Source organism: Streptomyces sp. NBC_01460, assembly GCF_036227405.1.
Taxonomy (GTDB): Bacteria; Actinomycetota; Actinomycetes; order Streptomycetales; family Streptomycetaceae; genus Streptomyces.
The window spans coordinates 2,001,593-2,059,029 of sequence record NZ_CP109473.1 but is presented as its reverse complement, the minus strand read 5'-3'; the positions used below and the strand labels follow the sequence as shown (position 1 = coordinate 2,059,029).

The 57,437-nt window shown below is 71.9% G+C and carries 50 protein-coding genes (2 of these 50 running past the window's edge); 33 read left to right on the top strand and 17 right to left on the bottom strand.

Features of this window, described 5'->3' with window-relative positions:
• A protein-coding gene (locus OG488_RS09195; RefSeq protein WP_329227637.1) for an FdhF/YdeP family oxidoreductase crosses the window boundary here: on the bottom strand, nt 1-372 show its 5' end (the start). 1,899 nt of this gene lie to the left of the window's left edge; only the first 372 of its 2,271 coding nucleotides appear in the window; the start codon lies at nt 370-372; its stop codon lies beyond the left edge, outside the window.
• A 253-nt stretch (nt 373-625) separates the two neighbouring features.
• On the opposite strand from OG488_RS09195, the gene polA reads away from it, so the two are divergent.
• Nucleotides 626-3,337, top strand: a complete 2,712-nt coding sequence (gene polA, locus OG488_RS09190; RefSeq protein ID WP_329227635.1) for a DNA polymerase I — start codon at nt 626-628, stop codon at nt 3,335-3,337.
• A gap of 25 nt (nt 3,338-3,362) precedes the next feature.
• Here the strand turns inward: polA and OG488_RS09185 are convergent, their stop codons facing one another.
• Nucleotides 3,363-4,232, bottom strand: a complete 870-nt coding sequence (locus OG488_RS09185) for a DUF4184 family protein (protein WP_329227634.1) — start codon at nt 4,230-4,232, stop codon at nt 3,363-3,365.
• A gap of 186 nt (nt 4,233-4,418) precedes the next feature.
• Here OG488_RS09185 and OG488_RS09180 point away from each other — a divergent pair, with 186 nt between their 5' ends.
• A complete protein-coding gene (locus OG488_RS09180; protein WP_329227633.1) occupies nt 4,419-6,086 on the top strand; it encodes a lytic murein transglycosylase in 1,668 nt (555 codons plus the stop codon).
• A gap of 70 nt (nt 6,087-6,156) precedes the next feature.
• Here OG488_RS09180 and hrpB read toward each other — a convergent pair whose 3' ends face one another.
• Together hrpB and OG488_RS09170 are read right to left on the bottom strand one after the other, a co-directional pair.
• The gene (gene hrpB, locus OG488_RS09175) at nt 6,157-8,661 is read right to left on the bottom strand and encodes an ATP-dependent helicase HrpB (protein ID WP_329227631.1); all 2,505 of its coding nucleotides are present in this window, start codon (nt 8,659-8,661) and stop codon (nt 6,157-6,159) included.
• 25 nt (nt 8,662-8,686) lie between these two features.
• Nucleotides 8,687-9,511: a class I SAM-dependent methyltransferase gene (locus OG488_RS09170; RefSeq protein ID WP_329227629.1), complete on the bottom strand. Its 825-nt coding sequence runs from the start codon at nt 9,509-9,511 to the stop codon at nt 8,687-8,689.
• 397 nt (nt 9,512-9,908) lie between these two features.
• Between OG488_RS09170 and rpsA the strand changes: the two genes are divergently transcribed.
• A complete protein-coding gene (gene rpsA, locus OG488_RS09165; protein WP_277334515.1) occupies nt 9,909-11,423 on the top strand; it encodes a 30S ribosomal protein S1 in 1,515 nt (504 codons plus the stop codon).
• Between the two features lie 125 nt (nt 11,424-11,548).
• On the opposite strand, the gene OG488_RS09160 is transcribed toward rpsA, so the two are convergent.
• Nucleotides 11,549-12,511 carry a right-handed parallel beta-helix repeat-containing protein gene (locus OG488_RS09160; protein ID WP_329227627.1) on the bottom strand — a complete coding sequence of 321 codons (963 nt, stop codon included), beginning with the start codon at nt 12,509-12,511 and terminating at the stop codon, nt 11,549-11,551.
• 353 nt (nt 12,512-12,864) lie between these two features.
• Here OG488_RS09160 and OG488_RS09155 point away from each other — a divergent pair, with 353 nt between their 5' ends.
• The 4 genes from OG488_RS09155 (at nt 12,865) to OG488_RS09140 (ending at nt 16,496) form a co-directional block, all read left to right on the top strand.
• Entirely contained in the window at nt 12,865-14,388 is a 1,524-nt protein-coding gene (locus OG488_RS09155; protein WP_329238531.1) for a flavin monoamine oxidase family protein, read from the top strand.
• 82 nt (nt 14,389-14,470) lie between these two features.
• Nucleotides 14,471-15,409 (top strand): PAC2 family protein, encoded by a 939-nt coding sequence (locus OG488_RS09150; protein ID WP_329227625.1) that lies wholly within the window; start codon nt 14,471-14,473, stop codon nt 15,407-15,409.
• 43 nt (nt 15,410-15,452) lie between these two features.
• On the top strand, nt 15,453-16,055 hold the full coding sequence (coaE, locus tag OG488_RS09145; protein WP_329227623.1) for a dephospho-CoA kinase: 603 nt from the start codon (nt 15,453-15,455) through the stop codon (nt 16,053-16,055).
• A 72-nt stretch (nt 16,056-16,127) separates the two neighbouring features.
• Complete coding sequence (locus tag OG488_RS09140) at nt 16,128-16,496, top strand: tetratricopeptide repeat protein (RefSeq protein WP_145802325.1); 369 nt, start codon at nt 16,128-16,130, stop codon at nt 16,494-16,496.
• A gap of 24 nt (nt 16,497-16,520) precedes the next feature.
• On the opposite strand, the gene OG488_RS09135 is transcribed toward OG488_RS09140, so the two are convergent.
• Nucleotides 16,521-16,799 carry a DUF6343 family protein gene (locus OG488_RS09135; protein ID WP_329227620.1) on the bottom strand — a complete coding sequence of 93 codons (279 nt, stop codon included), beginning with the start codon at nt 16,797-16,799 and terminating at the stop codon, nt 16,521-16,523.
• Nucleotides 16,800-16,908: 109 nt separating this feature from the next.
• Here OG488_RS09135 and OG488_RS09130 point away from each other — a divergent pair, with 109 nt between their 5' ends.
• The 3 genes from OG488_RS09130 to OG488_RS09120 all read left to right on the top strand — a co-directional run bounded on the left by OG488_RS09130 (nt 16,909) and on the right by OG488_RS09120 (nt 19,436).
• Entirely contained in the window at nt 16,909-18,030 is a 1,122-nt protein-coding gene (locus OG488_RS09130) for an ADP-ribosylglycohydrolase family protein (RefSeq protein WP_329238528.1), read from the top strand.
• 59 nt (nt 18,031-18,089) lie between these two features.
• Nucleotides 18,090-18,794, top strand: a complete 705-nt coding sequence (locus OG488_RS09125; RefSeq protein WP_329227618.1) for a class I SAM-dependent methyltransferase — start codon at nt 18,090-18,092, stop codon at nt 18,792-18,794.
• Nucleotides 18,795-18,938: 144 nt separating this feature from the next.
• Complete coding sequence (locus tag OG488_RS09120) at nt 18,939-19,436, top strand: DoxX family protein (RefSeq protein WP_329227617.1); 498 nt, start codon at nt 18,939-18,941, stop codon at nt 19,434-19,436.
• On the opposite strand, the gene OG488_RS09115 is transcribed toward OG488_RS09120, so the two are convergent.
• On the bottom strand, nt 19,430-19,786 hold the full coding sequence (locus OG488_RS09115) for a hypothetical protein (RefSeq protein ID WP_329227615.1): 357 nt from the start codon (nt 19,784-19,786) through the stop codon (nt 19,430-19,432). The genes OG488_RS09120 and OG488_RS09115 overlap by 7 nt on opposite strands.
• A gap of 225 nt (nt 19,787-20,011) precedes the next feature.
• Here OG488_RS09115 and OG488_RS09110 point away from each other — a divergent pair, with 225 nt between their 5' ends.
• From OG488_RS09110 to OG488_RS09100, 3 genes are all read left to right on the top strand, one after another.
• Complete coding sequence (locus OG488_RS09110) at nt 20,012-20,992, top strand: slipin family protein (protein ID WP_329227613.1); 981 nt, start codon at nt 20,012-20,014, stop codon at nt 20,990-20,992.
• A 119-nt stretch (nt 20,993-21,111) separates the two neighbouring features.
• Entirely contained in the window at nt 21,112-24,009 is a 2,898-nt protein-coding gene (locus tag OG488_RS09105; RefSeq protein WP_329227611.1) for a DEAD/DEAH box helicase, read from the top strand.
• Nucleotides 24,006-25,283, top strand: a complete 1,278-nt coding sequence (locus OG488_RS09100; RefSeq protein ID WP_329227610.1) for an SWIM zinc finger family protein — start codon at nt 24,006-24,008, stop codon at nt 25,281-25,283. The genes OG488_RS09105 and OG488_RS09100 overlap by 4 nt, the downstream gene beginning before the upstream one ends.
• A 37-nt stretch (nt 25,284-25,320) precedes the next feature.
• Here OG488_RS09100 and OG488_RS09095 read toward each other — a convergent pair whose 3' ends face one another.
• From OG488_RS09095 to OG488_RS09085, 3 genes are all read right to left on the bottom strand, one after another.
• A complete protein-coding gene (locus tag OG488_RS09095; protein ID WP_329238526.1) occupies nt 25,321-25,749 on the bottom strand; it encodes a DUF3574 domain-containing protein in 429 nt (142 codons plus the stop codon).
• 176 nt (nt 25,750-25,925) lie between these two features.
• Complete coding sequence (locus tag OG488_RS09090; RefSeq protein WP_329227608.1) at nt 25,926-26,555, bottom strand: peptidase; 630 nt, start codon at nt 26,553-26,555, stop codon at nt 25,926-25,928.
• Nucleotides 26,552-27,763 carry a pyridoxal phosphate-dependent aminotransferase gene (locus OG488_RS09085; protein WP_329227606.1) on the bottom strand — a complete coding sequence of 404 codons (1,212 nt, stop codon included), beginning with the start codon at nt 27,761-27,763 and terminating at the stop codon, nt 26,552-26,554. Before OG488_RS09085 ends, OG488_RS09090 begins: the two co-directional genes overlap by 4 nt.
• 85 nt (nt 27,764-27,848) lie before the next feature.
• On the opposite strand from OG488_RS09085, the gene OG488_RS09080 reads away from it, so the two are divergent.
• The gene (locus tag OG488_RS09080; RefSeq protein ID WP_329227604.1) at nt 27,849-28,529 is read left to right on the top strand and encodes a winged helix-turn-helix transcriptional regulator; all 681 of its coding nucleotides are present in this window, start codon (nt 27,849-27,851) and stop codon (nt 28,527-28,529) included.
• A 202-nt stretch (nt 28,530-28,731) separates the two neighbouring features.
• On the top strand, nt 28,732-29,244 hold the full coding sequence (locus OG488_RS09075) for a cupin domain-containing protein (protein ID WP_329227601.1): 513 nt from the start codon (nt 28,732-28,734) through the stop codon (nt 29,242-29,244).
• Between the two features lie 13 nt (nt 29,245-29,257).
• On the opposite strand, the gene OG488_RS09070 is transcribed toward OG488_RS09075, so the two are convergent.
• Nucleotides 29,258-29,623, bottom strand: coding sequence for a nuclear transport factor 2 family protein (locus OG488_RS09070; protein WP_329227600.1), 366 nt, complete (start codon nt 29,621-29,623; stop codon nt 29,258-29,260).
• A 34-nt stretch (nt 29,624-29,657) separates the two neighbouring features.
• Here OG488_RS09070 and OG488_RS09065 point away from each other — a divergent pair, with 34 nt between their 5' ends.
• Entirely contained in the window at nt 29,658-30,308 is a 651-nt protein-coding gene (locus OG488_RS09065; RefSeq protein ID WP_329227598.1) for a uridine kinase, read from the top strand.
• 125 nt (nt 30,309-30,433) lie between these two features.
• On the opposite strand, the gene OG488_RS09060 is transcribed toward OG488_RS09065, so the two are convergent.
• The 4 genes from OG488_RS09060 to OG488_RS09045 form a co-directional block, all read right to left on the bottom strand.
• Nucleotides 30,434-31,312, bottom strand: a complete 879-nt coding sequence (locus OG488_RS09060) for a carbohydrate kinase family protein (protein WP_329238523.1) — start codon at nt 31,310-31,312, stop codon at nt 30,434-30,436.
• Nucleotides 31,313-31,383: 71 nt separating this feature from the next.
• Nucleotides 31,384-32,280 (bottom strand): pseudouridine-5'-phosphate glycosidase, encoded by an 897-nt coding sequence (locus OG488_RS09055; protein ID WP_406466271.1) that lies wholly within the window; start codon nt 32,278-32,280, stop codon nt 31,384-31,386.
• Nucleotides 32,281-32,485: 205 nt separating this feature from the next.
• A complete protein-coding gene (locus tag OG488_RS09050) occupies nt 32,486-33,031 on the bottom strand; it encodes a methylated-DNA--[protein]-cysteine S-methyltransferase (RefSeq protein ID WP_329227594.1) in 546 nt (181 codons plus the stop codon).
• Between the two features lie 44 nt (nt 33,032-33,075).
• Entirely contained in the window at nt 33,076-33,951 is an 876-nt protein-coding gene (locus OG488_RS09045) for a glycerophosphodiester phosphodiesterase (protein WP_329227592.1), read from the bottom strand.
• Nucleotides 33,952-34,165: 214 nt separating this feature from the next.
• Here OG488_RS09045 and OG488_RS09040 point away from each other — a divergent pair, with 214 nt between their 5' ends.
• The 5 genes from OG488_RS09040 to OG488_RS09020 all read left to right on the top strand — a co-directional run bounded on the left by OG488_RS09040 (nt 34,166) and on the right by OG488_RS09020 (nt 41,244).
• Nucleotides 34,166-35,038, top strand: a complete 873-nt coding sequence (locus OG488_RS09040) for an MHYT domain-containing protein (protein ID WP_329227590.1) — start codon at nt 34,166-34,168, stop codon at nt 35,036-35,038.
• 39 nt (nt 35,039-35,077) lie between these two features.
• Nucleotides 35,078-37,198, top strand: coding sequence for an excinuclease ABC subunit UvrB (gene uvrB / locus OG488_RS09035; protein WP_329227588.1), 2,121 nt, complete (start codon nt 35,078-35,080; stop codon nt 37,196-37,198).
• Between the two features lie 131 nt (nt 37,199-37,329).
• A complete protein-coding gene (locus tag OG488_RS09030; RefSeq protein ID WP_104789925.1) occupies nt 37,330-37,908 on the top strand; it encodes a TerD family protein in 579 nt (192 codons plus the stop codon).
• A 124-nt stretch (nt 37,909-38,032) separates the two neighbouring features.
• Nucleotides 38,033-39,982 (top strand): TerD family protein, encoded by a 1,950-nt coding sequence (locus tag OG488_RS09025; RefSeq protein ID WP_329227585.1) that lies wholly within the window; start codon nt 38,033-38,035, stop codon nt 39,980-39,982.
• A gap of 266 nt (nt 39,983-40,248) precedes the next feature.
• On the top strand, nt 40,249-41,244 hold the full coding sequence (locus OG488_RS09020) for a TerC family protein (protein ID WP_329227583.1): 996 nt from the start codon (nt 40,249-40,251) through the stop codon (nt 41,242-41,244).
• A gap of 65 nt (nt 41,245-41,309) precedes the next feature.
• Here OG488_RS09020 and OG488_RS09015 read toward each other — a convergent pair whose 3' ends face one another.
• Entirely contained in the window at nt 41,310-41,966 is a 657-nt protein-coding gene (locus OG488_RS09015) for an MBL fold metallo-hydrolase (protein WP_329227581.1), read from the bottom strand.
• Nucleotides 41,967-41,976: 10 nt separating this feature from the next.
• A complete protein-coding gene (locus tag OG488_RS09010) occupies nt 41,977-42,666 on the bottom strand; it encodes a maleylpyruvate isomerase family mycothiol-dependent enzyme (protein ID WP_329227579.1) in 690 nt (229 codons plus the stop codon).
• 175 nt (nt 42,667-42,841) lie between these two features.
• Here OG488_RS09010 and uvrA point away from each other — a divergent pair, with 175 nt between their 5' ends.
• From uvrA to pgi, 12 genes are all read left to right on the top strand, one after another.
• Complete coding sequence (gene uvrA, locus OG488_RS09005; protein WP_329227577.1) at nt 42,842-45,865, top strand: excinuclease ABC subunit UvrA; 3,024 nt, start codon at nt 42,842-42,844, stop codon at nt 45,863-45,865.
• Between the two features lie 290 nt (nt 45,866-46,155).
• Nucleotides 46,156-46,584: a Rieske (2Fe-2S) protein gene (locus tag OG488_RS09000; protein ID WP_329227575.1), complete on the top strand. Its 429-nt coding sequence runs from the start codon at nt 46,156-46,158 to the stop codon at nt 46,582-46,584.
• Between the two features lie 117 nt (nt 46,585-46,701).
• Nucleotides 46,702-48,840, top strand: a complete 2,139-nt coding sequence (uvrC, locus tag OG488_RS08995) for an excinuclease ABC subunit UvrC (RefSeq protein WP_329227573.1) — start codon at nt 46,702-46,704, stop codon at nt 48,838-48,840.
• Complete coding sequence (rapZ, locus tag OG488_RS08990) at nt 48,837-49,802, top strand: RNase adapter RapZ (RefSeq protein WP_329227571.1); 966 nt, start codon at nt 48,837-48,839, stop codon at nt 49,800-49,802. The genes uvrC and rapZ overlap by 4 nt, the downstream gene beginning before the upstream one ends.
• Entirely contained in the window at nt 49,799-50,833 is a 1,035-nt protein-coding gene (locus OG488_RS08985; protein ID WP_329227570.1) for a gluconeogenesis factor YvcK family protein, read from the top strand. The genes rapZ and OG488_RS08985 overlap by 4 nt, the downstream gene beginning before the upstream one ends.
• Nucleotides 50,824-51,813 carry a DNA-binding protein WhiA gene (gene whiA, locus OG488_RS08980; protein WP_329227568.1) on the top strand — a complete coding sequence of 330 codons (990 nt, stop codon included), beginning with the start codon at nt 50,824-50,826 and terminating at the stop codon, nt 51,811-51,813. The genes OG488_RS08985 and whiA overlap by 10 nt, the downstream gene beginning before the upstream one ends.
• Before the next feature lie 671 nt (nt 51,814-52,484).
• Nucleotides 52,485-53,495: a type I glyceraldehyde-3-phosphate dehydrogenase gene (gene gap, locus OG488_RS08975; protein WP_329227566.1), complete on the top strand. Its 1,011-nt coding sequence runs from the start codon at nt 52,485-52,487 to the stop codon at nt 53,493-53,495.
• A 112-nt stretch (nt 53,496-53,607) separates the two neighbouring features.
• Nucleotides 53,608-54,819: a phosphoglycerate kinase gene (locus OG488_RS08970; protein WP_329227564.1), complete on the top strand. Its 1,212-nt coding sequence runs from the start codon at nt 53,608-53,610 to the stop codon at nt 54,817-54,819.
• Between the two features lie 6 nt (nt 54,820-54,825).
• Nucleotides 54,826-55,614 carry a triose-phosphate isomerase gene (gene tpiA / locus OG488_RS08965; protein ID WP_329227562.1) on the top strand — a complete coding sequence of 263 codons (789 nt, stop codon included), beginning with the start codon at nt 54,826-54,828 and terminating at the stop codon, nt 55,612-55,614.
• 137 nt (nt 55,615-55,751) lie between these two features.
• Complete coding sequence (gene secG / locus OG488_RS08960) at nt 55,752-55,988, top strand: preprotein translocase subunit SecG (protein ID WP_031094498.1); 237 nt, start codon at nt 55,752-55,754, stop codon at nt 55,986-55,988.
• Nucleotides 55,989-56,097: 109 nt separating this feature from the next.
• A complete protein-coding gene (locus OG488_RS08955) occupies nt 56,098-56,433 on the top strand; it encodes an RNA polymerase-binding protein RbpA (RefSeq protein ID WP_275494775.1) in 336 nt (111 codons plus the stop codon).
• Between the two features lie 155 nt (nt 56,434-56,588).
• Nucleotides 56,589-57,437, top strand: partial view of a glucose-6-phosphate isomerase gene (pgi, locus tag OG488_RS08950; RefSeq protein ID WP_329227560.1) — the 5' portion only. Its footprint extends 804 nt past the window's final position; 849 of the gene's 1,653 nt are visible here — the first part of the coding sequence; its start codon is at nt 56,589-56,591; its stop codon lies off the right edge, out of view.

Genomic DNA, 57,437 nt, shown 5'->3' with positions numbered 1-57,437 from the left:
AGGTTGCGTGATGCGTCCCTGCTGGCCGAGCCAGTAGCCGCTGCGGCCGGCCAGGTCGGCGACGGGGTGGGCGGCGAGGAAGTCGGGGGTGACGCGGCGCAGGGTCGCCTCCTCGGCGACGGCCTTGGCGCCGTTCTCGCAGAATTCGGCGGTGTGCCGCTTGTCGCCCTCGGGCCAGGCGCAGCCGGGGCAGTCGAAGCCGTCCTTCTGGTTGACCTTGAGGAGGGTCCGAGCGGTGCGCCGGAGGCCCATCTGCTGCTGCGCGGCGCGCAGGGTGTGGGCGATGGCGGGCAGTCCGGCGGCGGAGTGCTGGACCTCGTCGATCTGCGGCGCGTCCTGGACCGGGTCACCGGTCGGGGGCTTGGTGGCCATGGTGCTCCCCTTCGAGCCTGCGGGCGCCTGTGTGCGGGCGGGCGCGCGTCGCGTCCGTGTGCCGTGGCGTCCTGTCGCGTCTTCTTACGCCTTCACTGCTGTCTTTCGATCCTGTCATGCACGCGTGCCGGGGTGCTCCGCGGGAAGCGGGGAGGCCGCGGGCCCGGTCCCGGGGGCGTGGTAGTGGGGGATCGGGGCGGTGCGGGGCGGTGGCCGGTCCGGATTGTCGGTGGTCCGTGGCAGGATCGGGGGCGTGGCTGAGACGGCATCGAAGAAGACGGCAGACAACCGACCGCGCCTGCTCCTGATGGACGGGCACTCCCTGGCGTACCGGGCGTTCTTCGCCCTGCCCGCGGAGAATTTCACGACGGCGACGGGGCAGCCGACGAATGCCGTGTACGGCTTCATGTCGATGCTGGCGAACACGCTGCGCGACGAGGCGCCCACGCATTTCGCGGTCGCGTTCGACGTGTCGCGCAAGACGTGGCGCGCGACGGAGTTCCCTGAGTACAAGGCGAACCGCTCCAAGACCCCCGACGAGTTCAAGGGGCAGGTCGAGCTGATCGGCGAGCTGCTGGACGCGATGCACGCGGACCGGTTCGCGGTGGACGGCTTCGAGGCGGACGACGTCATCGCGACGCTGGCGACGCAGGCCGAGGCGGCGGGCTTCGAGGTGCTGATCGTCACCGGTGACCGGGATTCGTTCCAGCTGATCACGGACAACGTGACGGTGCTCTACCCGACGAAGGGCGTCTCGGAGCTGACGCGCTTCACCCCGGAGAAGGTCGAGGAGAAGTACGGCCTCACCCCGGCCCAGTACCCGGACTTCGCGGCGCTGCGGGGTGACCCGTCGGACAACCTCCCGGGCATCCCCGGTGTGGGGGAGAAGACGGCGGCGAAGTGGATCAACCAGTTCGGTTCGTTCGCGGAGCTGGTCGAGCGGGCCGACGAGGTCAAGGGCAAGGCCGGCCAGAACTTCCGGGACCACCTGGACGCGGTGAAGATGAACCGTGTGCTGACCGAGATGGTCCGTGACGTGGAGCTGCCCAAGGTCCCGGCCGAGCTGGAGCGCGCCCCGTACGACCGCACGGCCGTCACCGGCGTGCTGGACGTCCTGGAGATCCGTAACCCGAGCCTGCGCGAGCGGCTGCTCGCCGTGGACCCGGGGGCGGAGGAGGCCGGCCCGCCGGAGCCCCTGGCCGGGATCGAGCTGGACGGTGCGGTGCTGGGGTCGGGCGAGGTCGCCCCGTGGCTGGAGGCCCACGGCGGGCAGCCGCTCGGTGTGATGACCGTCGACACGTGGTCGCTGGGCACGGGCACGGTCACCGAGGTCGCGCTCGCCGCCGCCGACGGGGCCGCCGCCTGGCTGGACCCGGCCGAGCTCGACGAGGCCGACGAGCAGGCCCTGGCGGCCTGGCTCGCGGACCCGGCGCGGCCCAAGGTACTCCACAACGCCAAGAACGCCCTGCGGGTCTTCCCCGAGCAGGGCTGGCGGCTGGAGGGCATCACGATGGACACCGCGCTCGCCGCCTATCTCGTCAAGCCGGGCCGCCGTTCCTTCGCCCTGGACGCGCTGGCCGTGGAGTACCTCGGCCGGGAGCTGGCGCCCGCCCCGGCCTCCGACGGGCAGCTGGCCTTCGGCGCGGACGACCGCGCGGAGGCCGACGCGCTGATGGCGCAGGCCCGTGCCGTGCTGGACCTCGGGGACGCCTTCACGGCACGCCTGAAGGAGGTCGGTGCCACCGAGCTGCTGTACGACATGGAGCTGCCGACGTCGATCATGCTGGCCCGGCTGGAGCGGCACGGCATCGCCGCCGACCGGGCGCATCTGGAGGGCATGGAGCAGCAGTTCGCCGGTGCGGTGCAGCAGGCGGTGAAGGAGGCGTACGCCGCGGTGGGCCGTGAGTTCAACCTCGGCTCGCCCAAGCAGCTCCAGGAGGTCCTCTTCGGCGAGCTGGCCCTGCCGAAGACGAAGAAGACGAAGACGGGCTACACGACCGACGCGGACGCGCTGGCGTGGCTGGCCGCGCAGACCGAGCACGAGCTGCCGGTCATCATGCTGCGCCACCGTGAGCAGGCGAAGCTGCGGGTCACCGTCGAGGGTCTGGTCAAGACGATCGGTGCGGACGGCCGTATCCACACCACGTTCAACCAGACGGTCGCGGCGACGGGCCGGCTCTCGTCGACCGACCCCAACCTGCAGAACATCCCCGTCCGTACGGACGAGGGGCGGGCGATCCGCCGGGGCTTCGTCGTCGGCGAGGGCTTCGAGACGCTGATGACGGCCGACTACAGCCAGATCGAGCTGCGGGTGATGGCGCACCTCTCCGAGGACGCCGGTCTCATCGAGGCGTTCACCTCCGGGGAGGACCTGCACACGACGGTCGCCTCGCAGGTGTTCGGCGTGGAGAAGACGGCCGTCGACGCCGAGATGCGCCGCAAGATCAAGGCGATGTCGTACGGACTGGCCTACGGGCTCTCCGCGTTCGGCCTCTCCCAGCAGCTGAACATCGAGGCCGGCGAGGCGCGCGGCCTGATGGACACCTACTTCCTGCGGTTCGGCGGGGTGCGTGACTACCTCCACCGGGTCGTGGAGGAGGCCAGGTCCACCGGGTACACGGAGACGATCCTCGGCCGCCGCCGCTACCTCCCGGACCTCAACAGCGACAACCGCCAGCGGCGCGAGGCCGCCGAGCGGATGGCGCTCAACGCGCCGATCCAGGGGACGGCCGCCGACATCGTGAAGGTCGCGATGCTCAAGGTGGACCGTGCGCTGGCGGAGGCGGAGCTGACGTCACGCATGCTGCTCCAGGTCCACGACGAAATCGTCCTGGAGATCGCGGAGGGCGAGCGGAAGCAGGTCGAGGAGATCCTGCGCCGGGAGATGTCCACGGCGGTCGAGCTCCGTGCGCCGCTCGACGTCTCGGTCGGCGTCGGCAAGGACTGGGAGACGGCCGCCCACTAGGAGTGTGCCCGGCGCCCTGCCGGCCTCAGCGGCCGGCAGGGCGGGTCCGTGCGGTGTCCGCCGCGCGGGGCCCCTCCGGCGGCCGGGAGCCCGACGGCTTCCGCAGCAGCCGCATCCACACCCCGTACAGCACGAGGCCCGCCGCCAGGCCCGCCCCGGCGCCGAAGCACGCCGTCGGGATGATGTCGAGGGGCGTGTCGATGTGCCCGACATAGGCGTACCAGCGGGCGCACCGGTGGACGGCACCCAGCACGACGCACAGGGCGAGGACCGCGCACGCGCACCGGCGTTCGGCACGGCCCAGCACCGGCACGCACTCGGGCGCCGGGACCGGCCCGGTGTGCCGCAGAGCCGTGTACGTGAACCAGCCCAGGACCACCAGCGCCACGGCCGAACTCCCGTACTGCACGAGCTGGAAGACGGGGTGGCCGCCGACGCCGCGGCCGAGGACGGGGATCAGCTCCGTGCCCCACCGGTCGTGGTGGGTGAAGGCGTCCCACACGACGTGGGTGCCCGAGCCGATGACGGCCGACACGACGAACCACGCCGCCTCGCGCAGGACGGGGCGCCCGGGCTCCCGTCGCCGTCCCCGCAGGAAGACGTGCACGCGGCCCCGCGCCGCGCCGGGCAACAGGGCGACGAGCGGTTCACGCAGCATCAGCCACAGTGCCACCAGGGCGCCGGTCATGAGGACGTCCACGGTGAACACCCCCCACACGGCGTGTGTCACCTCGCCGAACTCCATCGCCCCGGGGACGACCGTGTCGGCGTAGTAGGTGAGGTCGGGCGCGAACGATCCCGCGACGAGCGCGGAGGCGACGAGCGGCCCGCGGCCCGCGCCTGACCTGCGGATCCCCGGGAGCACGGCTGCGGCATGGCTGAGCGTGAACGGCATGGCGGCAAGTATGCGTGAGCCCGTGTCACCCCTCCCGGGGACCTTGGTGACTTGGCGGCGGTGAAGCTGAGAAATCCGTAAGAACCGGTCAGGGGCCGGTGTTCGGGCGCGAGGAGTTGCCGTAGGGTCGCCTGAGTCCTCGCGCTGGGGAGCGCGAGCGCCGTCGACGGGGAGGGACCGACACGTATGGCAGCGCAATTCGGCCGCAGGCTGCGCAGAGGAGCCACCACCACAGCGGTGGCGGCTGCCGCCGTGGCGGCCCTCGCCGCATCGCAGGCTCCCGCCGCACCGCAGACCGACGGCGGAGCCGACGACCGGACGGCGGCCGGCGCGACCCCGTCCGAGGACAGTGCGGCCACGGGCAACTCGCCCTACCACACGGACCTTCCGCCGCTCACCACGCCCGGCAAGCCCGGCGCCTCGGTGAACCTGCCCGTGACCGGCAGCGCCGAAGCGGGCATACCCGCGTCCGTCCTGGCCGCGTACAAGAAGGCCGAGACGGAGCTCGCGGGCACCGACGCCGCATGCCGTCTGCCGTGGCAGCTCCTCGCCGCGATCGGCAAGGTCGAGTCGGGCCAGGCCCGCGGCGGCAAGGTCGACGCGGACGGCACCACTCTCTCCCCGATCCTCGGCCCGGCTCTCAACGGCCAGGGCTTCGCACTGATCAAGGACACCGACGGCGGGGCGTACGACAGCGACGCGACCCATGACCGCGCGGTCGGCCCGATGCAGTTCATCCCGTCCACCTGGGCCACCTGGGGCCAGGACGGCAACGGTGACGGACGCAAGGACCCCAACAACATCTACGACGCGGCGCTGGCCGCCGGCCGCTACCTCTGCGCCGGCACCCGTGACCTGTCGCTCGCCGCGGACCTCGACCGGGCGGTGCTGAGCTACAACCACTCCACGGAGTACCTGCGCACGGTGCGCTCCTGGTTCGACTACTACAAGCGCGGCACGCACGAGGTCCCGGACGGTACGGGCGTCCTCCCGGCGGGCACGGGCGGCGGCACGTCCTCCCCGTCGCCCACGCCGACCCCTCCCGGCACCGGCACGCCGAGCCCCGGTCCGACACCGCCCGGCCACAGCCCCGACCCCACGCCTCCTGCCACCCCGAAGCCGCCGAAGCCTCCGACCACGCCTCCGACGAAGCCGCCCACGCCGCCCGCGACGCTCGGCAGTCTCGAGAACGCCGGGACCGGCACCCTCACCGCCACGGCGGGCGAGGCGTTCGCCGAGCGCGTCAAGGTCCGTGCGAGGAGCACGACCGGTACCCCGTTCGCCAAGGCCCCGGTCACCTTCGCCGTCGCCGGCGACACGGACACCCGCTTCGCCGGCGGGAAGAGCACCGTGACCGTGACCACCGGCTCCGACGGCACCGCCGTCGCCCCCGCCCTGACCGCCGGTGAGAAGACGGGCTCCTTCAGGGTGACGGCCGTGGCCGGCACCGCCAAGCTGCGCACCCTCACCTACACGGCGAGCGTCACCGCACGGGTGGCGGACACCCTCGCCCGCACCGACGACAAGGTGCTGACGGCCGCCCCCGGCGGAGAGTTCGCCGACCCGGTCACGGTCAGGGCGGCGTACAAGGGCACGGGGGTGGCGGACACCGCCGTCACCGCCACGATGATCACCGACGCGGAGAAGCCCGCCGAGAACGACAAGGGTCCGTACTTCAAGGACGCCGACGGCAAGGCCGTCCGCACCCTGGACCTGACGACCGGCGCCGACGGGCTGCTCGAACTCCCGAAGATCTACGCCGACGAGACGGCGGGCACCTACACGCTGCGGCTCACCACCGCGAGCGGCGCCACGCTGACCGTCGAGCTGAAGGTCGAGGCACCCGCGGCCTGAGCCACGGGAGCAGCGGCGAGGGGGTGTCCGGCACGCGCCGGACCCCCCTCGCCGCGTCTCCTGTCCGGCCTCAGTCCCGGCGCAGCCGCGCCGACGTGAAACGGGTGGCCTCCGTCGTCGTCGGGTCCTCGGGCCACGGATGCTTCGGATAACGGCCCCGCAGCTCGGCGCGCACGCCCTTGTAGCCCTCCCGCCAGAACGACGCCAGGTCCGCGGTCACCGCCGCCGGGCGCCCGGCCGGGGACAGCAGGTGCACCAGGACCGGCACCCCCGCCACCCGGGGCGTCTCGCGCAGCCCGAAGAGCTCCTGGAGCTTCACCGCGAGCACCGGCTGCTCACCGCCGTACTCCACCCGGATCCGGGAGCCGCTCGGCACCTGGATCCGCTCCGGGGCGAGCTCGTCGAGGCGGCCGGCGTCACCCGTCGCCCACGGCAGCAGCCGCCGCACCGCCTGGCCCGCGTCGATCCGCGCCAGATCCGAGCGGCGGGCGGCCCGTGACAGCTCCGGCTCCAGCCACTCGTCGGCGCGGGCCAGCAGCGCGCCGTCCGACACATCGGGCCACGGCGCCCCCAGCACCCGGTGCAGGAACGCGAGGCGCAGCCGCAGCTGCTCACCGTCCCTGGTCCACCGCAGCAGCCCCGGGCCCTCGCGGCGCAGCCCCTCCAGCAGCGCCCCGCGCACCAGCCCGGGGGCGGGCCCGCGCAGCGCGCGTACCGACAGTTCGACGGCGCCCAGACGGTCCACGGACCGCGCCACCACGTCGCCGCCCGCCCACCGGACCTCCTCGCCGGAGAACCGCAGGTGCCCGGCGGCCAGCAGGGCCGTGCCCTCGTCGATGACGGCCGCGAGCCGCACCCGGGCGGACGCCGCGTGGGCGGGCCGGTCCGCGACCGCGACCGCCAGCCAGGGCGCGCTGCGCAGCCGGGAGCCGTCCCGGAGCTCCGCGCCTGTCCCCGACGCCATGAGGAACGTCCCCTCGCCCCTGGCCCGTGCGACCCGCTCGGGGAACGCCAGGGCCGCCACCAGCCCCGCGGCCGCGTCGTCCGGACCTGCGGCCGTGTCCTTCTTCGGCGATCCGAGGGACTGCGAGAGCCGCCGCACCTCCTGCCGCCAGCGCGCCGCGTAACCGTCGCCGCCGCGCCGGGCCGTGCGCAGCGCGTGCGCCAGGTCGTCGCCGTACTCGCGCGGCGGCTCCTCGCTCAGCAGTGCCACGACCTCCGCCGCGCGGCGTCCGCCGACCTCGTCCGCGCCGTCCAGGAGGGCACGGGCCAGCCGGGGATGCAGACCGAGCCGGGACATCCGCACACCCCGGGCCGTCGCGCGCCCCGCGCCGTCGACCGCGCCGACCGCGCCCAGGACCTCCCGTGCCGCGCCCATGGCGCCGGCCGGCGGAGGGTCCAGGAGGGCGAGCCCGGACGCGTCCGGATCGCCCCAGCACGCCGCCTGGAGGGCGAACGCCGCGAGGTCGGCCACCTTGATCTCGGGGGAGGGGAACGCGGCCAGCCGCCCGTCCTCGGCCTCCTCCCAGCAGCGGTACACCGCGCCCGGAGCCTCACGGCCGGCGCGGCCCGCCCGCTGGCGGCCCGCCGCCCGGGACGCCCGTACCGTCGTCAGGGCGCTCAGGCCCCGGGCGTGGTCCGTACGCGGCTCCCTGGCGAGGCCCGAGTCCACGACGACCCGCACCCCGGGCACCGTCAGGGACGACTCGGCCACGGACGTCGCCAGCACGACCCGGCGCCTCTCCGAGGACCCGGCCAGCACCGCGTCCTGCACGGCAGCCGGGGCACGCCCGTGGACCTGGAGCACCTCGGCGTCCACACCCGCGAGCCGTCCGGCCACGCGGCCGATCTCGCCGACGCCGGGCAGGAAGCACAGCACGTCGCCGTCCCGCTCGGCGAGAGCCCGGCGCACCACGGCCGCCACATGGGTCAGCAGGGCCGGGTCCACCCGCATCCCGTGCGGCGGACGCACGGTCCCGGCCGGCGGCGCCCACACCGTCTCGACCGGATGGGACACGCCGTGCGCCTCGACCACGGGCGCGTCACCGAGCAGCCGCGCCCAGCCCTCGGCGTCCGTCGTCGCCGACGCCGCCACCAGACGCAGCTCGGGCCTGATCGTCCCGCGGACGTCGAGGAGGAACGCCGCGGCCGTGTCCGCGTCCAGATGGCGTTCGTGGCACTCGTCGATGATCACCACGTCGACCCCGGCCAGCTCCTGGTCACGCTGCAGCCGCTGGAGGAGCACCCCGGTGGTCACGACCTCCACCACCGTGTCCGGCCCCACCGCCCGCTCACCGCGCACCGTGAAGCCGACCCGGTCACCCGTCCGCTCGCCGAGGAGCCACGCCATGCGCCGTGCCGCCGCCCGCGCGGCGATCCTGCGGGGCTCGGCGACGAGCACCCGGCGCACCGGCCCGCCGCCGGTCAGCCCGGCGAGCACCAGGGGCACGAGGGTCGTCTTGCCGGTCCCGGGCGGTGCGCAGAGCACGGCCGCCCCCCGCTCGTCGAGCGCCCGCTCCAGGGCGGGCACGGCGGTGCGGACGGGCAGCTGGGCCAGGGCGTCGGTACGGATCACGCCCCCAGTCTCGTACGCCGCCCCCTCACGACGAGCGGGGGTCCCGCTCACACACGAAGATCGCGGTGCCGGGGATCAGGTTGCCGCGCAGCGGGGACCAGCCGCCCCACTCCTGGTCGTTCCAGGCCGGCCACTCGGGCTCCACGAGGTCCGTCAGCCGGAAGCCGCCCGCCACGACGTCCCGCACCCGGTCGCCCAGCGTCCTGTGGTGCTCCACGTACACCGCGTCGCCGTTCTCGTCCTGTTCCACGTACGGCACGCGGTCGAAGTAGGAGGCGGAGACGGAGAGCCCCTCCGGCCCCGGCTCGTCGGGGAACGCCCAGCGGATCGGGTGGGTCACCGAGAAGACCCAGCGGCCCCCGGGCCGCAGCACCCGGTGCACCTCGCGGAAGACCTGGACGGGGTCGGCGACGAAGGGCACCGCGCCGTAGGCGGAGCAGGCCAGGTCGAAGGAGCCGTCCCGGAAGGGGAGCCGCCCCGCGTCCGCCTGCACGAGGGGCACGCCCCCGCCGATGCGCAGGGCGTGCTGGAGCTGGCGGTGGGAGAGGTCCAGGGCCACCGGGCGGGCGCCCCGGGCGGCGAGCCAGCGCGAGCACTGGGCGGCGCCCGCGCCGATCTCCAGGACGTCGAGGCCCTTCAGCTCCCCGGCCGGGCCCAGCAGGGCGGCCTCGGCCTCGTCGAGGCCCTCCGGGCCCCAGACGAAGCGGTCGTCCCCGAGGAAGGCCCCGTGGTCGCTCTGGTACTCGTCGGCGTTCCGGTCCCACCAGCCGCGGCTCGCCCGGCTGCTCTCCGGGTCACCGGCTTCGCGCCGGGTCGCCTCGGGTTCGGACTCGTAGATCTCTTGGCTCATCGTGCCCGTCGTTGTAGTTTGCCTTCACCCGCTCCGCGCGGGTGCCTCCCCGGGCCGTACGGGTCGGTACGCCCGTGTGCGCGCGACACACCGCTGGGACCGATGTGGCCTCGGCGAACGTGAGTTGTGCCGGGATTGGGGTGGTGTGCCCCGGGTGTGCGCCTTCGCGCATTGACCCTGTCCGGCTGCCCCCGTATGCTACAAGTTGCGCTGCGAGCCTGCGCGCCTCAGACCTAGCAGGCCGCGCTCGCGTCTGTTGCATGTCCCCTCGGTTGTCGAGGTGCCTATCCGGTACAGGTTGGGTGCCCTCCAGGCTGTCCGGCTTCTGCAGAGGCGATACGGGCTTTCGGCGTAGCAGTACCTACGACTCACTGTCCGTACCGGAGCCCTTTCCCACATGACGAGCAGCACCGAGACCACCGCCACCACTCCGCAGGTTGCGGTCAACGACATCGGCGACGCGGACGCGTTCCTCGCGGCGATCGACGAGACGATCAAGTACTTCAACGACGGCGACATCGTTGACGGAGTCATCGTCAAGGTTGACCGCGACGAGGTCCTCCTCGACATCGGTTACAAGACCGAAGGTGTCATCCCGAGCCGCGAGCTCTCGATCAAGCACGACGTCGACCCGAACGAGGTCGTCAAGGTCGGCGACGAGATCGAGGCCCTGGTTCTCCAGAAGGAGGACAAGGAAGGCCGCCTGATCCTCTCGAAGAAGCGCGCTCAGTACGAGCGTGCCTGGGGCACCATCGAGAAGATCAAGGAAGAAGACGGCATCGTCACCGGTACCGTCATCGAGGTCGTCAAGGGTGGTCTCATCCTCGACATCGGCCTCCGTGGCTTCCTCCCGGCGTCGCTCGTCGAGATGCGTCGCGTCCGCGACCTCCAGCCCTACGTGGGCAAGGAGCTCGAGGCCAAGATCATCGAGCTGGACAAGAACCGCAACAACGTGGTCCTGTCCCGCCGTGCCTGGCTCGAGCAGACCCAGTCCGAGGTCCGCCAGACGTTCCTCACGACCCTGCAGAAGGGTCAGGTCCGCTCCGGCGTCGTGTCCTCCATCGTCAACTTCGGTGCCTTCGTGGACCTGGGTGGCGTCGACGGTCTCGTGCACGTCTCCGAGCTGTCCTGGAAGCACATCGACCACCCCTCCGAGGTTGTCGAGGTCGGCCAGGAAGTCACCGTCGAGGTCCTCGACGTCGACATGGACCGCGAGCGCGTCTCGCTGTCGCTCAAGGCGACGCAGGAAGACCCGTGGCAGCAGTTCGCCCGTACGCACCAGATCGGGCAGGTCGTTCCCGGTAAGGTCACCAAGCTCGTTCCGTTCGGTGCGTTCGTGCGCGTCGACGAGGGCATCGAGGGTCTGGTCCACATCTCCGAGCTGGCCGAGCGCCACGTGGAGATCCCGGAGCAGGTCGTCCAGGTCAACGACGAGATCTTCGTCAAGGTCATCGACATCGACCTCGAGCGCCGTCGCATCAGCCTCTCGCTGAAGCAGGCCAACGAGGCCTTCGGCGGCGACCCGGCCTCGGTCGAGTTCGACCCGACCCTGTACGGCATGGCCGCGTCCTACGACGACCAGGGCAACTACATCTACCCCGAGGGCTTCGACCCCGAGACCAACGACTGGCTCGAGGGCTTCGAGTCGCAGCGTGAGGTCTGGGAGACGCAGTACGCCGAGGCGCAGCAGCGCTTCGAGCAGCACCAGGCCCAGGTCATCAAGTCCCGCGAGGCCGACGAGGCTGCCGCTGCCGAGGGCGCTGCCGCCCCGGCCGGCGCTGCCCCGGCTGCCTCCGGCGGCAGCGGTGGCGGCGGCTCGTACTCCTCGGAGTCCGCGGACAACTCCGGCGCCCTGGCGTCGGACGAGGCCCTGGCCGCCCTGCGCGAGAAGCTGGCCGGCGGCCAGAGCTGACGCTCTGACCCCAGCCGCTCATCGGCTGTAGAGCTGTAGGTGAGGCCCGTCCCCTCCGGGGGGCGGGCCTCACTCATGTCCGGGGCGGGCGCGGGCCGGCCTCACGGCCTCAGCGCCTCATGGCCTCAGGGCGTCACGGTGATGTTCGTCAGCCCCTTGCCGCCGGTCACCGTGTTGCTGCCGTACACGGTGGTGCGGCAGGCGGCGCTCTGGTTGGTGACGTTCACGGCGAGCTGTCTGCCGCCGGTGGCGCCGGTCAGGTCCGAGGTGTTGCCGCGGAAGACCGTGCCGCAGCCCCAGCCGCTCTGCTGGGTGTGGGTCTCGTATCCGTTGTTCGTGGTGCGGACGCCCTTGTTGTTCTCCACCAGCACGTCGTTGCCCTTCACGTCGACCCAGGAGTCGTCGTAGTTGGCGCCGGTCAGTCCGCTGCCGTCGAAGGTGTTCCCGATGATCCTCGCGCCCGTGGTGCCCTCCTTGATGTCGACGTTCTCGCCGCCGACCCCCGGGCCGATGGTGTTGCCCTGGATCAGGACTCCGTCGCTCCGGTCGGTGAGGTCACCCGCCGAGCCCACGTACACGCCCTCGCCCATGCCCCGGCCGTTGTGACCGGTGTCGTGGATCCGGGAGTTCCTCAGGACGCCGTCCCGGCTGGACGTGCGGAAGTGGACGCCCTCCATGTCGAGGTCGTGCACGGTCACCGAGTCGATGACGACACCGTTCGCCGCGTCCGTCACGATGCCCTTCTGGCCGCCGGTCACCGTGAGGCCGTACACCGTCCAGTACGAGGCCCCGTTCAGGTGCAGCCCGTATCCACCGCCCGCGGTGAGGACGGCCGCCGGGGATCCGGTGAGGGTGATCCGCGCGGCGGAGGTGGCCGGGACGGTCGCCTTGAAGTTGCCGGTGTACGTGCCGTCGGCGAGCCGGATCGTGTCACCGGGGGCCGCGGCGGCCAGCGCCGCCTTGAGCTGGGCCGCGGTGCTCACGTCGACGACCGCCGCCGCCCGCGCCCCGTCGGCCGCGGCGAGGGAGGGGGCGCCCGAAACGAGCGCGGCGGTCAGCAGGGCGGGGATCAGTGTGCGGGCGCGCATGGGGGTGCCTTCCCGTCGAAGATGCCAAAGGTTCTCGTACGTGAATGTGGGGCGAGGCTCTGAAACTGCCCGCGACGCTAAGTGGACTGCGTGGGCATGTCAAGGTCTGGACCAATAAGTCCTGGCCGCCGTCGGACCTAGACGGAAAGAGGAAACGTGTGGGATACACGAGTCGCTGACGGCCCGTAACAAGCGCTTGCCAGGATCCGCCGCACCACCAGGATCACCAGGGGAGCCAGGCAATGACACACATGTCGAACACCTCACGCGTCTCACAGGTCTCTCCCGTAGCGGCGGGTGCCAGCCGCCGAAGCTTTCTGCGCAACGTGGGTGTCTCCGGCGGCGCCGGTGCCATGTTCGCCACCATGGGGGCACTCGGCCTCGCCCCCACCGCCCAGGCGGCGGCCCGCGAACCCGCCTTCCGGGCCCCGAGCCCCGGCGACTTCTCTCTGAAGGGCAGGGCGGCGGCGAAGGTCGTCGTCGTGGGCGGAGGCATCGCCGGCCTGGCCGCCGCGTACGAACTGGGCAAGGCGGGGTACGACTGCACGGTCCTGGAGGCGCGGGGACGCACCGGCGGGCGCAACTTCACCGTCCGGGGCGGCGACTCGACCACCGACACCCACGGCAACAAGCAGACCGCCCGCTTCAGCGACGGCCAGTACATGAACGCGGGGCCGGGCCGGATCCCGCAGTGGATGGTCACCCTCGACTACTGTCGCGAACTCGGCGTACCCGTCGAGGTGTTCACGAACGAGAATGCCAACGCCTACCTCTTCAACGAGAAGGCGGGCATGAAGGCGCCGGTGCGCTACCGCACCGCGAAGGCCGACGTGTACGGCTACGTCGCCGAGCTCCTCGCCAAGGCGGAGGGCATGGGCGCCCTCGACCGGCAGATCACCGCCGAGGACCAGGAGCGCCTCCTGGAGTTCCTCAAGGAGTTCGGCGACATCGGCGACACCCTCGAGTACACCGGCAGCCCCCGGCGCGGCTACCGCGTCGACCCGGCCGCCGCCGGGACCCCGGGGGAGGAACTCGGCTCCGTACCGACCGCCTCCGAGGTCTTCGCCAGCGGTGTCGGGCGCTACTTCTCCTTCGAGTTCGAGTACGACCAGGCCATGCTGATGTTCCAGCCCGTGGGCGGCATGGACCGGATACCCGCGGCGCTCACCAGGGCGGTCGGCGAGCGCAGGATCCGTACCGGAGCGGCCGTCACCGACATCACCGACACCGCCCACGGCGTCACCGTCACCTACACGCAGTCCGGCCGTACCCGCCGCGTCGAGGCGGACTACTGCATCGCCGCGCTGCCGCCCAACATCCTGGCGAAGACCGCGCACAACCTCGGCCCGGCCGTCCAGACCGCCCTGGAGGCGTGCAAGCCGTCCTCGGCGGGCAAGATCGGGCTGGAGTACCGGAGCCGCTGGTGGGAGAGCGACCACCGGATCTTCGGCGGCATCACGGAGACGGACATGGACCTCTCGCACATCTGGTACCCGTCCTACGGCCACCTCGGCGAGCGCGGCACCATCATCGGCTACTACAACACCGGTTCCAACGCCGACTCCTACGCCGCCCTCGCGCCCCGGGAGCGGGAGGCGCGGGCCGTCGCCCAGGGCGTCAAGATCCACGGCGACAAGTACCGCACGGAACTCGCCACGTCCTTCTCCCACCACTGGCGCCAGACCCCGTACCTGGAGGCGTCCTGGCACTCCCTGTCGGGCGGACCCGACGCCCCCGCCTTCGCCCCGCTCAACAGCCCCGCCGGGCACGTGTACTTCGCCGGTGACTACCTCAGCCACACCGACGCCTGGCAGCACGGGGCGTTCACCTCCGCGCGGAAGGCGGTGACGGCCCTGCACAGCCGTGTGCTCGCCTGACCGCGAGGACACCCGGCCCGGGCGGGAATGCGACGGCCGGGCGGGGTGTTCTTGTCCAGGAACACGAGGAGGAGCGGTAACCGTGCCTGATCCGCAGAGTTTGTACGAATGGGAGCCGAAGGGCCTGGCCGTCGTCGACATGGCGCTCGCCCAGGAGTCGGCCGGCCTGGTCATGCTCTACCACTTCGACGGATACATCGACGCGGGCGAGACCGGCGAGCAGATCGTCGACGGCCTGCTCGAGACGCTGCCGCACCAGATCGTGGCCCGCTTCGACCACGACCGGCTCGTCGACTACCGGGCGCGCCGCCCGCTGCTCACCTTCAAGCGCGACCGGTGGGAGTCGTTCGAGGCGCCCACCCTGGACGTCCGGGTCGTGCAGGACGCCACGGGCGCGCCCTTCCTGCTCCTGTCCGGACCCGAGCCGGACGTGGAGTGGGAGAGGTTCGCCGCCGCCGTGGAGCAGGTCGTGGAGCGGCTGGGTGTCCGCCTCTCGGTCAACTTCCACGGCATCCCCATGGGCGTTCCGCACACCCGTCCCGTCGGCATCACCCCGCACGGCAACCGCACCGACCTGATGCCCGGACACCGCAGCCTCTTCGACGAGGCGCAGGTCCCCGGTTCGGCCGAGGCGCTCGTCGAGTACCGGCTGATGGAGGCCGGGCACGACGTCCTCGGTGTCGCCACCCACGTGCCGCACTACGTCGCCCGGTCCGCCTACCCGGACGCCGCGCTCACCGCCCTGGAGGCGATCACCGCGGCGACCGGGCTGGTCCTGCCGAGCCTCGCGCACACCCTGCGCACGGAGGCGCACCGCACCCAGACCGAGATCGCCCGGCAGGTCGGCCAGGGCGACGAGGAACTCGTCTCGCTCGTCGAGGGTCTGGAGCACCAGTACGACGCGGTCGCGGGATCCGAGACGCGGGGCAACCTCGTCGCGGAGCCGGTCGACCTGCCCTCGGCCGACGAGATCGGCCTCGAATTCGAACGCTTCCTCGCGGAACGCGAGGGTGATTCCTGAGGGGACCTCCGGCCGCCCGCCGGCCGGAGGCTAGGCTCGGCGCATGCTGAAAGTGGGCCTGACCGGCGGGATCGGCGCCGGCAAGAGCGAAGTGTCACGGCTGCTCGCGCAGTACGGAGCCGTACTGATCGACGCCGACCGGATCGCCCGGGAGGTCGTCGAGCCCGGAACCCCGGGGCTCACGGCCGTCGTCGAGGCCTTCGGCCCCGGAATCCTGAGGCCCGACGGGTCCCTGGACCGGTCGGCGCTCGGCTCGATCGTCTTCGCCGACCCCGAGCGGCTGGCCACGCTCAACGCCCTCGTCCACCCGCTCGTCGGGGCGCGTTCCGCCGAGCTGGAGCGGGCCGCCGGAGCCGGCGCGGTCGTCGTCCACGACGTCCCGCTGCTCACCGAGAACGGCCTCGCTCCTCTCTACGACCTGGTCGTGGTCGTGGACGCGGCTCCCGCGACCCAGCTCGACCGGCTCGTGCGGCTGCGCGGCATGACGGAGTCCGACGCCCGCGCCCGGATGGCGGCGCAGGCCACCCGCGAGGAGCGGCTGGCCGTCGCGGGTCTGGTCGTGGACAACGACGGGCCGCTGGAGGATCTGGAACCGCAGGTCCGCGCTCTCTGGTCGGAGCTCACCGCCCGGGCCGCCACCGGCTGACCCGGCGGCCGGCCGGAATACGGGCACCCGGCCGGACGTTGAAGTGCGGCAGGCGAGGGGAAGGATGGTGTCGTGCCCGAGAGAAACCCGGAAACCCATGTCATCGACTTCCGCGCGGCGGAGCAGCTGCTCGCCGCCCGGGATCCACGGGGCGCGGTCAAGCTGCTCGACTCGGTGATAGCCGCCCATCCGGAGAACACCGCGGCCCGGCTGCTGCGTGCGCGTGCGTTCTTCGCCGCCGCTCAACTGCGCCCGGCCGAGCTTGAGTTCGAGCTGGTCCTGGAGCGGGAGCCGGACAACGCCTTCGCGCACTTCGCCCTGGCCCGGACCTTCCAGCGCGCGGGCCGCCCCGAACAGGCCACCCGCCACTTCCGGCTGGCCGCCGCGCTCGACCCGAATCCGGAGTACCTGCGGGCCGCCCGCTTCGACGACCGTCCCTGACGGCTCCGGCCGCCCCGGCGGAACTCAGGGGACGTAGGGACTCCGTCCGCCTCGCTCGGGCTCGTACGGGGGGACGTCCCGGCCGGGCTGGTAGTGCGGCCCCTGCCGCAGGTGACGGATGACGACGCAGAGGTCCACGACCGTCACCGCCAGCAGGACGGCGCAGGCCGTCGCCCAGCCGGCCCGCCCGGTCGCCACGAAGGCCACCACGCCGAACAGGGCCCAGATCATGCCCCATACACTCAGCCACAGTCGCATCCGCAGGGGGCTGCGAGCGGTGGACGGTTCACTTCCGGTGCGCATCAGCATCGCCTCTCCTCCAGCATGCCCCCGCGGTACGGCGTACGGAAACCGCGGACGGCGGACGGCCGACGGGGAGCGGACAGTGACGACGACAGGGCAGGGGTACGCGATGCGGGGAACGGCGTCATGGGGTTCCGGAGTCGCCCGCCGGTCCAGGGTGCGCGGCGCGCTGCTGGGCGGCGCCGTCGGGGACGCGCTGGGCAACCCCGTCGAGTTCCTCTCCCTGGACGGCATCCGCCGCACCCACGGCGAGCGGGGCGTACGCGGCCTCGTCGCGGATGCCGACGGGGTCGCCGGACGGATCACGGACGACACCCAGATGACGCTCTTCACGGTCGAGGGGCTGATCAGGGCCCGTTCCCGGGCTGCCTCCAAGGGCATCGGGGGTGCGGAGACCGAGACCGTCCGCCATGCCTATCTGCGCTGGCTCGACACCCAGAACCACGCCTCCCCGCCCGCGCGCGCCGGTGACGACCCCGTACGGACCGGCTGGCTCAGGCAGCAGCCCTGGCTGTACGCGCGCCGCGCTCCGGGCAACGCGTGCCTGACGGGGCTGGCCTCCGGCCCGACCCCGGCGCCCGGCGTGGAGCTCGTGCTGCCGGGCCCCGTCAATCCGCACTCCAAGGGCTGCGGCACGGTGATGAGGTCGGCCCCCTTCGGTCTGCTGGGAGCGGACGCGGCGGAGGCCTTCTCGCTGGCCGCCAGGTGCGCGCTGATCACCCACGGCCATCCCACGGGTGCGTACGCGGCGGGCACGCTCGCCGCGATCGTCACGCATCTGCTGGAGGGCGACTCGCCGGAGGGCGCCGTGCTGCGCGCCATGGACCTCCTGGGCCGCCGGCGCGGACACGAGGAGACGACGGCCGCCCTGCGCGCGGCGGTCGACCTCGCGACCCTCGGCCGTCCGTCCGCCGAGCGGGTCGAGTCGCTGGGAGCGGGCTGGGTCGCGGAGGAGGCCCTGGCCATCGCCGTGTACTGCGTGCTCGTGCTCCCGGGGGCCGAGGACGTCGCCGAAGCGCTGCTCCTGTCCGTCAACCACTCCGGGGACAGCGACTCCACGGGCTCCGTCTGCGGCAATCTGCTCGGCGCGCACCACGGCGACGTACGGCTGCCCGCCGCCTGGCTGGCCCGCACCGAGGGGCGGTCCGTGATCGCGGAGATCGCCGACGACCTGTCCATGGAGCTGGAGCAGCCGGTGAGGTGGCCCGAGGGCCGCTACCCGCATCACTGACCGTCACCACCCGTGACGCCGGCGGGAACGCCGCCCCGCCCCCGTACGTTCCGGCGGGTATGAGCGGAGAACTGGTACGTGAGGGACACAGCGGGACGGGGCCCGGCCCGGTCACTCCGGACGGCTGCGCGGTCGAGCTCTACACCCGCCTGTCCGCCGGCACCGAGCCGGACGTGATCGGCTCGGTGCTGCGGCCGGGGGCGAGCGTGCTCGAACTGGGCTGCGGGACGGGCCGGGTGACGCATCCGCTGGTCGCTCAGGGCCTCCAGGTGACCGCGGTGGACGAGTCGGAACAGATGCTGGAGCGCGTCCGGGGCGCCCGTACGGTCCGGAGCCCGATCGAGGCGCTGGACCTCGGGGAGGAGCGGTTCGACGCCGTCGTGCTCGGCTCGTTCCTGGTGCACACGAGCGATCACCGGGTCAGGGAGGGGCTGCTCGCGACCTGCCGCAGATACGTGAAGGACGACGGTGTCGTGCTCATCCAGCGTGAGGGCGCCGACTACCACTCCGATCTGCCCAGGGAGCGGGAGGACCGGGCCGCCGGCTGCACCATCCGGATCCTCTCGGCGGAGCCCGTGGGCGACGGGGTCGACGAGGTGCGCGCGGAGTACGTGTTCGAGGACGCCCGGTGGACCCAGACCTTCCGGTCGCGGGCGCTTTCCGTGGAGCGGTTCGAGGCGTGTCTGGGCGAGGCCGGACTCCTCGTCGACCGCTATCTCACCCCCGACGGCACATGGGTCCTGGCCCGGCCCGAGGCGCTCTGAAAGAAGCCGGGTCGGGGGCTCCCGGGGCGATGAGTTCCGGGGCGGGGCGCGGTCTACCTCTCTGAAAGCGCCGGGCAGCGCGGCGGCAGTGGCCGCCTTCCGCGCCGGCGCCCGTCATCCACGACTCCCTCGGAGGGGACCGCCATGTCCGAAACCGCCGCCACCGCCTCGCCCGCCGTGTCCGAAGCCGCCACCGCCCCGCCCGCCGTGCCGGGCCGTACCCCTGCGCCGCGCCGCCGCGTGGCATCCGCCGCGCTGACCGGGGCCCGGGTGGTCCTCGCGCTGTTCCTCGGCTTCAGCGCGGTGGCCAAGCTCGTCGCCCACACGTCGGCCGTCGAGTCGTTCGACCGGATGGGCTGGGGCAGCGGGGCGATGTACGCGATCGGTGGCCTGGAGCTCGCCGGTGCGCTGGCCCTGCTGGTCCCACTGCTCGCCGGGGTGGCCGCCGTCGCGCTCGTCGGGCTGCTGGCCGGCGCGGCCGTCGTCCAGCTGACGCTGCTCGACCCGCCGAACGCGGTCATGCCCGCCCTGCTCGTCGTCCTGGTCGTCCTGATCGCCCGGGAACGGCGGGAACGTACCCGGGAGCTGTTCGCGCTGCTCGGCGGGCGCGGTCGCGGCGGAGAGTCCCGCGCCGGTCAGTGAACGAAGCGGTAGCTGCGCCAGGGAAGGTTGCGCGGTGAGTTGACGTCGGTGAACGTCGTGGCCACGTAGGTCGTCCCGCCCCCGGAGCAGTCCCGGGTGGGGTAGAGGATCATGTCGATCCTGGTCTCGTTGCTGACCTCGCGCGTGCCGCCGGATTCCAGTTCGTGGCAGCCGTTGACCGACGGGCTGTTCACGCTGACGACCTTGTCCTGCTCGGTCGTGTACTCGACGGGTCCCACCGCCGTACGCCCCAGACCGGAGCAGCCTGTGACGGTCAGGGTGAGGAGGACCGCACCGGCGGCGATACCGGTGCGTCGGCGGAGCGCGGTGGGGGGCGCGGTGACGGACATGGGCGGGATCCTCGTCTGCTCGTCCGGCTCATCGGTACGTCACGGGGACGTGCTGGCGCTGGCCACCCTGCCCGCTGCCGGGAGTGCCGGCATCCCGTGCGCGGCCGGCCGGGGCGCCGGGCACCCGGACGGGGGTTCGAGAATGGGCCAATCGGGCATATCGTGTTAATAGGGCGTACTGGGTGGGTGTGGTGAGCGAAGCACCCCCGGAGGCAGGGGGCCGACATGGTCCAGGTTCTGTTGATCGCACTGGTCGCGGTGCTCGCGGGCGGCCTCGTGTACACCATGGCCGCGGCCCGGGTGGTCAAGCAGTACGAACGGGGCGTGGTGCTCCGGCTCGGCCGGCTCCACGACGAGGTGCGCTTCCCCGGGCTCACCATGATCGTCCCTGGTGTCGACCGGCTCCGTAAGGTGAACATGCAGATCGTGACGATGCCCGTGCCCGCTCAGGACGGGATCACGAGGGACAACGTCACGGTGCGGGTGGACGCCGTCATCTACTTCAAGGTGGTGGACGCGGCCAGCGCGGTGATCCAGGTGGAGGACTACCGCTTCGCGGTCTCCCAGATGGCCCAGACCTCCCTGAGGTCGATCATCGGCAAGAGCGACCTGGACGACCTGCTGTCCGACCGCGAGAAGCTGAACCAGGGCCTGGAGCTCATGATCGACAGCCCCGCCGTGGGCTGGGGCGTGCAGATCGACCGTGTGGAGATCAAGGACGTGTCGCTGCCGGAGACGATGAAGCGGTCCATGGCCCGGCAGGCGGAGGCCGACCGTGAGCGGCGCGCCAGGGTCATCAACGCCGACGCGGAGCTCCAGGCGTCGAAGAAGCTCGCCCAGGCCGCCCAGCAGATGTCCACACAGCCGGCGGCGCTGCAGCTGCGGCTCCTGCAGACGGTGGTCGCGGTCGCGGCCGAGAAGAACTCCACTCTGGTCCTGCCCTTCCCGGTGGAGCTGCTCCGCTTCCTGGAGCGCGCGCAGCAGCCGCAGCCCGCGGGCGCCGGCGAGCAGCGGACGGCGCCCGAGCAGCCGGTCCGGGCCGCGGGCCCGTCCGACGCGGAGCCGTCCGGTCCGCCCCCGGCGGACTCGTCCGCCGGGGAGCCGGAGCCGGACGGTGTGCCGGAGTTCGACCCGGAGCTGCTCCCTGAGTTCGATCCCGAGAAGGGGTCCGGCCGGTCCCGTAGCGAGCCGTTCACCCGTCACTGACAGGCCGGTCCGCCCGCTCCGTCCGAGGGAACACGGCCGGGGCGGGCGCTGTCACACCCGCCGCCTAAACTCGCCAGGACAGGACAGGTGCGACCCGGCGGAGCGGGAGGGCGGTGGACATGGAGCGGCAGACGCAGGACGTCACCGTCGACCGGCTGCTGCGGTGCGCCGCGGTCTTCCTGCCCGGAGCGCTGCCCAGGGACGGACGGATCGCCTTCTGGGACCCCGAAGGGACCGTGGGCCCGGGCCTCACCGACTCCGACCCCGTCTCCGCCGGAGCCGCGTACCAGGTCGTCGAGCTGACCGTGGCCGGCCCGTACGGCCCGCAGGGGGCCGGCACCCGTACCGTGCCCGCCGTGGCGCTTCCCGTCGCGGAGGCCCTGCCCGTCCTCGCCCGCGCCCGGCACCGCGCCGTGGCCCACCCCGCCACCCGCGCGTGGGGAGCGGCGGCCCTGCACGCCCTCACCCTCGTGGCGCGGGGCAGGCTCCTGCCCGGGCTGACCGCCGAGGACCACGACGCCTGGCGGGCCGGACCGCGTGACGCCGAGGACATCGCCCACCTCAGGGCCGTCGCCGCCGCCATGCCGCTCGAGGGGCACGCGGTCCCGCTCGACGGCACACCCCTGCGGGTCCCCGAACCCCGCGCGCTGATCGGCGCGTTCCTCGACGCCGTCGCCGACACCCTGCCCCGGACCCCCGCCGCCGCACACGCCCTGGGAGCGCCCTTCGCCGCCCGGGAGGCGCAGCACCTGCCGGAGGCCCGGGCCTGGGCCGTCGAGGTGGCCGCCGGGCTCGACGCGGGGGTGCGCGTGTCGCTCCGGCTCGACCTCTCCGCGTACGACCTCTTCGACGCGTCCGGCGGGGACGGCGCGGGCGGCGGGCAGGACGCGCCCGGGACGGCGCCGACCCGGCATGCCGCCGCCGCCATCACCCAGGTGCACAGCCTGGCCGATCCGACGTACGTCACCGACGCGGCCACGCTGTGGGCCGGCGGCGCGGGCGAGCCCTTCGGGCCGCGGGCCCGGATCGACGCCGTGCTCGCCCTGCGCCGCGCCGCCCGCGTCTGGCCACCGCTGGAGCGGCTGCTGGACCAGCCCGTCCCCGACGTGCTCGCCGTCACCGAGGACGAGCTCAACGAGCTGATCGGCGCGGCCGGGGCGCGGCTCGCGGCGGCGGGCGTGGCGCTCCACTGGCCGCGGGAGCTCGCCCGGTCCCTCACCGCGGCGGCCGTCGTCCGGCCGGCGCCGGGCTCGGCCACCGACGGCACCTCCTTCTTCGACGCCGAGCAGCTCTTCGCGTTCGACTGGCAGCTCTCCCTGGGGGACGACCAGCTCACCGAGGCCGAGATGGACACCCTGGCGGAGGCGCACCGTCCGGTGGTGCGGCTGCGCGACCAGTGGGTCGTCGTGGATCCCGCGCTCGTCCGCAAGGCGCGCAAGCGGGAGCTCGGCCTCCTGGACCCGGTGGACGCCCTCGCCGTCGCCCTGACCGGCAGCGCCGAGGTCGACGGGGAACAGGTCGACGCCGTGCCGGCCGGGGCCCTCGCCGCACTCCGCGAGCGGATCCTCGACGAGGACGCCACCCTTCCGGCACCGCCCGGTCTCGACGCCACCCTCCGCGACTACCAGCTGCGCGGCCTGGCCTGGCTGGACCGGATGACGTCGCTCGGCCTCGGCGGCTGCCTCGCCGACGACATGGGGCTCGGGAAGACGATCACCGTCATCGCGCTCCACCTGCACCGCGCCCATGCCGCCCCCACCCTGGTCGTCTGCCCGGCCTCCCTCCTCGGCAACTGGCACCGCGAGATCAACCGCTTCGCCCCCGGCGTCCCCGTGCGCCGCTTCCACGGCACGGACCGCACCCTGGACGGCGCCGACGGAGGCTTCGTCCTCACGACGTACGGCACGATGCGCTCCGGCGCGGAGCAGCTCGCCGGCCACACCTGGGGACTGGTCGTCGCCGACGAGGCCCAGCACGTGAAGAATCCGCACTCCTCGACGGCCAGGGCGCTGCGCACCATCCCCGCCCCGGCCCGCGTCGCCCTGACCGGCACTCCCGTCGAGAACAACCTCTCCGAGCTGTGGGCGCTGCTCGACTGGACGACCCCCGGGCTGCTCGGACCGCTGAAGGCGTTCCGTTCCCGGCACGCCAGGATCGTCGAGAACACCGGCACCGCCGCCGGCCTGGGCAACGAGGAGGCGGTCGAGCGGCTCTCCCGGCTGGTCCGCCCCTTCCTGCTGCGCCGCAAGAAGTCCGACCCGGGCATCGCCCCGGAGCTGCCGCCCAAGACCGAGACCGACCACCCCGTCTTCCTCACCCGGGAACAGGCCACGCTCTACGAGGCGGCCGTCCGCGAGACGATGGCGTTCATCGAGCAGTCGGAGGGCATCGCGCGGCGCGGGCTGGTCATGAAGCTGCTGGGCTCGCTCAAGCAGATCTGCAACCACCCGGCGCAGTACCTGAAGGAGGAGCCGACCCGGCTCACCGGGCGCTCCGGCAAGCTCGCCCTGCTCGACGAGCTGCTCGACACCATCCTGTCCGAGGACGCCTCGGTCCTGATCTTCACCCAGTACGTGTCGATGGCCAGGCTCCTCTCCGCCCACCTCGCCTCCCGTGCCATCCCGTCCCAGCTGCTGCACGGCGGCACCCCGGTGCCCGAGCGGGAGCGGATGGTGGACGGCTTCCAGTCCGGCGAGGTCCCCGTCTTCCTGCTCTCCCTCAAGGCGGCCGGCACGGGACTGAACCTCACACGGGCCGCCCATGTCATCCATTACGACCGGTGGTGGAACCCGGCGGTCGAGGAACAGGCCACCGACCGCGCGTACCGCATCGGCCAGACCCAGCCCGTGCAGGTCCACCGGCTGATCGCCGAGGGCACCGTCGAGGACCGGATCGGAGAACTGCTCGCGTCCAAGAGGGTCCTCGCCGACGCGGTGCTCGGTTCGGGCGAGGCCGCCCTGACCGAGCTCAGCGACCGTGACCTGGCCGACCTCGTCTCCCTCCGGAGGGCGTCATGAGTCCCGGCGCGAGCCCGGCGGCGCGCCCTGGCCCCGACGACCTGCGGCGCACCTTCGAAGCGGTGCCCGCCCGCACCACCGACGCCGGCGGGCCCTTCGCCGACAGCTGGTGGGGCCGGGCCTGGGTGGACGCCCTGGAAGCCCTGTCGATGGACGAGGGGCGGCTCGCCCGCGGCCGTACGTACGCGGACGGCGGCCACGTCGCCGCGGTCACCGTCACCCCCGGCCGGGTCATCGCCTACGTCCACGGCAGCCGCCCCCGCCCCTACCGCGCGGAGCTGCGCCTGCGCACGTTCCCGGCGTCCGACTGGGACACCCTGCTGGACGCCGCCGCCGCCCGGCCGGGGCATCTGTCCGCGCTGCTCGACAAGGAGATGCCTCACTCCCTGGTCGACACGGCGGGCGAGGCCGGCATCCGCCTGCTGCCCGCCGCCGGCGACCTGGACCCGGACTGCTCCTGCCCGGACCGGGGCTGGCCCTGCAAGCACGTGGCGGCTCTCTGCTACCAGACGGCGCGGCTCCTGGACAGCGATCCGTTCGTCCTGCTGCTGATGCGCGGGAGGGGCGAGCGGGAGCTCCTCGACGAGCTGGGCCGCCGCAACGCCGAGCACTCCGCGCGCGAGCGCCCCGGGGCTCCCGCCATGCCCTCGCTCCCGGCCGACGAGGCCCTGGCCGGCCGGTTCCTGCCTCCGCTGCCCGCGCCCCTGCCCGTCCCGCCGTATCCCGGTGAGCCGCCGTCCTACCCGGAGCTGCCCGGCGCGCGCGATCCGCTCGGCCTCGACCACCTCGCCACGGATGCCGCCGCCCGCGCCCACACGCTCCTCACCACCGGGGAGGACCCGCTCGCAGGGCTCAGTACGTGGCAGGACGCCGTACGGATCGCCGCGTCCCGCCCCACCGCCGGGCTCACCGCGACGACCCGGGCGCTCTACCGTGAGCTGGCCTTCGCCACCGGCCGCAGCACGACCGATCTGGCCCGCGCCGTCGCCGCCTGGCGGCAGGGCGGCGCCGAGGGGCTGGACGTCCTGGAGACCCCGTGGGACCCCCCGGCGGGCCCGTTCGACCGGGCCCGTCCCGCTCTCGCCGCGGCCGACTTCCCGCGCTTCCAGCCCTGGCGGAACCACCTCACCAACGCCGGGGGCACCCTCCAGCTCCGCTTCGGCCACGACAGCCGCTGGTACGGCTACGAGTCGGACCCGGGGGCGGAGGACTGGTGGCCCCGGGCCGCACCGGACCCCGACCCGGTCGCCGCCCTCACCGCCCTGAGGGGCTGACGCCGCGCGGGCCGGCCCCGGCGCGGTCCGCCACGCCTCAGAAGTCGGCGAGCGTGCGTGCGTCCAGCCGGGCCACCGAGTCCTGCGCGTAGGCCTTCTCGTACGCGGCGCGGATCCGCTCGATCCGAGGGTCGCGCAGACGGGCCTCCGACGCCGGGTACAGCAGGATCAGTTCGTACGAACGCTCCCGTTCGACCACTCCGTGGGAGTCACGCCACTGCCCCCGCCCCTCCTGGACCGTGAGGCCGTCCGGGAAGGCCGGTGTGACCTGGCGGTCGATGAACGAACGGAACTGCGCGCCGGTCACATCGGGCCCGCCGTCCGGGCGTTCGGTGCCGAAGAAGAGGCGCGTCTCGACGTACGCCGCACCGCGTGCGGCCACGGCACGGGGCGCGGCGTCGCCGAGGGTGGCGTACGCGATCGGCGCTCCACCGGCCGCCACCGCGCAGGCCGCGACCGCCGCCATGAGCACGGTGCGCCGGGCAGGCCGCCCCGGGCGCGGGTTCGGCGGTGCGAGGGGACGCGGCACGGTGGACTCCAGGGAAGGCGCGGGCGGGGCCGCCGCCCACCGTGGCACGGGAGCCCCGTGCCCGTGCGGCGTGACATCAGGAATCCGGCCGGACCATCCGTAAGGGTGAGCCGCTACGCGCGCGCTGCCGGGACGCCGGGCAGGGAGACCCCGCGCCCGGCGAAGAAGCGCTCGAACACCGGCAGCGGAAGGTCGGCCGTGCGCGTCGTGGCCGTCGTCCCCGAAGGGTTGTGGACGTGCACCCCGGTCCCGTCCGCCGTGCGGGAGGTCAGCAGCACCAGATGGCCCCCACGCCCCGGGGCGGGCCGGTCCGGGTGCCGGATCCCGTAGTGCACGGAGGCCATCACCGTGCGGCCCCCGTCCAGCTGGTCGATGATCTCGGCGGGAGAGAGGTGCCGGTGGACGACCGCGTCGAGGCCGTGGACCTCGGAGGCGTAGCGGGCGAAGGGAGCGTAGACCAGCCCCTTGATCACCCCGTCGGCGTCCTCGGTGTACGCGCCGTACCGTAGCGCCCCGTCCCTCAGGTCGAACAGGGACGGCGCCCCGGTGCCGAGCGCCATGCGCAGGCAGGTCATACCGCACAGATGACCTGCCCAGCGGGCGTACTCGGCGGGCGACACCGCGCCCGTGTCGGCCCAGCGGGGATCCTCGGCCGGATCGAGTCCGCCCTCCACGATCGCCTCCACCAGACCGGGTGAGGCGAACTGGGTGTGCACAGGGGCCAGGCAGGTGGAGCAGGTCACTGGCGGTATCCGTTCAGGAAGCGGCCGATGCGGCTGATGGCCGCGTCCAGGTCGTCGGCGTGCGGAAGGGTGAGGATGCGGAAGTGGTCCGGGCGCGGCCAGTTGAAGCCGGTGCCCTGCACCACCTGGATCTTCTCCCGCAGCAGCAGGTCCAGGACGAACCGCTCGTCGTCGACGATGTCGTGGACCTTCGGATCGATGCGCGGGAAGGCGTACAGGGCGCCCTTCGGCTTCACGCACGAGACGCCGGGGATCTCGTTGAGCCGCTCCCAGGCCCGGTTGCGCTGCTCGTGCAGCCTGCCGCCCGGGGCGGTGAGCTCCTTGATCGACTGCCGGCCGCCGAGCGCCGCCTGGATCGCGTACTGCGCGGGGGCGTTGGGGCAGAGCCGCATGGAGGCGAGCATCGTGAGCCCCTCCAGATAGCTGCGGGCGTGCTGCTTCGGGCCCGACACCACCATCCAGCCCGAGCGGAAGCCCGCGACGCGGTACGTCTTGGACAGTCCGCTGAAGGTGAGGCAGAGCAGGTCGGGGGCGAGGACGGCGACGCTGTGGTGTTCGGCGTCGTCGTACAGGATCTGGTCGTAGATCTCGTCGGCGAACACCATCAGCCCGTGCCGGCGGGCGAGGTCGAGCATGCCCTGGAGGACCTCGCGGGGGTAGACGGCGCCCGTCGGGTTGTTCGGGTTGATGATCACCATGGCCCGGGTGCGGTCGGTGATCTTCGAGGCCATGTCGGCGAGGTCGGGGTTCCAGTCCGCGCCCTCGTCGCAGGTGTAGTGGACGGCCTTCCCGCCGGCGAGCGTGGTGACGGCGGTCCAGAGGGGATAGTCGGGGCTCGGGATCAGGATCTCGTCGCCGTCCTCCAGGAGTCCCTGCACGGCCATGGAGATCAGCTCGGAGACCCCGTTGCCGAGGAAGATGTCGTCCACGTCGACCTCGGTCAGGCCCATCGCCTGATAGCGCTGCGCGACGGCGCGGCGGGCGGACAGGATCCCGCGCGAGTCGGTGTAGCCGTGAGCCTGAGGGAGCATCCGGATCATGTCCTGGACGATCTCCTCCGGAGCCTCGAAGCCGAAGAGCGCCGGATTGCCCGTGTTGAGGCGGAGCACGCTGTGGCCCGCCTCCTCCAGGGCGTCGGCCTGCTCGATGACCGGCCCCCTGATCTCGTAACAGACCTCGTTGAGCTTGCTGGACTGCCGGAACTCCATGCCGTGCCTCCCCGACGCGATTGCGATACTTGGTTTTACCAAGCTTGAGCTTGGAAAGTCCAACAACATGTCTAGACTGCGTCGCATGCCACGTCAGCAGCAGCCCGCACGCCCCGCCCGCCGTCGGAGCTACGACCAGTTCTGCGCCACCGCCCGCGCCCTCGACTCCGTCGGCGACCGGTGGACCCTGCTGATCGTCCGTGAACTGCTGGCCGGTCCGCGCCGCTACACGGATCTGCACGCGGATCTGCCCGGAGTCAGTACGGACGTGCTGGCCTCCCGCCTGAAGGACATGGAGCAGGGTGGTCTGGCCGTGCGCCGGCGGCTGCCGCCCCCGGCGGCGGCCTCCGTCTACGAACTCACCGAGCGCGGCCGCGGCCTGCTCCCGGTCCTCACCGCGCTCGCCGCGTGGGGCGCCCCGGCACTCGGCGAGCGCCGCCCCACGGACGCGGTCCGGGCCCACTGGTTCGCGCTGCCGCTGCTCCGGGCCCTGGACGGCCTCACCCAGGCCGGAATCCTCGAAGTCAGGCTCCCGGAGGGCGATTTCCACATCCGTACGGGTGCGGACGGGGAGGGCGGTGAGGTGTACGGCTACGGGCCGGTCGACCGCCCCGACGCGTGCCTGGTGCTCGGTGCGGAGGTCGCCCTGGAGCTCGGGCGCGGGGCGTGCACCCTCGCGGAGGCGGTGGGGGACGGCCGGGCCGAGGTGCTCGGCGAAGGGCCGCTCGCCGTCGAACTCCGCGGCGGCCGGTGCGCGCGCACCTGAGGCCCCCGGTACGCGCACACCTGACGCGCTCGGCACGCGCACGCCTGACACCCCGGCGCGCACACGCCTGACACCCTGGCGCGCACACGTGACTGCCCGGTACGAGAACACCTGACTTCCCGTCGCGTGCACATCTGACGCTTTTCGGCCAACTCGGCGGTAACGTAGGCCCGTTCGATGGGCGGATGCTGAGGAGGCGTTCATGGGATTCGACGGCGCGGTCGGTATGAGGGACGGGAAGAGCGCGAGGCGGCGGAGGGTGCTGCCCAAGGTTCCCCTCGTGGGGGTCTGTGTGGCCGCACTGGGCCTGGCGCCGGCGGTGGCGGTCGCCACACCCGGCAGCGGGGTGAGCGCCACCGTCGTGGCCAAGGGCACGTCCGAGGGCAAGCTCAAGGTGAAGACCCCCAAGGGCCGGACGGACGTCACCTTCCGGGAGATAACCGTGGCGCCCGGCGGCTCCACCGGCTGGCACACCCACAGCGGACAGCTGATCGTCGTGGTCAAGTCGGGGATGCTCACCCGGACCCTCGACGACTGTTCGGTCGAGGCGACACCCGCCGGGACGTCCTTCATCGAGCCGTCCGGAACCCGGCACCGGCACATCGGGCGCAACCTCGGGACCGAACCCGTCGTGCTGTGGGTGACCTACCTGCTCCCCGAAGGCAGCGAACTCTCCTACGACGCCGACGCGGTGGACTGCCCGGCGTCCACATAGCCGGAGGACGCGGTCAGTTGGCGGGCGTCTCGCCGTAGGCGCCGAAGCCCGCCACGACCAGCCCGTCCCGGAAGGTCAGCACCTCGCTCACCCTGCCGCCGATCTGGTTCAGGTAGTCGATCACGAGCGCGTCGACGCTCGCCCGCACGTCCATCACCTCGAACCTCAGGTCGGGGATCCGCTCCAGCCCCGCCGCCCAGTACGCGCGCAGGGCGTCCTTGCCGTACACGGTCCCTGCCGGGTCACCCGTCAGCCGGGCGATCATCGGCGAGCTGAAGGTCACGTCGTCGTGGTAGTGCGCGAGGATGCGGTCGAGGTCGTGGGAGTTCCAGTCGTCCTGCCAGCGGGCGGCGAAGCGCCGGGCGAATGTGAGATCCATGGGGATCATCCTGCGACAGGGCGATGATGGACGTGTGCACTTTGAACCCATCACCTGGGAACGGCTGGCCCGCACCCTCGCCACCCACGCCGACGGACTCGAACCGGCCGACGGAGGGGCCTGGCTGAGGATCGGCGTCGACGGTGCCCCGGCCGCCCGCACCGCGGAAGCGGCCGGACACCTCGCCGAGGCGCTGCGGGCCCGCGGACGCCCGGTGCTCACCGTCTCCACCGGCGGATTCCTGCGCCCCGCCAGCCTGCGCTACGAATACGGCAAGAAGGACCCGGACTCCTACGCCGACAGCTGGTTCGACACCGGGGCGCTCTGGCGCGAGGTCTTCCGCCCCCTGGAGCCGGGCGGCAGCGGCCGTGTCCTGCCCGACCTCTGGGACCCCGGGACGGACCGGGCGACCCGCAGCCCGTACGAGGTGCTTCCCGAGGGCGGGGCGCTCATCCTGCACGGCCCGCTGCTTCTCGGCCACTGGTTCCCCTTCGACCTCGCACTCCATCTGAGCCTCTCCCCGGGGGCGCTGCGACGGCGTACGGAGGAGGGCGAGAGGTGGACGCTGCCCGCCTTCGCGCGGTACGAGGACGAGACCGCGCCCGCCGAGCGGGCGGACGCGGTCGTCCGGGCCGACGACCCGCGCCACCCCGCCTGGACGGGGCTCGGCGGCCGGGCGTACTGATCACCGCGGGTCGTCGACGCGCGGGAGGAGGCCCCGGGGCGTCACGCGGGGCCTCCTCCCGTGCTCGCGACGGCCTCGGGGCGTCTTGCGGGGTCTCCTCCCGGGATGGCGACGGCCTCGGGGCGTCACGCGGGGCGGCCCCCGACCGTCGCGACCGCCTCGGCGCCGGCCCGGCAGCCGGCCGCGGCCGCCGCGACGTCGTCCGCCCCCGCGAGGAGAGCGGCGAGGAAGCCGCCCGTGAAGGCGTCACCCGCGCCCGTCGAGTCGACCGGGGGCCGGGCCGCCCCGGCGGGCACCCGCGCGGTCACCGCGCCACCGGCCGCCAGCACCACGCCCCGGTCCCCGACGGTGACGGCGACCCGGCCGACGTGACGGCTCAGCTTGGCCGCGGCGTCGCCGGGGTCCGGCAGCCCGGTCAGCTCGCGGGCCTCGTCCGCGTTGGGCAGCAGCAGATCGATCCCCTCGACCAGGTCGAGGAAGACCGCGGCGCCCAGGACGGCGAGGAAGCCGGCGGAAGCCGGGTCCACACTCACCGGGACACCCCGGCGCCGTGCCTCCCGCAGGGCGAGCACCGCGGTCGCCCTGCTCGTCGGCGCGAAGAGCAGGTAGCCGGACACATGGAGCCGGGCGGCGCCGTCGAGAAGCGAGGGGGACCAGTCGCCTGGGGACAGGCGGTGGACCGCCCCGCTGTCGGTGAGGAAGGTGCGCTCGGCCGAGGAGTCGACCAGTGCCACCACCGTGCCGGTCGGAGCCCCCTCGTCCACGGAGAGGAGCGGGCGCACCCCCGCCCGCCGCAGCGCGTCCCGGTGCCAGTCCGCGGAGTCCGCCCCCGCCCGGGCGAGCAGCCGCACGTCACCACAGCCCGAACGCGCGGCCCAGCACGCGGCGTTGGCCCCGGCCCCGCCCGGCAGCGTCGTGATCCTCGCGGGCGTGTCCGTGCCGCGGAGCGGCGCCGGCCCGTGCCGTACGACGACATCGGTGACGACCTCCCCGACGACGAGCAGGCCGGCCCCGCCACTGCCGTTCCCCCCGCTCCCCGGACCGCCGCTCCGGCTCCCCGGCCAGTCGCTCCCCCTCACCGCGCCGCCGCGACGGCGATCCGCGCGGCCAGTCGCACATTCCCGCGTACGGCCGCGAGATTGGCCTCCAGGGACGCACCGCCCGTCTCCCGCATCAGGAACTCCAGGAGGAACGGGGTGACGGCCTGTCCGGTGATCCCCCGCCTCTCGCAGGCCTCCAGGGCTTCCGCGAGCACCCGGTCGTGCACCGCGGGGTCCAACTGCTCCTCCTCCGGCACGGGGTTGGCGACGATCAGTGCCGCGGGCGGCCCGCCCAGCTCCTCCCGGGCCCACATCACGGCCGCGACCTCCTGCGGGGTGCGGACCGTCCAGTCGACCGGCTCGCCGGAACTGCTCAGGTAGAAGCCGGGGAACCGCTCCGTGCCGTAACCGAGCACACCGACGCCGAGGGTCTCCAGGCGCTGCAGTGTGGCGGGCACGTCCAGGATCGACTTCACACCGGCACACACCACGGTGATCCCGGTCCGGGCGAGCAGCCGGAGGTCCGCGGACTCGTCCTGCGTCGCCGTCCACGCGCGGTGCACGCCGCCGAGCCCGCCGGTGGCGAAGACGCCCAGACCGGCGCGCGCCGCGAGGAAGGCCGTCGCGGACACGGTGGTGGCCCCTGTGGCACCGAGGGCGAGCGCGGGCGCGAGGTCGCGGTGGCCCAGCTTGCGCACGCCCGGATCACCGGCGATCCGCTCCAGCTGGGCGTCGTCCAGGCCCACATGGGCCCGGCCGTCCAGTACGGCGACGGTGGCGGGGACCGCGCCGGCCTTCCGCACGAGCTCCTCCAGCTCACGGCCGACCCGGAGGTTGCGGGGGCGCGGCAGCCCGTGCGCGATGATCGTCGATTCCAGGGCCACCACGGGGCGGTGCCCGGCGAGGGCCTCCCGCACCTCGTCGGCGAGCACGAGGGTGGGGCCGGCGGTCTCACGGGAGAGGGACGCCGACGGGTGTTCCCGCGACGGAGGTGCCGATGGATTCAGAGGCATGCCCCATCCCTGTCGCGGGTGCCGGGGCCGCAAACCCGCCCGGCCGTCCGGGGATCGGCCGCCGCGCCTCGTGCCCGGGGCCCGGACAGGCGGCCGGTACGCCCGCGGCCGTGGTCCGGAGGCCTCAGAACAACGGCTGCGGGAGTATCCCCTCGAGGGCCAGCAGCTGCCGCTTCGTCTCCAGCCCGCCGCCGAACCCGCCGAGCCCGCCGTCGCTCTCCACCACGCGGTGGCACGGAACCACCACCGGCAGCGGGTTGGAGCCCATGGCCGCCCCCACGGCCTGCGCGGCCCCGGGCTGACCGACGCGCCGGGCCAGATCCCCGTATCCCACGACCGTCCCCCACGGCACTCCGGAGGCCAGCTCGCGCAGGACCTCGCGGTGGAAGCCGGAGCTGAGCGACCAGTCCAGATCGAGGGAGAACTCCCGCAGCTCCCCTGCGAAGTACGCCGTGAGCTGGCGCACCGGCCCGGCCAGCAGCGCGGAGTCCGGCGCCTCCACGGGCTCCGCGCCCAGCCGTGCCCGCAACTGCCCGAGCGTCCTGTCCCGTACGGCCGGGCGCGCGTGGAAGGCCACGGTCACCAGGCCGGCGGGGGTCGCCGCGAGCAGCAGCGGGCCGATGTCGCTCGGCACGACGGACCACTCCACGACCTGCTCGTCCCTGTCCATGCGACCACGGTACGGCGGGCCACCGACAACGCCGTACCGCCGGGCTACGGGCGGGTGGCGTCCCGGACGGTGTCGGGGTTGTTGGTGATGATGCCGTCCACGCCGAAGCCGGCCACCTGTGCCGCCTTCGCCGCGTCGTTCACCGTCCAGGTGTTCACCTGGAGCGGCTTGCCGTGGGCGCCCTTCAGCTTCTGCACCGCGGCGACGTAGTCGGCGCCGATGGTCGTGTACGACGGATTGATCTGGTCGGTGAACGCCGCGTAGGACGGCAGGTCGGCCACCGCCGGGGTGCCCAGGAAGCCGGTGACGACGTCCGGACGCTGAACGTGAACATTTTTCACACTCTCTGCACCGAAGCTCTGGATGATCAGCCGGTTCCTGACGTGGCCGCGGTCGAGCCACCCCTCCTCGCGCAGGACACGCAGGGTCGCCTTCTCGATCCCCGGATAGATCTCCGGGCTCTTGATCTCCAGGAGCAGCTTCTGCCGGTTGCGCTCCAGGCGACGCAGGTACTGCGTGAGCGTCGGCACCCGGGCACCCGCGAAGCCGGGGCCGAACCAGCTGCCCGCGTCCAGCTTCGCGATCTCCGCCGCGGTGAAGTCCCTGACCGCCCAGGGTGCGCGGCCGGGGAACACCTCCTCGGCGTCCGTGGTCCTGCTCAGCGTGGTGTCGTGCACGACGACCAGCACACCGTCCCTGGTGAGCTGCACGTCGTTCTCCACCCAGTCGATGCCCAGGTCGTCGGCCGCGTCCACGGCGGCCAGGGTGTTCTCCGGGGCGTAGGCCGACGCGCCCCGGTGGGCGTAGACCACCGGGCCGTCCTGGGCGCCCGAGGCCTGCGCCGGGCCGGCGGGCAGCAGGGCGCAGGTGCCGAGCAGGGCGGCGACGGCGCCGGAGGCGGTTGCTGTGCGTACGGACACGTGTACTCCTCGCGTCGGGATGCGGACATGCAGAGACTCGCATCCGATCCCCAACGGAGGGGAGGACGATGATGGCCATGTTGTGAACGGAATGTCAGGCACCGGATCCGCGGGGGTCCCGGAGGCGGATAAAATGCCGGTCTTACGTTTGCTTGCCGGGCCTTGCCCTTTAGGGTCACCCCGAACCCGGGCACACCGCGAAGGGCGTACCAGCATGCAGGGCACAGTTGACGGATTCTCCTACGGCCTCGTGACACCCGTCACGGCGTTTCTCATGGCGTGCCTCGGCGCCGCGCTCGGTCTTCGCTGCACCACGCGGTCCCTGCGCACGCGAGGCGTGTCCAGAGCCGGCTGGCTGGCCCTCGGCGCGACCTCCATCGGATCCGGCATCTGGACGATGCACTTCATCGCGATGCTGGGCTTCACCGTCCGGGAGGCGCCGGTCAGCTACGACCGGCCCCTCACGTTCGCCAGCCTCGCCGTGGCCGTCGTCATGGTCGGCGTCGGCATCTTCCTCGTCGGCTACCGGGGCGCCACCCGCATGGCGCTGGTCACCGGTGGGACGATCACCGGCCTCGGGGTCGCGTCGATGCACTACCTCGGCATGGCCGGAATGAACTTCGAGGGACTCTTCGCGTACGACACGCTCACCGTCTCGCTCTCCGTCGTCATCGCCGTGGTGGCCGCGACCGCCTCGCTGTGGGCCGCCGTGTCCGTCCACGGTTTCCTCCCGAGCCTCTGCGCCAGCGTGGTCATGGGCGTGGCCGTGAGCGGGATGCACTACACCGGCATGGCCGCGCTCCAGGTGCACCTCCACCCCGACGCAGCGCCCGCGCCCCCCGGCGAGGTCCCCACCTCGCTGCTCCTGCCGATGATGATCGGGCCCGGCTGCTTCCTGCTCCTCGCCGCGGTGGTCGTGATGATCGACCCGCTGGTCGTGACCGGCACCCGGGAGGAGGCCGGCCGGCCGCTCGGCCACCACTCCCGGCCCGGTCGGCCGATGACCTCGATCCCCGTCCAGCGCCGCCACACGCAGCCCTTCGAGACCGCCTCCCGCAGGGCGTACCGGCAGTCGCGGAACCGCTGATCCCCAGCCGTTGTCAGTGGGGGGTCGTACCGTGGTTGCATGCGGCCAGTCTCGAAGATCGAACGTTCGGTGGCGCCTTTCGAGGTCGTCAGTCCCTACCAGCCCAGCGGTGACCAGCCCGCGGCCATCGCCGAGCTGGACCGGCGCGTGCGCGCGGGGGAGAAGGACGTCGTGCTGCTCGGCGCGACCGGCACGGGCAAGTCGGCGACGACGGCCTGGATGATCGAGAAGCTGCAGCGGCCCACCCTCGTCATGGCACCGAACAAGACGCTCGCCGCCCAGCTGGCCAACGAGTTCCGCGAGCTCCTCCCGAACAACGCCGTGGAGTACTTCGTCTCGTACTACGACTACTACCAGCCCGAGGCGTACGTCCCGCAGTCGGACACCTACATCGAGAAGGACTCCTCGATCAACGAGGAGGTCGAGCGGCTCCGGCACTCCGCCACCAACTCGCTGCTCACCCGGCGCGACGTCGTCGTGGTCGCCTCCGTCTCCTGCATCTACGGCCTGGGCACCCCGCAGGAGTACGTGGACCGCATGGTCCAGCTCAAGGTCGGCGACGAGGTCGACCGCGACCAGCTGCTGCGCCGCTTCGTCGAGATCCAGTACACCCGCAACGACCTCGCGTTCACCCGCGGCACGTTCAGGGTGCGCGGCGACACCATCGAGATCTTCCCGGTCTACGAGGAGCTGGCCGTCCGGATCGAGATGTTCGGCGACGAGATCGAGGCGCTCTCGACCCTCCACCCGCTCACCGGCGAGGTCATCAGCGAGGACTCCTCGCTCCACGTCTTCCCCGCCAGCCACTACGTGGCGGGTCCCGAGCGCATGGAGAAGGCGGTCACCGGCATCGAGCAGGAGCTGGGACAGCGCCTCGCCGAGCTGGAGAAGCAGGGCAAGATGCTGGAGGCCCAGCGGCTGCGCATGCGCACCACGTACGACATCGAGATGCTCCGCCAGATCGGCACCTGCTCAGGCGTCGAGAACTACTCGATGCACTTCGACGGCCGCCTGCCCGGCACCGCCCCGAACACCCTCCTCGACTACTTCCCCGAGGACTTCCTCCTCGTCCTGGACGAGTCGCACGTCACCGTCCCGCAGATCGGCGCGATGTACGAGGGCGACGCCTCCCGCAAGCGGACCCTCGTCGACCACGGCTTCCGGCTTCCCTCCGCCCTGGACAACCGGCCGCTGAAGTGGGAGGAGTTCCTGGGCCGGATCAACCAGACGGTCTACCTCTCCGCCACACCCGGCAAGTACGAGCTGTCCCGGGGCGACGGGTTCGTCGAACAGATCATCCGGCCCACCGGGCTCGTCGACCCGGAGGTCGTCGTCAAGCCCACGGAGGGCCAGATCGACGACCTGGTCCACGAGATCCGCGAGCGGACCGAGAAGGACGAGCGCGTCCTGGTCACCACCCTCACCAAGAAGATGTCCGAGGACCTCACGGACTACTTCCTGGAGCTGGGCATCCAGGTCCGCTACCTCCACAGCGACGTCGACACACTCCGCCGCATCGAGCTCCTGCGTGAGCTGCGCTCCGGCGAGTACGACGTCCTGGTCGGCATCAACCTCCTGCGGGAGGGCCTCGACCTGCCCGAGGTGTCGCTGGTGGCCATCCTCGACGCGGACAAGCAGGGCTTCCTGCGCTCCGGCACGTCACTGATCCAGACCATCGGCCGTGCCGCCCGTAACGTCTCGGGACAGGTCCACATGTACGCCGACAAGGTCACCCCCGCGATGGCGCAGGCCATCGACGAGACCAACCGCCGCCGTGAGAAGCAGATCGCCTACAACACGGAGCGCGGGGTCGACCCGCAGCCGCTCCGCAAGAAGATCAACGACATCGTCGCGTCCATCGCGCGCGAGGAGGTCGACACCGAGCAGCTGCTCGGCACCGGCTACCGGCAGTCCAAGGAGACCAAGGCGCCCGTCCCCTCGCTGGGGGGCAAGGCCGCCCCGGGGGGCAAGGCGAAGAAGGGCGCCCCGGTGGTCACCGACCGGCCCGCCGCGGAGCTCGCGGGGATCATCGAGGAGATGACGGACCGCATGCGCGCCGCCGCCGCCGACCTGCAGTTCGAGGTGGCCGCCCGGCTGCGCGACGAGGTGGGCGAGCTGAAGAAGGAGCTGCGTCAGATGAGGGAAGCGGGGCTGGCCTGACCCCTGGGGCGCCGCAGTGTTGCAGGACCGACACAAAATCGGCCCACCCCTCCTTCCCGGCTCCGGGGACTGCGTAGGGTGCAGGGAAACCGCACACCGACGGTTGCGGGGCAGCGGAGAGGGGACAGCGCGTGACGGTCAACATGACCAAGGGCCAGGCCATCAGCCTGCAGAAGAGCGACGGGGGGACCCTGACCGCGGTACGGATGGGGCTCGGCTGGCAGGCGGCCCCGCGCCGTGGGCTGTTCGGCTCGCGTACCAGGGAGATCGACCTGGACGCCTCGGCGGTGCTCTTCGCCGACAAGCAGCCCGTGGACGTCGTGTTCTTCCGCCACCTCGTCAGCGACGACGGCTCGGTCAAGCACACCGGCGACAACCTGGTCGGCGGTGCCGGCTCGGGCGGCGACGACGAGGCGATCCTGGTCGACCTGCAGCGGGTCCCGGTCCACATCGACCAGATCGTCTTCACGGTGAACTCGTTCACCGGCCAGACGTTCCAGGAGGTGCAGAACGCCTTCTGCCGCATCGTCGACGAGACCAACGGCCAGGAGCTCGCCCGCTACACGCTGGACGGCGGCGGCCAGTACACGGCGCAGATCATGGCGAAGGTGCACCGCGCGGGCAGCGGCTGGCAGATGACCGCGCTCGGCAACCCGGCCAACGGCCGGACCTTCCAGGACCTGATGCCGGCGATCCTGCCGCACCTGTAGGGCGAGGGCAGGACACGGGCGACACCCGGTCCGCAGAACCGTACGAGCAGCTCCCGGAGGCACCCGCCGCCGGGAGCTGCGTCCATGGGCAGGGCACCACACCGAACGTCGAGGGGACAGGGCGATGACGGCCGAGCTGGTCCGGGGGCAGAACCACACCTTGCCCCAGACCCGTCTGGAGATCAGGGTGTCGGCGGGCTCACCCGTCGTGGCCGGGGCCACGCTCGGGGACGAGCGGGGCACGGTCCGCGGCGTCGAGTGGATCGCCCATCCGGGAGCGCACCGCCTGCCCGGCCTGGAGGTGTCCAGGCAGGCGGCGGCCGACCACCGGCTGGCCGTGGACCTCGACGCCCTGCCCGACGCGGTGCACCGCGTCACCGTGCTCCTCGCCCTGCCCGCGGGCGCCGGGCGGCCCGCCACCTTCGGTGCGGTCGCCGCACCCTTCGTCGCCGTCACCGGCCTCGACGGTGCCGAGATCGCCACCTTCACCCTGACCGGACTCGACTCCGAGTCCGCCGTGTCGGCTCTGGAGCTCTACCGCCGTCAGGGCGCCTGGAAGGTCCGCGCCGTCGGCCAGGGGTACGCCGCCGGTCTCGCCGGGATGCTCGCCGACCAGGGGGTGGCGGAGGCGGTGGAGCTGGCCGCCTCGATACAGGAGGCCGTCGCCTCCGGGCTCGCCCGCTCGGTGACGCCCCCGCCCCGCACCCCGGACAGCGAGCGGGTGGGACACCCCGCGGGCCCCGCGGCCTCCGGGGACGGCGGGCGCCCGCCTGCCGCGCCGCAGGTCCCCGAGCCGCCCACCGAGCCGCTCCGTGACCGGACCCCTCCGCCCCCGGACCTCGCTCCGGGCGGGCCCATCGACTACGCGCACCCGCGCCGTCAGACCTCGGCGCCGCCCCCGCCCGCTCCGGCAGCCCCGCCCGCCGAGCCCGGCCGGCCGGCGCAGCCCGTCGCCGGCGACGCCACCGGCTGGTCCATGGACGAGCGCCTCTACAACCAGATCTGGGGCATGTTCGAGGACCTCGCCCGGGCCGTCGCCGCGTACCGCAGCGCCGTCGACTTCGCCGAGTCCCGGATGGACCAGGAGCTCGAAAGGACCCTCTCAGACCCGCGCAGCCGGATCGGAGGTACGGGCGACCGTGCCCGGGAGGAGGCGCGGGCGAAGCGCGACGAGCTCACCGGCCGGGCGCGGGAGGCGCTCGAGCGGGATCTCGCCCAGCTCACCGCCGAGTCCGCCGTCGTGGAGCCGGCCCTGCCCGCCTCGTACGCGGGCTGGGACAACCCCGTCTGGCACGGCTACCGCGTCCCCATGGAGATCCCGATGGCCCTGCGCATCGGCGACCTCCGGCTGCCCGAGAGCGCCGAGCTGCGCATCCCGCTGCTGGTGCGGCTGCCCCTGGAGCGGGGGATCTGGGTGGACAGCGGGCGCACGGCCTCCGAGGCCGCCGCGGCGACCTCGGGGGACCAGCTGCGGGGGCTGGCCATGGAGACCGCGGTCGCCCTGGCGGCGCGGCTGCTCGCCGTCTATCCGGCCGACGAGTTCTCCGTCCACGTCATCGACCCGGCCGGTGCCGCCGCCGGATCCCTCGCGCCCCTGGTGCGCGCCGGGGTGCTCGCCGGGCCGCCCGCCGCGGGGGCGGAAGGAGTGGCCTCGGTCCTCGCCCGCCTCACCCGGCGCGTCGATCTGGTGCAGATGGCGATCCGGGCCGGTGCCTCGGACGCGCTGCCCCCGGATCTCGACACGGGCGAGCAGCTGCTGATCGTCAACGACTTCCCGCACGGTTTCGACGACAGGGCCGTCACCCAGTTGCGCTATCTGGCCGACGAGGGCCCTTCCGTGGGTGTGCACCTGCTGATGGTGGCCGACCGGGAGGACGCCCGGGCCTACGGTCCCGTGCTCGACCCGCTGTGGCGCTCCCTCCTGCGGATCACGCCCGTGGCGGACGACCACCTCGCCGACCCGTGGGTGGGTCACGCGTGGACCTACGAGCCGTTGCGGGCCCCTCGGGGCAGCAACGTCCTGGAGCAGGTCCTCGCCCTGGTGGCGGCGGCCCGGCGCGCGGGCCGGCGCTGACCTCGTTGACGGCATTTCAGATCAGGTCCACATAGGCTCTGACCAGGCATTTTGATCACACCTTGGTACGGACTTTACCGTTTCTTGGTGCTTCATGTACTGTTCTTGGTGCGGAGGGGAGTACTCCCGATCGCGGCGTTCCCGTCAGTACGGACTGTGACCGGTCCCGGGGCGTCGGCCCGGCGCGCATCCCGCGCTCCCGGGTGGAAGAGACCTCCGGCAGCGACGACGCTGATCTATAGCCGTAGCGAACTGCCGGAGGCGCAGTGGACGTTTCATGGACTCTCTGGACGCTGACCATCCTCGGTCTCGTCGCCCTCATCTCCGTCGACTTCTTCATCGGGCGCAAGCCTCATGACGTGTCGACCAAGGAAGCCGGTATCTGGACCGTCGTCTGGATCGCGCTGGCCGCGCTCTTCGGGCTCGGTCTGCTGGTCTTCGGCGAAAGCCAGGCCTCGGGCGAGTTCTTCGCCGGCTTCATCACCGAGAAGTCGCTGAGTGTCGACAACCTCTTCGTCTTCGTCCTGATCATGGCGAAGTTCTCGGTGCCCTCCCACCTCCAGCAGCGGGTGCTGCTCGTCGGTGTGCTGATCGCCCTGGTGCTGCGTGCGATCTTCATCGCCGCCGGTGCCGCGGTCATCGCCAACTTCTCGTGGATCTTCTACATCTTCGGCGCGTTCCTGATCTACACCGCCTGGAAGCTCATCCAGGAGGCCAGGGCCGACGAGGACGAGGAGGACTGGGAGGAGAACCGTCTCCTGAAGTCGATCGAGCACCGCTTCGGTGTCGCCGACCGGTACCACGGGACGAAGCTCTTCATCCAGAAGAACGGCAAGCGCGTCATGACCCCCCTCATGGTGGTCATGCTCGCCATCGGCACCACCGACGTGCTGTTCGCGCTCGACTCCATCCCGGCGATCTTCGGCCTGACCCAGGACCCGTACATCGTCTTCACCGCCAACGCCTTCGCCCTGATGGGCCTGCGTCAGCTGTACTTCCTCATCGGCGGTCTGCTGAAGAAGCTGGTCCACCTCAGCTACGGGCTCTCGGTGATCCTCGGGTTCATCGGCGTCAAGCTCGTGCTGCACGCCCTGCACGAGTCCGGGGTGCACGTCCCGGAGATCTCCATCCCGTTCTCCCTCTCCTTCATCTGCGCGGTCCTGGTGGTCACCACGATCACCAGCCTGATCGCCAACAAGAAGACGGCGGCCCGGGAGGCCCAGGAGAAGGACGACAGCGAGAACGTCACCGCGGAGAAGTAGCGCGGACCGACACACCGACGGCCGGGGCCCCGGAAGGGGCACCCGGCCGTCGGCCGTCCACCGGTTCACCAGCCGCGTTCGCGCCACTCCGGCAGGTGGGGGCGCTCGGCGCCGAGCGTGGTGTCGTGACCGTGCCCCGGGTAGACCCACGTCTCGTCCGGCAGCCGGTCGAAGAGCTTCGTCTCCACGTCGTGGAACAGGCTCGCGAAGGCCTCGGGGTCGTTGCGCGTCTTGCCCAGGCCGCCGGGGAAGAGGCAGTCGCCGGTGAACACGTGCGGCGCCCCGTGCGGGTCGTCGTAGACCAGGGCGACGGACCCCGGCGTGTGGCCGGCCAGGTGCCTCGCGGTCAGCGGGACGCGGCCCACCCGGACCGTGCCGCCGTCCTCGACGAGCTCGTCGGTCGGGACCGGGATGCCCTCGGCGTCGTACCTCCCCGCGTACGTCCGCGCCCCGGTGGCCGCCACGACCTCGCCGAGCGCCTGCCAGTGGTCGGGGTGCCGGTGCGTCGTGACGACGGAGGCGATGCCGTCGGCGCCGATCAGCCGGAGCAGGATCCCGGCCTCGGCGGCCGCGTCGATCAGGAGCTGTTCGCCGGTGGCGCGGCAGCGCAGAAGGTACGCGTTGTTGTTCATCGGGCCGACGGCGACCTTGGAGATCATCAGATCCGTCAGCTCGTGTACATCCGCCGGGCCGCCGACCCTGACCGTTCCGCTGTACGTCATGTGACGCAGCCTATAGCGGGGGCAGCGCGGGAAGGCCGCCCCCTTCGACGGTGAGCGCCGAGCCGTCGCGGCGTCCGCAGAGCCAGCCGAGGATGTCGGGCGCCGAGCCCCGGACGGTGACCGGAGCGCCCTCCGTGCCCCCGCCCGTGGTCCACAGACGGCCGTCCGGGGTGACGGCGGTCGTGGCGACCACGGCGGGGTGCCCGGCGAACCGCTCGGCCAGGAAGTCGTTCTCCCGGGTCACGAACTCCTCGGGGAGGTCCTCCAGCTCGTAGCCCACCCCCAGGTCGACGTGGTGCAGCTCGACCTCGACCCGGCGGCGGAAGGGGATCCGCGACGCGGAGTCCGTCACACCGTTGCGCAACGTGACCGTGCGTGACCAGTCGGCGGGTTCCTCGGCCACGGAGAGGAAGGCCGCTCCGCTCGTACGCAGGTCAGCGAGGTGCTCGGTCAGGGGCCGGGGAGCGTCACGGTCGATGTCGGCGTCCCGGGTTTCGCTGTTCGCGTACATCGGGCGTCCTCGGAGAACATTTACGAGGGCGTCGGCGTTACGTGACAGGTGGGCAAGAACATGGCCGCGGCTCCAGCCCGGCAGAAGCGACGGCTCGGCAACGGCGCCGTCGTCCATCTTGCCCGTGGCACTGAGCAGCCGATCGGTCGCTTCACGTACAGCTTCCAGGTCGTGCGCATGATCAGTCATGGGCCGAGCGTAGACCCCGCCACTCATTCGGGTGATGGAGTCTCCGGTCGACCGTAAATCGAATGCGCGTGCTATACGCTCGGAGTCGAAAGCTTCGTACATCGCTGTGGCGCCCCCCATACCCTGGGACAGGGGCTCAGTTCCCCCACTTCTCTCCAGAAAGGTGCGGACCGGCGTGGCCGACCGTCTCATCGTCCGTGGCGCGCGCGAGCACAACCTGAAGAACGTCTCGCTCGATCTCCCCCGTGACTCCCTCATCGTCTTCACCGGGCTCTCCGGATCGGGCAAGTCCTCGCTCGCGTTCGACACGATCTTCGCCGAGGGGCAGCGGCGCTACGTGGAGTCCCTCTCCTCGTACGCCCGGCAGTTCCTCGGCCAGATGGACAAGCCGGACGTGGACTTCATCGAAGGCCTCTCGCCCGCCGTCTCCATCGACCAGAAGTCGACCTCGCGCAACCCGCGCTCGACGGTCGGCACCATCACCGAGGTCTACGACTACCTCCGGCTGCTCTTCGCCAGGATCGGCAAGCCGCACTGTCCCGAGTGCGCCAGGCCCATCGCGCGCCAGTCGCCGCAGGCCATCGTCGACAAGGTGCTCGGCCTGCCCGAGGGCAGCCGCTTCCAGGTCCTCTCCCCGCTCGTCCGCGAGCGCAAGGGGGAGTTCGTCGACCTCTTCGCCGACCTCCAGACCAAGGGCTACAGCCGGGCCAGGGTCGACGGTGAGACGATCCAGCTGTCCGAGCCTCCCACGCTGAAGAAGCAGGAGAAGCACACCATCGAGGTGGTCATCGACCGCCTCACGGTGAAGGAGGGCGCCAAGCGCCGCCTGACCGACTCCGTCGAGACGGCGCTGGGCCTCTCCGGCGGGATGGTCGTGCTCGACTTCGTCGACCTCGAGGCGGACGACCCCGAGCGTGAGCGGATGTACTCCGAGCACCTCTACTGCCCGTACGACGACCTCTCCTTCGAGGAGCTGGAGCCCCGCTCCTTCTCCTTCAACTCCCCGTTCGGCGCCTGTCCCGACTGCACGGGCATCGGCACGCGGATGGAGGTCGACCCGGAGCTGATCGTCCCGGACGAGGACAAGTCCCTCGACGAGGGCGCGATCCACCCCTGGTCGCACGGGCACACCAAGGAGTACTTCGGGCGCCAGATCAACGCGCTGGCCGACGCCCTCGGATTCCGTACGGACATCCCCTGGGCCGGGCTGCCGCAGCGGGCCAAGAAGGCGCTGCTCCACGGTCACAAGATCCAGACCGAGGTGCGCTACCGCAACAGGTACGGGCGCGAGCGCGCCTACACCACCCCTCGCTTCGAGGGTGCCGTCCAGTTCGTCAAGCGGCGGCACTCCGAGGCCGAGAGCGACTCCAGCCGGGAGCGCTTCGAGGGCTACATGCGCGAGGTGGCCTGCCCGACCTGTGAGGGCACCCGGCTCAAGCCGCTGGTCCTCGCGGTGACGGTGATGGAGAAGTCCATCGCCGAGGTCGCCGCGATGTCGATCAGCGAGTGCGCCGAATTCCTCGGCCGGCTCAAGCTGAACGCCCGCGACAAGAAGATCGCCGAGCGGGTCCTCAAGGAGGTCAACGAGCGGCTGAGGTTCCTCGTGGACGTCGGCCTCGACTACCTCTCGCTGAACCGCGCTGCGGGCACCCTGTCCGGCGGCGAGGCCCAGCGCATCCGGCTCGCCACCCAGATCGGCTCCGGGCTCGTCGGCGTGCTGTACGTGCTGGACGAGCCGTCCATCGGCCTGCACCAGCGCGACAACCACCGGCTGATCGAGACCCTGGTCCGGCTCCGGGACATGGGCAACACGCTCATCGTCGTCGAGCACGACGAGGACACCATCAAGGTCGCCGACTGGGTCGTCGACATCGGCCCCGGCGCGGGTGAGCACGGCGGCAAGGTCGTCCACTCCGGTTCGCTCAAGGAGCTGCTGGCCAACAAGGAGTCCATCACCGGGCAGTACCTCTCGGGCAAGCGTGCCATCGAGATGCCGGACGTCCGGCGCCCCGTCGACCCGAAGCGCCGGCTCACGGTGCACGGTGCCCGGGAGAACAACCTCCAGGACATCGACGTCTCCTTCCCGCTCGGTGTGCTCACGGCCGTCACCGGTGTCTCCGGCTCGGGGAAGTCGACCCTGGTCAACGACATCCTCTACACCCACCTGGCGCGCGAGCTCAACGGCGCCAAGTCGGTCCCCGGGCGGCACACCCGCGTCGACGGCGACGACCTCGTCGACAAGGTCGTCCACGTCGACCAGTCGCCGATCGGCCGGACACCCCGGTCCAACCCGGCCACGTACACGGGAGTCTTCGACCACGTCCGCAGGCTCTTCGCGGAGACGATGGAGGCGAAGGTGCGCGGCTACCTGCCGGGCCGCTTCTCCTTCAACGTCAAGGGCGGCCGCTGCGAGAACTGCTCCGGCGACGGCACGATCAAGATCGAGATGAACTTCCTGCCCGACGTGTACGTCCCGTGCGAGGTCTGCCACGGCGCGCGCTACAACCGGGAGACGCTGGAGGTCCACTACAAGGGCAAGTCCATCGCCGAGGTGCTGGACATGCCCATCGAGGAGGGGCTCGAGTTCTTCGAGGCCGTCCCGACGATCGCCCGCCACCTCCGCACGCTCAACGAGGTGGGCCTCGGATACGTCCGGCTCGGCCAGTCCGCACCGACGCTCTCCGGCGGTGAGGCGCAGCGGGTGAAGCTGGCGAGCGAGCTGCAGAAGCGCTCCACCGGCCGCACGGTCTACGTCCTGGACGAGCCCACGACCGGTCTGCACTTCGAGGACATCAGCAAGCTGATCTCGGTGCTGTCGGGCCTGGTCGACAAGGGCAACACGGTGATCGTCATCGAGCACAACCTCGATGTCGTCAAGACCGCCGACTGGGTCGTCGACATGGGCCCCGAGGGCGGCAACGGCGGCGGTCTCGTCGTCGCCGAGGGCACCCCGGAGCACATCGCCTCGGTTCCGGCCAGCCACACCGGGAAGTTCCTCCAGGAGATCCTGGGCGCGGACCGGATCGGTGAGGCGGCGGTGCCCGCGGCCCGCAAGGCGCGTAAGGCGCCCGCGAAGAAGGCCGTCGCCGCGAAGGCGTCCACGGCCCGCAGGACGGCCACCGCCAGGACGGCCGGAAAGGGCGCGGCGGCCGAGCCCGCGGCGAAGGCGAAGAAGGCGGCCCGTACGCGGAAGGCCTGACACCCGGCGGACGGGGCGGCCCCTGACACACGGGCCGCCCCGGCGCCGCAGGGCCTCCCGTTCGCCGGCCGCCCGACTCCGTCCGGCCGGCGCGCCCGCCCGAGAGGGAGGGCAGGTGTCCGCCCGGCGGCCCCGCACTCCCGGGGCCGGTCGAGAGCCCGCCGTTCTCCGTCGGTATCGTCGGGTCTGTCGCCCATGCCTCCAGGTGCGGCCCGTGCCCCCCATCCGTGGCACCCGGTGCCCCGGACGGTGACGGCGGCTCTCTGTCCCCCCAGACCAGTGGAGACCGCATGTCCGGCCTGCCCGCCGCCCGCCGTACCGTCCTCAAGGGCGCCGCTCTCGCCGGTGCAGCCGGGCTGGGGGCGGCAGCCTGCTCGACCGAGTCGAAGCTCGGCCACGCACAGACTCCGACGCCCACCGCGCCCGTGGAGCTCGGCGCCGCGGACGAGGTCCCGGTCGGCGGGGCGAAGCTCTACCGGGAGCAGCGGGTCGTCGTGAGCTGCCTGGCCGCCGGTCAGTACAAGGCGTTCAGTGCCCAGTGCACCCACGCGGGCTGCCTCCTCGACAAGGTCGAGGAGAACGAGGGCAACTGTCCCTGCCACGGGAGCCGCTTCGACGTGACCACGGGCAAGGCGGTGCGGGGACCGGCCACCGTGCCGCTGCCCTCCGTCCCGCTGAAGCTCGAGAACGGGAAGCTCGTCGCCGGTCCCGGGGCCTGACCTCCCCGCGGGTCCCGGGGCCTGACCTCGCCGCGGGGCCCGGCGGGGAAGTCCGTCACGGGCACCAGGGGCCCCGGAGATCCCGCTCTGTCACCGCCCGCCAGTAGGGTGTGAGACATGGCAGACCCCTCCAGCTACCGCCCCAAGCCGGGACAGATCCCCGACTCCCCGGGGGTCTACAAATTCCGCGACGAGCACCGCCGGGTGATCTACGTCGGGAAGGCCAAGAACCTCCGCCAGCGCCTGGCCAACTACTTCCAGGACCTCGCCGGTCTGCATCCGCGCACCCGCACGATGGTCACCACGGCCGCCTCCGTGGAATGGACCGTGGTCTCCACCGAGGTCGAGGCGCTTCAGCTGGAGTACTCCTGGATCAAGGAGTTCGACCCCCGGTTCAACGTCAAGTACCGCGACGACAAGAGCTATCCCTACCTCGCGGTCACGCTCAACGAGGAGTTCCCGCGCGTCCAGGTCATGCGCGGCGCCAAGAAGAAGGGCGTGCGCTACTTCGGTCCGTACGGGCACGCCTGGGCGATCCGCGAGACCGTCGACCTGATGCTCCGGGTCTTCCCCGTGCGCACCTGCTCCGCGGGCGTCTTCAAGAACGCCGAGCGGACGGGCCGTCCCTGCCTCCTCGGCTACATCGGCAAGTGCTCCGCCCCCTGCGTCGGACGGGTCACCCCGGAGGAACACCGGGATCTCGCCGAGAACTTCTGCGACTTCATGGCGGGCCGCACCGGGACGTACATCCGCCGCCTGGAGAAGGACATGATGCAGGCGGCCGAGGAGATGGAGTACGAGCGGGCGGCGCGGCTGCGGGACGACGCGGAGGCGCTCAGGCGGGCCATGGAGAAGAGCGCCGTCGTCCTGGCCGACGCCACCGACGCCGACCTGATCGCCGTGGCCGAGGACGAACTGGAGGCGGCGGTCCAGATCTTCCACGTCCGCGGCGGACGGGTGCGCGGCCAGCGCGGCTGGGTCACCGACAAGGTCGAGGCCGTCGACACGGCGGGCCTGGTCGAGCACGCGCTCCAGCAGCTGTACGGGGAGGAGTCGGGCGACTCCGTCCCCAAGGAGGTGCTGGTCCCGGCGCTCCCCGAGGACCCCGAGGCCGTGTCGCAGTGGCTCGCGGACCGCAGGGGGTCCCAGGTCAGCCTCCGCATCCCGCAGCGGGGCGACAAGAAGGACCTGATGATCACGGTCCAGCGCAACGCCCAGCAGGCGCTGGGGCTCCACAAGACCAAGCGCGCGTCGGACCTCACGACACGCTCCCGCGCCCTGGAGGAGATCGCCGAGGCGCTCGGCCTCGACACCGCGCCGCTGCGCGTCGAGTGTTTCGACATCTCGCACCTCCAGGGCGACGACGTCGTCGCGTCGATGGTGGTCTTCGAGGACGGCCTCGCGCGCAAGAGCGAATACCGCCGCTTCCAGATCAAGGGCTTCGAGGGCCAGGACGACGTCCGCTCGATGCACGAGGTCATCGGGCGCCGCTTCAAGCGCTACCTGCAGGAGAAGGAGCGGACGGGGGAGTGGGACGAGACCCCGGCGCCCACGGGCCCCGTACCGGCCCCGGCACCCGCGGCGCCCGAGGCCGGCGGGGAACCCGCAGCCGCGGTGGCCGCCACTTCTCTTCGCGAGGAGTCACGGGAGGAGACCCGCGAGGACTCCCACGAGGAGACCCGGGAGGAGTCCCGCGAGGAGCCCCGGGAGGAGTCCCGCGAGGACGACGGCCGCCCCAAGCGGTTCGCCTACCCGCCGCAGCTCGTCGTCGTCGACGGCGGGCAGCCGCAGGTCGCCGCCGCCAAGCGGGCCCTGGACGAGCTGGGCATCGACGACATCGCCGTCTGCGGCCTCGCCAAGCGCCTCGAAGAGGTCTGGCTGCCCGACGACGACGACCCGGTGGTCCTGCCCCGCTCCAGCGAGGGCCTCTACCTCCTCCAGCGCATCCGGGACGAGGCCCACCGCTTCGCCATCACCTACCAGCGTGCCAAGCGGGCCAAGCGGATCCGCAGCAGCCCCCTGGACGACGTCCCCGGGCTCGGCGAGACCCGCAAGCAGGCGCTGATCAAGCATTTCGGCTCCGTGAAGAAGCTGAGGCAGGCGACAATCGACGAGATCTGTGAGGTGCCGGGCATAGGGCGCAGGACCGCGGAATCGGTGGCCGCCGCCTTCGCCGCGGCCGCCCCGGCCGCGCCCGCCGTGAACACCGCCACAGGAGAGATCATCGAAGAGGACGACGGGGGCAGCAGGACATGACCGAACAGACGCACGAACCCAGCAGCGAACGCGGCCGAGTAGACGGAGCAGCACACGTGAGTACGGGAAGCACCACGGAGAAGGCCGAGGCCACCCCGCCCGCCATCCCCGAGCTGGTGATCATCTCCGGGATGTCCGGCGCCGGGCGCAGCACCGCCGCCAAGTGTCTGGAGGACCTCGGCTGGTTCGTCGTGGACAACCTGCCGCCCGCACTGATCCCCACCATGGTGGAGCTCGGCGCCCGCTCCCAGGGCAACGTCGCCCGGATCGCCGTCGTCGTCGACGTACGCGGCCGGCGCTTCTTCGACAACCTCAGGGAGTCCCTCGCGGACCTGGCGGCCAAGCACGTCACCCGGCGGATCGTCTTCCTGGAGTCCTCCGACGACGCCCTCGTACGCCGTTTCGAATCGGTCCGCCGTCCCCACCCGCTCCAGGGCGACGGCCGGATCGTCGACGGCATCGCGGCCGAGCGTGACCTGCTGCGCGAGCTGCGGGGCGACGCCGACCTGGTCATCGACACCTCCAGCCTCAACGTGCACGAGCTGCGGGCCAAGATGGACGCCCAGTTCGCCGGCGACGAGGAGCCGGAGCTGCGGGCGACGGTGATGTCCTTCGGCTTCAAGTACGGGCTGCCGGTCGACGCCGACCTCGTCGTCGACTGCCGCTTCCTGCCCAACCCGCACTGGGTCCCGGAGCTCCGCCCCTTCACGGGACTCAACGAGGAGGTGTCCGACTACGTCTTCGACCAGCCGGGCGCCAAGGAGTTCCTCAACCAGTACACGGAGCTGCTCCAGCTGATCGCCGCCGGTTACCGCCGTGAGGGCAAGCGGTACGTCACCATCGCCGTCGGCTGCACGGGTGGCAAGCACCGCTCCGTCGCGATGTCGGAGAAGCTGGCCGCCCGACTGGCCACCGAAGGGATCGAGACCGTCCTCGTCCACCGGGACATGGGGCGCGAGTGACCAGTCGCCATCTGCGCCAGCGCCGGCTGAGCAGGGCCACGGCCGCGCTCTCCGGGCGCAAGCGCGGCGCACAGCCCAAGGTCGTCGCCCTCGGCGGCGGCATGGGCCTGTCCGCCTCGCTCACGGCGCTGCGCCGGATCACCGGCGACCTCACCGCCGTGGTCACCGTCGCCGACGACGGCGGCTCCAGCGGCCGTCTCCGGGAGGAGCTCGGAGTCCTCCCGCCGGGCGACCTGCGCAAGGCGCTCGCCGCGCTGTGCGGGGACGACGAATGGGGCCAGACCTGGGCCCGGGTCATCCAGCACCGCTTCGAGTCCAAGGGCGACCTGCACGAGCACGCGGTGGGCAATCTGCTCATCGTCGCCCTCTGGGAGCAGCTGGGCGACCACGTCCAGGCCCTGGACCTGGTCGGCAAGCTGCTCGGGGCGCACGGCAGGGTGCTGCCGATGTCCGCCGTCCCCCTGGAGCTCCAGGCGCTCGTGCGGGGGCACGATCCGGAGCGCCCCGAGGACGTCGTCACCGTGCGGGGGCAGGCGACGGTGGCGCTGACCCCCGGTGAGGTGCAGTCCGTCCACGTCGTCCCGGCCGATCCGCCGGCGGTCCCCGAAGCGGTGGCCGCGGTGCTCGACGCCGACTGGGTGGTGCTCGGTCCGGGGTCGTGGTTCTCCTCGGTGATTCCGCACCTGCTGGTGCCCGAACTGCTCGACGCGCTCGTGACCACGAAGGCCCGTAAGGTCCTCTCGCTGAACCTCGCACCACAGCCCGGTGAAACAGAAGGCTTCTCACCGCAGCGTCATTTGGAGGTTTTGGGACGACACGCCCCTAAACTCGCCATGGACGTGGTGCTGGCCGACGAGGCCGCCGTGCCCGACCGCGAGTCCCTCGCCGACGCCGCACAGCGGCTCGGAGCCGCGGTCGAGCTGGCCCCCGTGGCCTCACCCGACGGCGATCCGATTCATGATCCGGAGCTGTTGGCCGCCGCGTACGACCGTATTTTTCGGATGCATGGAAGGATCGGCCCATGGCGATGACGCCAGCGGTGAAGGACGAAGTCTCTCGGCTTCCCGTGACCCGGACCTGCTGCAGAAAGGCAGAGGTCTCGGCGATTCTTCGGTTCGCGGGCGGGCTGCACCTGGTGAGCGGCCGGATCGTGATCGAGGCCGAGCTGGACACGGCGATGGCCGCCCGACGGCTCAAGCGGGACATCCTCGAGATCTTCGGGCACAGCTCGGAGCTGATCGTGATGGCTCCCGGCGGCCTGCGCCGGGGCTCACGCTACGTCGTACGGGTGGTGGCCGGCGGCGATCAGCTGGCGCGCCAGACCGGCCTGGTGGACGGCCGCGGCCGCCCCATCCGCGGCCTGCCCCCGCAGGTGGTCTCGGGGGCCACCTGCGACGCGGAGGCCGCCTGGAGGGGCGCCTTCCTGGCGCACGGCTCGCTCACCGAGCCCGGCCGCTCCTCCTCGCTGGAGGTGACCTGCCCGGGACCGGAGGCCGCTCTCGCCCTCGTCGGTGCCGCCCGCAGGCTCTCCATCGCGGCCAAGGCCCGGGAGGTGCGCGGGGTCGACCGTGTCGTCGTCCGCGACGGCGATGCCATCGGTGCCCTGCTGACCCGCCTCGGTGCCCATGAGTCGGTGCTGGCGTGGGAGGAGCGCCGGATGCGGCGCGAGGTCCGCGCGACGGCCAACCGGCTCGCCAACTTCGACGACGCCAACCTCCGCCGCTCCGCCCGTGCCGCGGTGGCGGCGGGCGCCCGGGTGGGCCGCGCGCTGGAGATCCTGGGCGAGGAGGTTCCGGAGCACCTCGCGGCCGCCGGGCGGCTGCGCATGGAGCACAAGCAGGCCTCCCTGGAGGAGCTGGGAGCGCTCGCCGACCCGCCGCTGACCAAGGACGCGGTCGCGGGCAGGATCAGACGCCTGCTGGCGATGGCCGACAAGCGGGCCCAGGACCTGGGCATCCCCGGCACGGAGGCGACCCTCAGCGAGGAGCTGGCCGACGGCCTCGTGGGCTGAGAACCGCAGGAGAGCCCCGGCCGCGCCTTCCGGCGCGGCCGGGGCTCCGCTGTGGGACCGGGGCTCCGGAAGGCGGCCGACGACGGAATTTTTCGCGCCAGGCGGCGTCGTCCATTCCTCGAATTGCGCGCCGCGTGTTTTCGGAATAGTTCGAGTGCGACCCCGCACGAATGAGCGGTCCGGGCTTCCGTAGTTCCACGCCCGTGCCACCCCCGGAATACGCGGACGGCCTGGCATTTTCATCGATTGAGTGCCGCTCCGCACAATTGAGCGCAGCTTCCCGCGATGTCCTGCGTAAGGCTGTCGTGAGTCCGCCGCGGGTGGAGTCCGCCGGATCCGTCCATGGCCGGAACCGTGAGGGCTGAGTCCGCGTCAGTGACTCCCGGTGACGCCGCCCCGGTGCGAGCCGCGCGCCGCCCCCTTTCCCGCAAGGGGAGCGGTTCCGGAGCGTGTTGACGCTTGGTGGCCGTGGGATGTGCGGTCGGCGTCCCGGCCGTACGTCCCGGCCGGAATCCCCTGCTCCTACTCGGGAGTAAGGAGATCCCCGTTCGTACCGCGCCTCTCGATGTCACTCCGGAGGCTTCGGAGAGGTAGGGTCGGAGGCGGTCGGGGACATCCCTAATAAAACTCGCCGGCATCGAAACCGGCGTTCCTAACGAGGAGATCGGTTCGTGACGATCCGCGTAGGCATCAACGGCTTTGGCCGCATCGGTCGTAACTACTTCCGCGCGCTGCTGGAGCAGGGTGCGGACATCGAGATCGTGGCTGTCAACGACCTGGGTGACACTGCGACCACGGCTCACCTGCTGAAGTACGACACCATTCTGGGTCGTCTCAAGGCAGAGGTCAGCCACACCGCCGACACCATCACCGTCGACGGTCACACCATCAAGGTGCTCTCCGAGCGCAACCCGGCCGACATCCCCTGGGGTGAGCTGGGCGTCGACATCGTCATCGAGTCGACCGGCATCTTCACCAAGAAGGCCGACGCCGCGAAGCACATCGCCGGTGGCGCCAAGAAGGTCCTCATCTCGGCTCCGGCCAAGGACGAGGACATCACCATCGTGATGGGCGTCAACCAGGACAAGTACGACGCGGCCAACCACCACGTCATCTCCAACGCCTCCTGCACCACCAACTGTGTGGCGCCGATGGCCAAGGTTCTCGACGAGAACTTCGGCATCGTCAAGGGCCTGATGACGACGGTCCACGCGTACACGAACGACCAGCGCATCCTGGACTTCCCGCACTCGGACCTGCGCCGCGCCCGCGCCGCCGCCGAGAACATCATCCCGACCACGACGGGCGCCGCCAAGGCGACCGCCCTGGTCCTCCCGCAGCTCAAGGGCAAGCTCGACGGCATCGCGATGCGCGTCCCGGTCCCGACCGGCTCCGCCACCGACCTCGTCGTGACGCTGCAGCGCGAGGTCACCAAGGACGAGGTCAACGCCGCGTTCAAGAAGGCGTCCGACGACGGCGACCTCAAGGGCTTCCTGACGTACACCGAGGACCCGATCGTGTCCTCGGACATCGTCGGCGACCCGTCGTCCTGCACCTTCGACTCCTCCCTGACCATGGTCCAGGAGGGCAACTCGGTGAAGATCCTCGGCTGGTACGACAACGAGTGGGGTTACTCCAACCGCCTCGTCGACCTGACCGTCTTCGTCGGCGGCCAGCTCTGATCCTAGGATCGGCAGGCATCCAGGTGTGATGTGAGGGGCTCGGACGGCGCGACGCGGCGCCGTTCGAGCCCCCTCGCATGCTCATCCGTCCTTCCAAGGAGTATGGGAACAGATGAAGACGATCGACGAACTTCTCGCCGAAGGGGTCGCGGGCAAGCGGGTATTCGTCCGCGCCGACCTCAACGTGCCGCTGGACGGCACCACGATCACCGACGACGGCCGCATCCGCGCCGTACAGCCGACGGTCGCCCGGCTCGCCGACGCCGGCGCGCGGGTCATCGTCGCCTCGCACCTCGGCCGTCCCAAGGGGGCCCCGGACCCGGCCTTCTCGCTGGCCCCGGCCGCCGCCCGCCTGGGTGAACTGCTCGGCAGCGAGGTCGCCTTCGCGACCGACACCGTCGGCGAGTCCGCCCGCGCCACGGTCGCCGGCCTCACCGACGGCCAGGTCGCCGTCATCGAGAACCTCCGCTTCAACGCCGGTGAGACGTCGAAGGACGACGCCGAGCGCGGCGCCTTCGCCGACCGGCTCGCCGAGCTCGCCGACGTGTACGTGGGCGACGGCTTCGGCGCCGTCCACCGCAAGCACGCCTCGGTCTTCGACCTCCCGGCCCGGCTCCCGCACGCGGCCGGCGGCCTGATCGCCACCGAGGTCGGTGTCCTCAAGAAGCTCACCGAGGACGTCGCTCGCCCGTACGCCGTGGTCCTCGGCGGCGCCAAGGTCTCCGACAAGCTCGGGGTCATCGACCACCTGCTGGAGAAGGCCGACCGCATCCTGATCGGCGGCGGCATGGCGTACACCTTCCTCAAGGCCAAGGGCCACGAGGTGGGCACCTCCCTGCTCCAGGAGGACCAGGTCCCGGCCGTCCAGGGTTACCTCAAGCGGGCCGAGGAGCTCGGTGTGGAGTTCGTGCTCCCCGTCGACGTCCTCGTCGCGGGCGAGTTCCCGGACCTGAAGACCAAGGCCCCGGCCCACCCCACCACGGTCGCCGCCGACGCCATCCCGGCCGACCAGGAGGGTCTGGACATCGGGCCCGAGACCCGCAAGCTGTACGCAGCGAAGCTCGCCGACGCGGCCACCGTCTTCTGGAACGGCCCGATGGGCGTCTTCGAGCACCCCGACTACGCCGAGGGCACCAAGGCGGTCGCCCAGGCCCTCGTCGACTCCCAGGCCTTCAGCGTCGTCGGAGGCGGGGACTCCGCCGCCGCCGTCCGCATCCTGGGCTTCGACGAGAACGCATTCGGCCACATCTCGACCGGTGGCGGCGCCAGCCTCGAATACCTCGAGGGCAAGACGCTTCCCGGACTCGCCGCACTGGAGGACTGACCCTCAATGACTGCTCCCGCACAAGGCCGTACCCCGCTCATGGCGGGCAACTGGAAGATGAACCTCAACCACCTCGAGGCCATCGCACACGTCCAGAAGCTCGCTTTCGCCCTGGCCGACAAGGACTACGACGCGGTCGAGGTCGCCGTCCTGCCGCCCTTCACCGACCTGCGGTCCGTGCAGACGCTGGTCGACGGCGACAAGCTGAAGATCAAGTACGGCGCCCAGGACATCTCGGCGCAGGACTCCGGCGCGTACACCGGTGAGATCTCCGGCCCGATGCTCGCCAAGCTGAAGTGCACCTTCGTCGCCGTCGGTCACAGCGAGCGCCGCCAGTACCACGGCGAGAACGACGAGATCTGCAACGCCAAGGTGAAGGCCGCGTACAAGCACGGTCTGACCCCGATCCTCTGCGTCGGCGAGGGGCTGGACATCCGCAAGGCCGGTGACCAGGTCTCCTACACGCTGGCGCAGCTCGACGGCGCGCTGAAGGACATCCCGGCCGAGCAGGCCGAGTCCATCGTGATCGCCTACGAGCCGGTCTGGGCCATCGGCACGGGCGAGGTCGCGACCCCCGAGGACGCCCAGGAGGTCTGCGGCGCGATCCGCCGCCGGCTCGCCGAGCTCTACTCGCAGGAGCTGGCCGACGCCGTCCGCATCCAGTACGGCGGCTCGGTGAAGTCCGGCAACGTCGCGGCCATCATGGCGCAGCCCGACGTGGACGGCGCCCTGATCGGCGGCGCCGCGCTGGACGCCGACGAGTTCGTCAAGATCGTCCGCTTCCGCGACCAGTAAGATCGTCCGCTTCCGCGACCGGTGAGTATGCGGTGGCGCCGATCCGTCGTACCCTTGCGGGGGCCAGGGGGGTGTACCCCCGGGCCCCCGCTGTTCGTACATGCAGTCCTAGGAATTCCGGAAAGTAGGGACCAGCCGTGGTTTTGGCGTTCGAGATCGCCCTGATCGTCTTCAGCCTGCTGCTGATGCTGCTGGTGCTGATGCACAAGGGAAAGGGCGGCGGCCTGTCCGACATGTTCGGTGGCGGGATGCAGTCCTCCGTCGGCGGCTCGTCGGTCGCCGAGCGGAACCTCGACCGCATCACCGTCGTGGTCGGTCTGGGCTGGTTCGCGTGCATCGTCGTCCTGGCTCTGCTCATCAAGCTGGACAGCTGACCCCGCGTCCGCGAATCCCGGTGAGGGTGTAACTCCTTTCACTGGACGCGCGTTGGGCCTTACGTAGACTGGGGCATCTTCGAGCACCATCACGCAGGGAGTTACGACCGTGGCAAGTGGCAACGCGATCCGGGGAAGCCGGGTCGGAGCGGGGCCGATGGGGGAGGCCGAGCGAGGCGAGTCCGCGCCGCGCCTCCGCATCTCCTTCTGGTGCTCGAACGGGCACGAGACGCAGCCGAGCTTCGCCCATGACGCGCAGGTACCGGAGACCTGGGACTGCCCGCGCTGCGGCTTCCCGGCCGGACAGGACAAGGACAGCCCGCCGGCTCCGCCCCGCACCGAGCCGTACAAGACCCACCTGGCGTACGTGCGCGAGCGGCGCAGCGACGCGGACGGCGAAGCGATCCTCGCCGAAGCCCTCGCGAAGCTCCGCGGCGAGATCTAGACGTTGTTCACCGGCCGGTCACCCCCTGGGTGCCCGGCCGGAATCCGTATGCCCCCTCGTAGCCCGCCGTTGCCCCGACGCACCCTCCAGATCAATTAGGTTGGAGGGGCAGCGGGGAAGGTTGCAGGTACGAGAAGAAGTGGGCGATTTCCGGGATGAACGCACAAAGCCGAACCAAGCTGAACCAGACGCCCGAGTGGGCGGCTCTCGGCAAGCACCGTGAGGAGTTCGGCGACACCCATCTGCGCCGGCTGTTCGCCGACGCGCCGGACCGGGGGACGGCGTACACCCTGCGGGTCGGCGACCTCCACATCGACTACTCCAAGCACCTGGTCACCGACGAGACCCTGCGTCTGCTGCGTGACCTCGCGGCCGCGACGGGAGTGGCCGGCCTGCGGGACGCGATGTTCCGCGGCGAGAAGATCAACACCACCGAGGACCGCGCCGTCCTGCACACCGCGCTGCGCGCCCCGCGCGACGCCGTGATCGAGGTCGACGGCGAGAACGTCGTGCCGGCCGTGCACGCCGTCCTGGACAAGATGGCGTCCTTCGCCGACCGGGTCAGGGCCGGGGAGTGGACCGGGCACACCGGCAAGCCGGTCAAGAACATCGTGAACATCGGCATCGGCGGCTCCGACCTCGGACCGGCCATGGCCTACGAGGTGCTGCGCTCCTTCACGGACCGCTCGCTCACCGTCCGCTTCGTGTCCAACGTCGACGGCGCCGACCTCCACGAGGCCGTCCACGACCTGGACCCGGCCGAGACGCTGTTCATCGTCGCGTCCAAGACCTTCACGACGATCGAGACCATCACCAACGCCACGTCCGCCCGCGACTGGCTCCTCACCGGGCTGAGGGCGGGTCAGGAGGCTGTCGCCAAGCACTTCGTGGCGCTCTCGACCAACGCCGACAAGGTCACGGACTTCGGCATCGACACGGCCAACATGTTCGAGTTCTGGGACTGGGTCGGCGGCCGTTACTCCTACGACTCGGCGATCGGTCTC

Excerpts from the sequence above, each read along its gene's own strand:
- uvrC (WP_329227573.1), top strand. The coding sequence starts at position 46,702 with ATGGCAGACCCCTCCAGCTACCGCCCCAAGCCGGGACAGATCCCCGAC.
- OG488_RS09050 (WP_329227594.1), bottom strand. The coding sequence starts at position 33,031 with ATGGACAGGGACGAGCAGGTCGTGGAGTGGTCCGTCGTGCCGAGCGAC.
- OG488_RS09095 (WP_329238526.1), bottom strand. The coding sequence starts at position 25,749 with ATGGCGGCGGTCGCGGCCTGCGCGGTGGCGGCCGGTGGAGCGCCGATC.
- OG488_RS09010 (WP_329227579.1), bottom strand. The coding sequence starts at position 42,666 with ATGACTGATCATGCGCACGACCTGGAAGCTGTACGTGAAGCGACCGAT.
- OG488_RS08970 (WP_329227564.1), top strand. The coding sequence starts at position 53,608 with ATGAAGACGATCGACGAACTTCTCGCCGAAGGGGTCGCGGGCAAGCGG.
- uvrB (WP_329227588.1), top strand. The coding sequence starts at position 35,078 with ATGCGGCCAGTCTCGAAGATCGAACGTTCGGTGGCGCCTTTCGAGGTC.
- OG488_RS09040 (WP_329227590.1), top strand. The coding sequence starts at position 34,166 with ATGCAGGGCACAGTTGACGGATTCTCCTACGGCCTCGTGACACCCGTC.
- OG488_RS09000 (WP_329227575.1), top strand. The coding sequence starts at position 46,156 with ATGTCCGGCCTGCCCGCCGCCCGCCGTACCGTCCTCAAGGGCGCCGCT.
- OG488_RS09130 (WP_329238528.1), top strand. The coding sequence starts at position 16,909 with ATGCGGGGAACGGCGTCATGGGGTTCCGGAGTCGCCCGCCGGTCCAGG.
- coaE (WP_329227623.1), top strand. The coding sequence starts at position 15,453 with ATGCTGAAAGTGGGCCTGACCGGCGGGATCGGCGCCGGCAAGAGCGAA.
- OG488_RS09135 (WP_329227620.1), bottom strand. The coding sequence starts at position 16,799 with ATGCGCACCGGAAGTGAACCGTCCACCGCTCGCAGCCCCCTGCGGATG.
- OG488_RS09025 (WP_329227585.1), top strand. The coding sequence starts at position 38,033 with ATGACGGCCGAGCTGGTCCGGGGGCAGAACCACACCTTGCCCCAGACC.
- rapZ (WP_329227571.1), top strand. The coding sequence starts at position 48,837 with ATGACCGAACAGACGCACGAACCCAGCAGCGAACGCGGCCGAGTAGAC.
- OG488_RS09015 (WP_329227581.1), bottom strand. The coding sequence starts at position 41,966 with ATGACGTACAGCGGAACGGTCAGGGTCGGCGGCCCGGCGGATGTACAC.
- tpiA (WP_329227562.1), top strand. The coding sequence starts at position 54,826 with ATGACTGCTCCCGCACAAGGCCGTACCCCGCTCATGGCGGGCAACTGG.
- OG488_RS09170 (WP_329227629.1), bottom strand. The coding sequence starts at position 9,511 with ATGAGCCAAGAGATCTACGAGTCCGAACCCGAGGCGACCCGGCGCGAA.
- OG488_RS09115 (WP_329227615.1), bottom strand. The coding sequence starts at position 19,786 with ATGTCCGTCACCGCGCCCCCCACCGCGCTCCGCCGACGCACCGGTATC.
- OG488_RS09085 (WP_329227606.1), bottom strand. The coding sequence starts at position 27,763 with ATGGAGTTCCGGCAGTCCAGCAAGCTCAACGAGGTCTGTTACGAGATC.
- OG488_RS09075 (WP_329227601.1), top strand. The coding sequence starts at position 28,732 with ATGGGATTCGACGGCGCGGTCGGTATGAGGGACGGGAAGAGCGCGAGG.
- OG488_RS09080 (WP_329227604.1), top strand. The coding sequence starts at position 27,849 with ATGCCACGTCAGCAGCAGCCCGCACGCCCCGCCCGCCGTCGGAGCTAC.
- OG488_RS09180 (WP_329227633.1), top strand. The coding sequence starts at position 4,419 with ATGGCAGCGCAATTCGGCCGCAGGCTGCGCAGAGGAGCCACCACCACA.
- OG488_RS09100 (WP_329227610.1), top strand. The coding sequence starts at position 24,006 with ATGAGTCCCGGCGCGAGCCCGGCGGCGCGCCCTGGCCCCGACGACCTG.
- OG488_RS09185 (WP_329227634.1), bottom strand. The coding sequence starts at position 4,232 with ATGCCGTTCACGCTCAGCCATGCCGCAGCCGTGCTCCCGGGGATCCGC.
- rpsA (WP_277334515.1), top strand. The coding sequence starts at position 9,909 with ATGACGAGCAGCACCGAGACCACCGCCACCACTCCGCAGGTTGCGGTC.
- OG488_RS09120 (WP_329227617.1), top strand. The coding sequence starts at position 18,939 with ATGTCCGAAACCGCCGCCACCGCCTCGCCCGCCGTGTCCGAAGCCGCC.
- OG488_RS09155 (WP_329238531.1), top strand. The coding sequence starts at position 12,865 with ATGTTCGCCACCATGGGGGCACTCGGCCTCGCCCCCACCGCCCAGGCG.
- OG488_RS09105 (WP_329227611.1), top strand. The coding sequence starts at position 21,112 with ATGGAGCGGCAGACGCAGGACGTCACCGTCGACCGGCTGCTGCGGTGC.
- whiA (WP_329227568.1), top strand. The coding sequence starts at position 50,824 with ATGGCGATGACGCCAGCGGTGAAGGACGAAGTCTCTCGGCTTCCCGTG.
- OG488_RS09125 (WP_329227618.1), top strand. The coding sequence starts at position 18,090 with ATGAGCGGAGAACTGGTACGTGAGGGACACAGCGGGACGGGGCCCGGC.
- OG488_RS09160 (WP_329227627.1), bottom strand. The coding sequence starts at position 12,511 with ATGCGCGCCCGCACACTGATCCCCGCCCTGCTGACCGCCGCGCTCGTT.
- OG488_RS09110 (WP_329227613.1), top strand. The coding sequence starts at position 20,012 with ATGGTCCAGGTTCTGTTGATCGCACTGGTCGCGGTGCTCGCGGGCGGC.
- OG488_RS09070 (WP_329227600.1), bottom strand. The coding sequence starts at position 29,623 with ATGGATCTCACATTCGCCCGGCGCTTCGCCGCCCGCTGGCAGGACGAC.